This window comes from Petrimonas mucosa (genome assembly GCF_900095795.1).
Lineage (GTDB): Bacteria > Bacteroidota > Bacteroidia > Bacteroidales > Dysgonomonadaceae > Petrimonas > Petrimonas mucosa.
This window is the reverse complement of the sequence record NZ_LT608328.1, coordinates 3,615,438-3,673,108: the sequence shown is the minus strand read 5'-3', so window position 1 is coordinate 3,673,108 and position 57,671 is coordinate 3,615,438. Positions and strand designations below refer to the sequence as shown.

General features: G+C 49.7%; 50 protein-coding genes, 2 tRNA genes and 2 pseudogenes (2 of these 54 cut by a window edge). 31 read left to right on the top strand and 23 right to left on the bottom strand.

Annotated features, from left to right (window positions below):
- The 3 genes from ING2E5A_RS14705 to ING2E5A_RS14695 form a co-directional block, all read left to right on the top strand.
- Positions 1-497, top strand: the 3' portion of a protein-coding gene (locus ING2E5A_RS14705) for a peptide MFS transporter (RefSeq protein ID WP_071138054.1). Its footprint begins 1,039 nt before the window's first position; 497 of the gene's 1,536 nt are visible here — the last part of the coding sequence; the start codon falls outside the window, past its left edge; its stop codon occupies positions 495-497.
- Between the two features lie 201 nt (positions 498-698).
- On the top strand, positions 699-2,414 hold the full coding sequence (gene recJ / locus ING2E5A_RS14700) for a single-stranded-DNA-specific exonuclease RecJ (protein ID WP_071138053.1): 1,716 nt from the start codon (positions 699-701) through the stop codon (positions 2,412-2,414).
- A 30-nt stretch (positions 2,415-2,444) separates the two neighbouring features.
- A complete protein-coding gene (locus ING2E5A_RS14695; protein ID WP_071138052.1) occupies positions 2,445-4,367 on the top strand; it encodes a RecQ family ATP-dependent DNA helicase in 1,923 nt (640 codons plus the stop codon).
- Here the strand turns inward: ING2E5A_RS14695 and ING2E5A_RS14690 are convergent.
- The 4 genes from ING2E5A_RS14690 to mutY form a co-directional block, all read right to left on the bottom strand.
- On the bottom strand, positions 4,344-4,976 hold the full coding sequence (locus ING2E5A_RS14690) for a 4'-phosphopantetheinyl transferase family protein (protein WP_071138051.1): 633 nt from the start codon (positions 4,974-4,976) through the stop codon (positions 4,344-4,346). The two genes, ING2E5A_RS14695 and ING2E5A_RS14690, sit on opposite strands and share 24 nt — an antisense overlap.
- Positions 4,977-4,980: 4 nt before the next feature.
- The gene (gldE, locus tag ING2E5A_RS14685) at positions 4,981-6,288 is read right to left on the bottom strand and encodes a gliding motility-associated protein GldE (RefSeq protein WP_161942052.1); all 1,308 of its coding nucleotides are present in this window, start codon (positions 6,286-6,288) and stop codon (positions 4,981-4,983) included.
- Between the two features lie 262 nt (positions 6,289-6,550).
- Positions 6,551-6,991, bottom strand: coding sequence for a single-stranded DNA-binding protein (locus ING2E5A_RS14680; protein WP_071138049.1), 441 nt, complete (start codon positions 6,989-6,991; stop codon positions 6,551-6,553).
- 78 nt (positions 6,992-7,069) lie between these two features.
- Positions 7,070-8,140: an A/G-specific adenine glycosylase gene (gene mutY / locus ING2E5A_RS14675; RefSeq protein ID WP_071138048.1), complete on the bottom strand. Its 1,071-nt coding sequence runs from the start codon at positions 8,138-8,140 to the stop codon at positions 7,070-7,072.
- Positions 8,141-8,313: 173 nt separating this feature from the next.
- Here mutY and ING2E5A_RS14670 point away from each other — a divergent pair, with 173 nt between their 5' ends.
- From ING2E5A_RS14670 to ltrA, 3 genes are all read left to right on the top strand, one after another.
- Positions 8,314-8,601, top strand: coding sequence for an HU family DNA-binding protein (locus ING2E5A_RS14670; RefSeq protein WP_071138047.1), 288 nt, complete (start codon positions 8,314-8,316; stop codon positions 8,599-8,601).
- Between the two features lie 301 nt (positions 8,602-8,902).
- On the top strand, positions 8,903-10,471 hold the full coding sequence (locus tag ING2E5A_RS14665) for an Rne/Rng family ribonuclease (protein WP_071138046.1): 1,569 nt from the start codon (positions 8,903-8,905) through the stop codon (positions 10,469-10,471).
- A gap of 459 nt (positions 10,472-10,930) precedes the next feature.
- A complete protein-coding gene (gene ltrA, locus ING2E5A_RS14660; protein WP_154669989.1) occupies positions 10,931-12,325 on the top strand; it encodes a group II intron reverse transcriptase/maturase in 1,395 nt (464 codons plus the stop codon).
- A 102-nt stretch (positions 12,326-12,427) separates the two neighbouring features.
- Here ltrA and priA read toward each other — a convergent pair whose 3' ends face one another.
- The 5 genes from priA to ING2E5A_RS14635 all read right to left on the bottom strand — a co-directional run bounded on the left by priA (position 12,428) and on the right by ING2E5A_RS14635 (position 18,982).
- Positions 12,428-14,665, bottom strand: coding sequence for a replication restart helicase PriA (gene priA, locus ING2E5A_RS14655; RefSeq protein WP_071138045.1), 2,238 nt, complete (start codon positions 14,663-14,665; stop codon positions 12,428-12,430).
- A gap of 13 nt (positions 14,666-14,678) precedes the next feature.
- Positions 14,679-15,305: a porin family protein gene (locus tag ING2E5A_RS14650; protein WP_071138044.1), complete on the bottom strand. Its 627-nt coding sequence runs from the start codon at positions 15,303-15,305 to the stop codon at positions 14,679-14,681.
- A gap of 183 nt (positions 15,306-15,488) precedes the next feature.
- Positions 15,489-16,244 carry a succinate dehydrogenase/fumarate reductase iron-sulfur subunit gene (locus tag ING2E5A_RS14645; protein WP_071138043.1) on the bottom strand — a complete coding sequence of 252 codons (756 nt, stop codon included), beginning with the start codon at positions 16,242-16,244 and terminating at the stop codon, positions 15,489-15,491.
- 19 nt (positions 16,245-16,263) lie between these two features.
- Entirely contained in the window at positions 16,264-18,219 is a 1,956-nt protein-coding gene (locus tag ING2E5A_RS14640) for a fumarate reductase/succinate dehydrogenase flavoprotein subunit (protein WP_071138401.1), read from the bottom strand.
- Between the two features lie 76 nt (positions 18,220-18,295).
- Positions 18,296-18,982 carry a succinate dehydrogenase cytochrome b subunit gene (locus ING2E5A_RS14635; RefSeq protein WP_083373384.1) on the bottom strand — a complete coding sequence of 229 codons (687 nt, stop codon included), beginning with the start codon at positions 18,980-18,982 and terminating at the stop codon, positions 18,296-18,298.
- A gap of 311 nt (positions 18,983-19,293) precedes the next feature.
- Between ING2E5A_RS14635 and ING2E5A_RS14630 the strand changes: the two genes are divergently transcribed.
- Positions 19,294-20,148, top strand: a complete 855-nt coding sequence (locus ING2E5A_RS14630; protein ID WP_071138041.1) for an endonuclease/exonuclease/phosphatase family protein — start codon at positions 19,294-19,296, stop codon at positions 20,146-20,148.
- A gap of 64 nt (positions 20,149-20,212) precedes the next feature.
- Here the strand turns inward: ING2E5A_RS14630 and ING2E5A_RS14625 are convergent, their stop codons facing one another.
- Together ING2E5A_RS14625 and ING2E5A_RS14620 are read right to left on the bottom strand one after the other, a co-directional pair.
- Entirely contained in the window at positions 20,213-21,406 is a 1,194-nt protein-coding gene (locus ING2E5A_RS14625) for a pyridoxal phosphate-dependent aminotransferase (RefSeq protein ID WP_071138400.1), read from the bottom strand.
- 294 nt (positions 21,407-21,700) lie between these two features.
- Positions 21,701-22,336 carry a peroxiredoxin gene (locus tag ING2E5A_RS14620; RefSeq protein ID WP_071138040.1) on the bottom strand — a complete coding sequence of 212 codons (636 nt, stop codon included), beginning with the start codon at positions 22,334-22,336 and terminating at the stop codon, positions 21,701-21,703.
- Positions 22,337-22,562: 226 nt separating this feature from the next.
- Between ING2E5A_RS14620 and guaB the strand changes: the two genes are divergently transcribed.
- The 6 genes from guaB to ppdK all read left to right on the top strand — a co-directional run bounded on the left by guaB (position 22,563) and on the right by ppdK (position 32,627).
- On the top strand, positions 22,563-24,041 hold the full coding sequence (gene guaB, locus ING2E5A_RS14615; RefSeq protein WP_071138039.1) for an IMP dehydrogenase: 1,479 nt from the start codon (positions 22,563-22,565) through the stop codon (positions 24,039-24,041).
- 158 nt (positions 24,042-24,199) lie between these two features.
- On the top strand, positions 24,200-27,613 hold the full coding sequence (gene ileS / locus ING2E5A_RS14610) for an isoleucine--tRNA ligase (protein WP_071138038.1): 3,414 nt from the start codon (positions 24,200-24,202) through the stop codon (positions 27,611-27,613).
- Positions 27,614-27,803: 190 nt separating this feature from the next.
- Positions 27,804-28,184: a TraR/DksA family transcriptional regulator gene (locus tag ING2E5A_RS14605; RefSeq protein ID WP_071138037.1), complete on the top strand. Its 381-nt coding sequence runs from the start codon at positions 27,804-27,806 to the stop codon at positions 28,182-28,184.
- A 96-nt stretch (positions 28,185-28,280) separates the two neighbouring features.
- Positions 28,281-28,967, top strand: coding sequence for a lipoprotein signal peptidase (locus tag ING2E5A_RS14600; protein WP_071138399.1), 687 nt, complete (start codon positions 28,281-28,283; stop codon positions 28,965-28,967).
- Positions 28,957-29,802 (top strand): DUF4296 domain-containing protein, encoded by an 846-nt coding sequence (locus ING2E5A_RS14595; RefSeq protein WP_161942050.1) that lies wholly within the window; start codon positions 28,957-28,959, stop codon positions 29,800-29,802. Before ING2E5A_RS14600 ends, ING2E5A_RS14595 begins: the two co-directional genes overlap by 11 nt.
- A gap of 107 nt (positions 29,803-29,909) precedes the next feature.
- Positions 29,910-32,627 (top strand): pyruvate, phosphate dikinase, encoded by a 2,718-nt coding sequence (gene ppdK / locus ING2E5A_RS14590; RefSeq protein ID WP_071138035.1) that lies wholly within the window; start codon positions 29,910-29,912, stop codon positions 32,625-32,627.
- A gap of 60 nt (positions 32,628-32,687) precedes the next feature.
- Here ppdK and ING2E5A_RS14585 read toward each other — a convergent pair whose 3' ends face one another.
- Together ING2E5A_RS14585 and ING2E5A_RS14580 are read right to left on the bottom strand one after the other, a co-directional pair.
- Positions 32,688-33,767, bottom strand: a complete 1,080-nt coding sequence (locus ING2E5A_RS14585) for a serine hydrolase domain-containing protein (RefSeq protein WP_071138034.1) — start codon at positions 33,765-33,767, stop codon at positions 32,688-32,690.
- Positions 33,768-33,772: 5 nt separating this feature from the next.
- A complete protein-coding gene (locus ING2E5A_RS14580) occupies positions 33,773-34,114 on the bottom strand; it encodes a DMT family transporter (protein WP_071138033.1) in 342 nt (113 codons plus the stop codon).
- Between the two features lie 142 nt (positions 34,115-34,256).
- Here ING2E5A_RS14580 and ING2E5A_RS14575 point away from each other — a divergent pair, with 142 nt between their 5' ends.
- The 12 genes and pseudogenes from ING2E5A_RS14575 to ING2E5A_RS15425 all read left to right on the top strand — a co-directional run.
- Positions 34,257-35,627 (top strand): peptidylprolyl isomerase, encoded by a 1,371-nt coding sequence (locus tag ING2E5A_RS14575; RefSeq protein WP_083373382.1) that lies wholly within the window; start codon positions 34,257-34,259, stop codon positions 35,625-35,627.
- Between the two features lie 2 nt (positions 35,628-35,629).
- Entirely contained in the window at positions 35,630-37,252 is a 1,623-nt protein-coding gene (locus ING2E5A_RS14570; RefSeq protein ID WP_071138032.1) for an OstA-like protein, read from the top strand.
- Between the two features lie 57 nt (positions 37,253-37,309).
- Positions 37,310-37,648 (top strand): hypothetical protein, encoded by a 339-nt coding sequence (locus tag ING2E5A_RS14565; RefSeq protein WP_071138031.1) that lies wholly within the window; start codon positions 37,310-37,312, stop codon positions 37,646-37,648.
- Between the two features lie 18 nt (positions 37,649-37,666).
- Positions 37,667-39,496 carry a DNA mismatch repair endonuclease MutL gene (gene mutL, locus ING2E5A_RS14560; protein ID WP_071138030.1) on the top strand — a complete coding sequence of 610 codons (1,830 nt, stop codon included), beginning with the start codon at positions 37,667-37,669 and terminating at the stop codon, positions 39,494-39,496.
- Between the two features lie 20 nt (positions 39,497-39,516).
- The gene (locus ING2E5A_RS14555; protein ID WP_071138029.1) at positions 39,517-40,482 is read left to right on the top strand and encodes an aldo/keto reductase; all 966 of its coding nucleotides are present in this window, start codon (positions 39,517-39,519) and stop codon (positions 40,480-40,482) included.
- Positions 40,483-40,503: 21 nt separating this feature from the next.
- Positions 40,504-40,956: a Rieske (2Fe-2S) protein gene (locus ING2E5A_RS14550; RefSeq protein ID WP_143102542.1), complete on the top strand. Its 453-nt coding sequence runs from the start codon at positions 40,504-40,506 to the stop codon at positions 40,954-40,956.
- A 327-nt stretch (positions 40,957-41,283) separates the two neighbouring features.
- Positions 41,284-41,359, top strand: a tRNA-Gly gene (locus ING2E5A_RS14545).
- Between the two features lie 5 nt (positions 41,360-41,364).
- Positions 41,365-41,448 (top strand) — tRNA-Leu (locus tag ING2E5A_RS14540).
- 164 nt (positions 41,449-41,612) lie between these two features.
- Positions 41,613-41,963: an IS66 family insertion sequence element accessory protein TnpA gene (tnpA, locus tag ING2E5A_RS14535; protein WP_083373258.1), complete on the top strand. Its 351-nt coding sequence runs from the start codon at positions 41,613-41,615 to the stop codon at positions 41,961-41,963.
- A gap of 11 nt (positions 41,964-41,974) precedes the next feature.
- Positions 41,975-42,337, top strand: a complete 363-nt coding sequence (tnpB, locus tag ING2E5A_RS14530; RefSeq protein WP_071136645.1) for an IS66 family insertion sequence element accessory protein TnpB — start codon at positions 41,975-41,977, stop codon at positions 42,335-42,337.
- A 51-nt stretch (positions 42,338-42,388) separates the two neighbouring features.
- Positions 42,389-43,906 carry an IS66 family transposase gene (gene tnpC, locus ING2E5A_RS14525; RefSeq protein WP_071138027.1) on the top strand — a complete coding sequence of 506 codons (1,518 nt, stop codon included), beginning with the start codon at positions 42,389-42,391 and terminating at the stop codon, positions 43,904-43,906.
- A 173-nt stretch (positions 43,907-44,079) separates the two neighbouring features.
- A pseudogene (locus ING2E5A_RS15425) lies at positions 44,080-44,268 on the top strand (acyltransferase family protein); the annotation flags it as partial.
- 75 nt (positions 44,269-44,343) lie between these two features.
- Here the strand turns inward: ING2E5A_RS15425 and ING2E5A_RS14515 are convergent.
- The 7 genes from ING2E5A_RS14515 to ING2E5A_RS15845 form a co-directional block, all read right to left on the bottom strand.
- Positions 44,344-45,996, bottom strand: coding sequence for an ABC transporter ATP-binding protein (locus tag ING2E5A_RS14515; protein WP_071138025.1), 1,653 nt, complete (start codon positions 45,994-45,996; stop codon positions 44,344-44,346).
- The gene (locus ING2E5A_RS14510; protein ID WP_071138024.1) at positions 45,993-47,108 is read right to left on the bottom strand and encodes a nucleotidyltransferase domain-containing protein; all 1,116 of its coding nucleotides are present in this window, start codon (positions 47,106-47,108) and stop codon (positions 45,993-45,995) included. Before ING2E5A_RS14510 ends, ING2E5A_RS14515 begins: the two co-directional genes overlap by 4 nt.
- The gene (locus tag ING2E5A_RS14505) at positions 47,105-47,371 is read right to left on the bottom strand and encodes a PqqD family protein (protein WP_071138023.1); all 267 of its coding nucleotides are present in this window, start codon (positions 47,369-47,371) and stop codon (positions 47,105-47,107) included. The genes ING2E5A_RS14510 and ING2E5A_RS14505 overlap by 4 nt, the downstream gene beginning before the upstream one ends.
- A gap of 35 nt (positions 47,372-47,406) precedes the next feature.
- Positions 47,407-47,859, bottom strand: a complete 453-nt coding sequence (locus ING2E5A_RS14500) for a S24/S26 family peptidase (protein WP_071138022.1) — start codon at positions 47,857-47,859, stop codon at positions 47,407-47,409.
- Entirely contained in the window at positions 47,856-48,473 is a 618-nt protein-coding gene (locus ING2E5A_RS14495) for a hypothetical protein (protein WP_083373381.1), read from the bottom strand. Before ING2E5A_RS14495 ends, ING2E5A_RS14500 begins: the two co-directional genes overlap by 4 nt.
- 297 nt (positions 48,474-48,770) lie before the next feature.
- Positions 48,771-50,387: a LamG domain-containing protein gene (locus ING2E5A_RS14490; RefSeq protein WP_071138020.1), complete on the bottom strand. Its 1,617-nt coding sequence runs from the start codon at positions 50,385-50,387 to the stop codon at positions 48,771-48,773.
- 23 nt (positions 50,388-50,410) lie between these two features.
- Positions 50,411-50,539 carry a hypothetical protein gene (locus tag ING2E5A_RS15845; protein ID WP_262502189.1) on the bottom strand — a complete coding sequence of 43 codons (129 nt, stop codon included), beginning with the start codon at positions 50,537-50,539 and terminating at the stop codon, positions 50,411-50,413.
- A gap of 242 nt (positions 50,540-50,781) precedes the next feature.
- Between ING2E5A_RS15845 and ING2E5A_RS14485 the strand changes: the two are divergent.
- The 5 genes and pseudogenes from ING2E5A_RS14485 to ING2E5A_RS14465 form a co-directional block, all read left to right on the top strand.
- Positions 50,782-51,771 (top strand): annotated as a pseudogene (locus ING2E5A_RS14485) (transposase); the annotation flags it as partial.
- A 63-nt stretch (positions 51,772-51,834) separates the two neighbouring features.
- Positions 51,835-52,185, top strand: coding sequence for a transposase (locus ING2E5A_RS14480; protein ID WP_083373378.1), 351 nt, complete (start codon positions 51,835-51,837; stop codon positions 52,183-52,185).
- A gap of 11 nt (positions 52,186-52,196) precedes the next feature.
- Positions 52,197-52,559 (top strand): IS66 family insertion sequence element accessory protein TnpB, encoded by a 363-nt coding sequence (gene tnpB / locus ING2E5A_RS14475; protein ID WP_071136645.1) that lies wholly within the window; start codon positions 52,197-52,199, stop codon positions 52,557-52,559.
- Positions 52,560-52,610: 51 nt separating this feature from the next.
- Complete coding sequence (gene tnpC / locus ING2E5A_RS14470) at positions 52,611-54,128, top strand: IS66 family transposase (RefSeq protein ID WP_071138017.1); 1,518 nt, start codon at positions 52,611-52,613, stop codon at positions 54,126-54,128.
- Between the two features lie 254 nt (positions 54,129-54,382).
- Positions 54,383-55,255: a polyphosphate kinase 2 family protein gene (locus ING2E5A_RS14465; RefSeq protein ID WP_071138397.1), complete on the top strand. Its 873-nt coding sequence runs from the start codon at positions 54,383-54,385 to the stop codon at positions 55,253-55,255.
- Positions 55,256-55,265: 10 nt separating this feature from the next.
- On the opposite strand, the gene ING2E5A_RS14460 is transcribed toward ING2E5A_RS14465, so the two are convergent.
- The 3 genes from ING2E5A_RS14460 to ING2E5A_RS14450 are packed head-to-tail and all read right to left on the bottom strand — an operon-like array spanning position 55,266 to position 56,632.
- Positions 55,266-55,658: a hypothetical protein gene (locus ING2E5A_RS14460; protein ID WP_083373377.1), complete on the bottom strand. Its 393-nt coding sequence runs from the start codon at positions 55,656-55,658 to the stop codon at positions 55,266-55,268.
- A 20-nt stretch (positions 55,659-55,678) separates the two neighbouring features.
- Positions 55,679-56,233, bottom strand: coding sequence for an RNA polymerase sigma factor (locus tag ING2E5A_RS14455; protein ID WP_071138016.1), 555 nt, complete (start codon positions 56,231-56,233; stop codon positions 55,679-55,681).
- Between the two features lie 9 nt (positions 56,234-56,242).
- Positions 56,243-56,632 carry a DUF6249 domain-containing protein gene (locus ING2E5A_RS14450; RefSeq protein ID WP_071138015.1) on the bottom strand — a complete coding sequence of 130 codons (390 nt, stop codon included), beginning with the start codon at positions 56,630-56,632 and terminating at the stop codon, positions 56,243-56,245.
- Positions 56,633-56,867: 235 nt separating this feature from the next.
- On the opposite strand from ING2E5A_RS14450, the gene ING2E5A_RS14445 reads away from it, so the two are divergent.
- Positions 56,868-57,671 carry the 5' portion of an IS982 family transposase gene (locus ING2E5A_RS14445; protein ID WP_005842164.1) on the top strand. The gene runs 108 nt beyond the window's last position, so only the first 804 of its 912 coding nucleotides appear in the window; its start codon is at positions 56,868-56,870; its stop codon lies off the right edge, out of view.

Sequence of the window (57,671 nt, the reverse complement as noted above, 5' to 3'; positions counted from 1 at the left end):
TGTTGCTGGCTCCGCTATTCTCCTCGCTCTGGATCCGGTTGGGCGAGAAAAACCGGGAACCCTCCTCACCCGCCAAGCAGGCTATCGGACTCTTCCTGCTCTCGCTGGGATATCTGCTTATTGCGCTTGGTGTCAGAAATGTGGCTCCGGGTATGAAGGTGAGCATGCTCTGGCTTGTCGGGCTCTATTTTATCCACACCATGGGTGAACTGACCCTCTCGCCCATCGGATTGTCGATGGTCAACAAGCTCTCGCCGGTACGCTTTGCCTCACTGCTGATGGGTGTCTGGTATCTCTCGATGGCCACGGCAAACAAGCTGGCAGGCTCGTTGAGTTCACTCTATCCCGAAGCGGGAAAGAGCAAGATGTTTCTTGGGATGGAGATCGCCACGCTGTTCGATTTCTTCATGATTTTTGTGATCATGTCCGCCTTGGCTGCCCTGGTGCTGTTTGCGCTGTCCCGGACGCTCCAGAAATTGATGCACGGTATAAGGTAGGAAGAAACCGACGTTTTTTTATATTCGAAAGAATTTATATCCATTTTTCCAAAGTTTTTTTCTAACTTTACAGATTGATATGTTGCAATAGCGGTAAAAAAAGTTGCAATTGCACGGGGCAACAGCGTTTTAGAAAAACGGAGGAGTTGCTTTTTCACCGGATGAGTTCCGGTTCCCGAGAGAAAGAAAAAAACGATATAAATGACCTACAAATGGAATTATCTAACCCTTACAACCGACCAGAAAATTAAAAAAGATGAGCTGACGAAAGAGATACAACTAGATCCCGTACTGATAGAATTGTTGCTGAAACGAGGCATTTCAAGCGTGGAAGAGGCCCATAAATTTTTGTATCCAAGTCTCAGCGATTTGCATGATCCTTTTTTGCTGCCGGATATGGAGAAGGCGATTATGCGAATCGAGCAGGCAATCGGAAACAAGGAGCGAATTCTTATCTACGGTGATTACGATGTAGATGGTACGACTGCCGTTTCGTTGGTTTACAAGTTTTTGCGGAAAATAACCAATAATATTGATTATTATATCCCGGACCGGTATGATGAAGGGTATGGCATCTCGATTCAGGGAATCGACTATGCCGTTGAAACAGGTGTCAAGCTTATTATCTCTCTCGATTGTGGCATAAAGGCAATAAAGAAGGTGGCATATGCCAAGGAGCACGGAATCGATTTTATCATATGTGACCACCATATGCCCGACGAGGAGTTGCCCGATGCTGTGGCAGTAGTTGATGCCAAGCGGGCAGATTCGATCTATCCCTACAATGAACTTTCAGGTTGCGGAGTCGGCTTCAAGCTGGTTCACGCCTTTTCCATACGCAACGGTCTCTCGTTTTCGGATATCGAGCCGTTGCTGGATCTCGTGGCGGTGAGCATTGCGGCCGATATTGTCCCTATCACGGGTGAGAATCGGGTGATGATGCACTTCGGTCTGAAACGGCTCAACTCCAATCCAAGCTTTGGACTGCGCGGAATCATCGAAATCTGCGGATTGAGCAAGAAGACCATTACGGTAAATGATATCGCCTTTAAGATCGGACCGAGGATCAACGCTTCGGGGAGGATGATGAATGGCAAGGAGGCGGTAGACCTGATGTTGGCCAGCGATATGACGCAAGCCAGGGAGAAGGCGATCAATATCGACAAATACAATGAGGACCGTCGCGAACTGGACAAGCGGATTACCGACGAGGCGGTAGATTTTGTGGATAACCGGTTCAATATTGCCGAACATAAGAGTATCGTCCTCTACAACGAGACATGGCACAAGGGCATTATCGGTATTGTCGCCTCAAGGCTGACTGAGAAGTACTATCGTCCGGCAATCGTGCTGACCAAGTCGGGGGGACTGATCTCCGGGTCGGCGAGGTCGGTCAACAATTTCGACGTTTACAAGGCCATTGAGGCCTGCAAGGATATTCTCGAGAATTTCGGCGGCCACACCTATGCTGCCGGTCTTACGCTGAAGGAGGAAAATCTTCATGAGTTCATGCGGAGGTTCGATGAGATCTCTTTCGAAGGGATCGAGAGCAAGATGATGCAACCGCAAATAACGGTCGATGCCGAGATCTCCCTGAACGCCATAACTCCGAAGTTCGTGCAGGGTTTGTCACTTTTCAACCCTTTCGGCCCGGAAAACGAGAATCCGGTTTTTGTGACCCGTGGTGTACAGGATGCCGGAGGGAGCAAGCTGGTGGGACGCGGATTCCACCATATCAAGCTGGAACTGGTGGACAGAACGGTTTCCGAACCTGTACAGGCCATTGCCTTCAGCTCCGATACCCATTTCAAGAAGATCAAGGAGAAGCAGCCAGTAGATATTTGTTACACCATTGAGGAGAACCGTCACGGTGGAAGCAGCTATACGCAGTTGTTGATCAAGGATATCATGGGTTAGCTCTTCTTACGGTCCCTAAAACGAAAAATAATGGAGTCGGCACTGTTTCACGGTATTCTTAAGGAGTACTGGGGCTACGATTCGTTCCGGCCCCTCCAGGAAGAGATTATCCAGTCGGTCTGGGAACGGCGGGATACGCTGGGCCTGATGCCAACGGGCGGCGGCAAGTCGCTCACCTTCCAGGTTCCCGCACTGGGCATGGATGGACTCTGTCTGGTTGTCACACCGCTGATAGCATTGATGAAGGACCAGGTAGACAACCTTCGGGAGAAGGGGATAAAAGCAACGGCGGTCTATTCAGGAATGTCGCGGGATGAGATCCTTACCGCACTCGAAAACTGCATTTTCGGCGATTATAAATTTCTCTATGTCTCACCTGAGAGACTCTCTTCAGAGATCTTCCTGGTAAAACTTCAGGCCATGAACATCTGCCTGCTGGTGGTGGATGAGTCTCATTGCATCTCCCAATGGGGATATGATTTCCGCCCCTCCTATCTGAAGATCGCTGCCATCCGCGACACCCTTCCGCATGTTCCCGTATTGGCGCTTACGGCAACGGCTACCCGTGAAGTGGCGGACGATATTCAGGAAAAACTCCATTTCAAGGCTAAGAATGTCCTGAGGACAAGCTTCAAGCGCGAGAATCTCTCCTATGTGGTTCGCACCACCGAAAACAAGATCGCGGAGCTGGTCCATATCCTGAGATCGGTGAACGGGTCGGGCATAGTTTATGTCCGCAGCCGAAAGGAGACGAGGGAGATCGCCGTTGCGTTGCAGAAAGCGAAGATTTCGGCCGATTTCTTCCATGCCGGCCTATCCCACGAAGAGAAGGTTTACAAACAGAATGCCTGGAAAACGGGAGAGTGCCGCGTCATTGTATCAACAAACGCTTTTGGCATGGGTATCGATAAACCCGACGTGAGACTGGTAATCCATATGGATCTGCCCAACTCGCTGGAGGAGTATTACCAGGAGGCCGGACGTGCCGGTCGCGACGGTGAGCGTGCTTATGCCGTTGTGTTGTATACGAAGGCCGATAGTGCAAAATTGAAAAAGCGGATCACCGATTCGTTTCCCCAGAAGGAATTTATCGTGCGGGTTTACGAGGCGCTGGGCAACTATTTCCAGATTGCTGTCGGGTCGGGACTCAACGCCGTGTACGACTTCAACCTGCATGAGTTCTGTCATGCCTTCAGGTTTCCCCACCTCCAGGCGTATCATGCGTTGAAAATCCTTGAGCTGGCCGGCTACATCGAGTATACCGAGGAGGTGGATGCCCGCTCGAGGCTGAGATTCCTGCTATATCGCGACGAGCTATATTCCCTCGATCTGTCGAAAGAGTACGATGAGCTGATTCATGTCATCCTCAGGAGTTATACCGGCATCTTTTCGGAAGATGCCTATATCGACGAGGCAATGTTGGCGATCCGTCTTGGCAAGTCGCGCGACGAGATCTATCAGATGCTGCTTCACCTGGCCCGGTTGCGCTACATACAGTATGTGCCGCAAAAGAGAACCCCCTTTATCGTCTATACCTCTTCCCGTGAAGATACTCCATTTGTGTCGATTCCCCGTTCCGTCTACGAGGAGCGTAGGCGACGATTCGAGAAGAGGATTGTGGCAATGGCCGATTATGCCGAGAATCTGGAAATCTGTCGTGGCAGGATGCTGCTGATCTATTTCGATGAGCCAGACCCTAAAGATTGCGGTTACTGCGATGTTTGCCTCAGGAAGAGTGAGTCGGGCCTCTCTAACTATGAATTCCGCGAAATCGAATCGTTGCTGACCCGATCGCTGGAGAGCAGCTCGCCGCAGCGGTTGGACGACCTGCTGAGATCGCTTCCCGGCTTCCCTGCCGAAAAAGTGATCAGGGTAATCCGTTTTCTGGTCGACAGGGGCAGATTCTCCTTGAATGACGACGAGATCGCCTTATCTGTCCACAACCCAGGTTAGTACAGCGCCGGGCAGTATCTCATAATGTATCTGGTAGGTTTTTCTTTGCAGCGTCTTTGATTCGCTGGCTTGGAAATGGCCCTTCATTCCAGGCTGAAAAGGGTGTACACGTAGGTGGATCTTGAAGTCGATCTCCCTCTCCTCCATTACCTTGAACATTGTCTCTTTGGCCGACCAGTGCAGCAGTTGATGGATGACTTGTTGAGAGGGGTCGATATATTCGTGCTCCGAGATAAATTTTTCCGACAATCTCTTTACCCGTTCCGAGATGGTCTCTACATCAATTCCCACGGGACACTCCCTATGTAGCAGCAGCGCCGCATACTCCCTTGTGTGGGATATGCTTATTTTGTAGGATCCATCTACCAGAAACGGCCTTCCATCGGGTTGGTTATCGATGATCTTCTCCTCTCCCAGCAGTTCGAATAGCAAAACCCTGGTGGTCAGCCACTCCATGACCCTTCTCTCGGAGCGCATCTTGGAGATGACCTCCTTCGCCGCCTGCAGCTGTCCCGCGGGAAGCAACCGGAGCAGCTCCCGGTAATCGCCGCTTATCGTTCCGATCCCGATCAGACCGCCATCGTCGATATGTTCCTTGCGTAGCAGCATCGTCTCAGTTGTTCTCCTCTTTTGGAGGGATATAGCGGACCTTCACGATCCTCCGCTTGCTCATCTCTTCCGCCTGGAATCCATACCGCTTGTACTCCACCAGCTCCTTCCGTTTGGGGAAGTCTCCCTTTAGCTCCAGCACCAATCCAGCTATGGTATCAGCCTCCTCCTGCAACTTTTCAAAATCCCTCTCCGGAACGCCGGTCACCTCGATGAAATCGTCGAGCGACGTCTTCCCTTCAAAGATGTATGAGCCGTCCGGGGCGAGCGTGTAGAAAGGTTTTGCCTCTTCGTCGTACTCATCGCTGATATCTCCAACAATCTCCTCCAGGATATCTTCCATCGTCACCAGTCCAGATGTGCCACCATATTCGTCCACCACAATGGCCATGTGGTTCTTGTTGGCCCTGAACTCCTCGAGCAGGTCGTCGATCCGTTTTGTCCCCGGTACAAAGTAGGCGGGGCGGATCAGGGACTGCCAGCGGAAATTGTCTGTCTTGATAAGGTGTGGCAGCAGGTCCTTGACATAGAGGATACCTTTGATGTTGTCCGGACTCTCCTCGAAAACAGGGATCCGGGAAAAACCCGCCTCCACGATAAACCTGATCACCTCCCTGAATGAAGTGGTAATGTCGAGGGCCACCATGTCGCTCCTTGAGACCAGGATATCCTCCACTGTCTTGTCCTTGAATCGGATGATACCCTCCAGCATCTCCTTCTCCTGTTCCTGCTGGATCTCTCCCGATGTGATTTCAAGCGCCTTGGAGAGGTCGTCCATCGAGATTTCATACCTTTTCCCGATGGCACTTTTGCCGAAACCGATGCTTCGATTTACCATCCACGACGTGAAGGGCTCCATAAGGCGGTTTATGATCCCGATAACCCGGGAGTGGCGACGGGCAAAGAGCAGTGAACGTTGTGACGCGTACATCTTGGGTACGATCTCAACCAGCAAGAAGAGAAAGAGTGCGATTATCAGCAGCGAAAGTATGGTGCTGCCGGGATTACCGGCAAAGTGGGGGATGAGCCCCAGCAGGTGGAAGAGCAATACGATAAGCGTTATGTTCAGCAGGTTGTATGCAATGACCAAGGCGCTCATCAACCTCTCCGGATTCTTGAGCAGGCGGGAAACCCGCTTTGATTTCGGATCGGTATCGGTATGGATCTCTTCGGTCTCTTCCTGATTGAGGGAGAAGAATGCAACCTCTGCGCCTGAAATGATCGCATCGATGAATATAAGAATCGGGGTGAGCACAATCAGCAGGTAGTCGGCAGCAGAAAGTACGGCTGCCTGTGCTTCTGGATGTAGCAATGAAAACGGATCAGGATCCAAGGGGGCTAAATTTAGTGATTTTTAGTTTCGCAGGCATCTGCGACCCATTTGTCGCTTGCGTGCCTATGATCTTGTTGTTAACCTACAAGACCTTTTGACCGATGCTCGCGAAAGTTGAGTTAATAATACAAAAGAGAATGGTTTGTGCTCAGGAGAACGGGAAGCCGAAAACTTTTCTCTCCCGTCATCGGCCCCCCGTCAGGTAAGCACAAATCACTCCCCGCAAAATTACAATCTTTTTTTAAAACGGCAAATCATCAGTTTCGGAGTTGTCGCCTAAATCGACCGGTCCCGTGAAGTGAGTTTCGTGTTTATCACTCTGAAGACCTGAGCCTTCGGCTGATCCTGCCTTGCGGTTCAGCATCTCCACGTTATCGGCATAGATCTCAGTGATATATCTTTTCACACCGTTCTGGTCGTCATATGAACGCGAACGGATCTTTCCCTCGATATAGAGTTGAGTGCCTTTTCTCACAAATTTTTCAACTATCTGTGCCAACCCTCTCCAACAAACAATGTTGTGCCATTCCGTGCGTTCCGGAACCTGTGTCCCGTTTGCCGCCGTGTACCCCCGCTCACTGGTTGCCAGTGGGAAATTCGCTTTTACGTTGTCGTTGTCAAAATACTTGATCTCCGGATCTTTCCCCACATTCCCTACTAAAATAACTTTATTTACCGACATAGCTTAAAAATTTGGTTTAACTCAATAATCAATTCAAAACAAAATTAGTGATTATTTTGATTCCTGCAAGTTTTACATTTAAATTGTTTCGAGATATCTCTGGAGCAGCCGTGATACCGGATATTCAGACAGGGAGGCACTCCCGATCCGGAGAAAGTCCCCTTCCAGAGCGGGAAATTTCGTTCCGGGAAGTTCCACCCGGTAGAAATCGGCGTGGATAATCCGGTGCGTCAACAGATGCTTGAGCCGGCACACATGCCTGAAACTGACCTCACTGTCGGGAGGAAACAGGGTGTGAAACCGGGGATCGGACTGCAATGCAGCAAGGTCACTTTCGGTTTCGGTCTCGATCAGCGGAAACTCATAGAGATTTCTCCAGATGTCGGCATCTTCTCTTCTCCTGATAAAGGTAAATCCGTCCTGTTCAATATGGAAGTAGTTGAGGTAGCGTCTCCTCAAAACCGGCTTCCCCTTTTTTACGGGGAAGGCGGAGACCTCCCCTCTCTCAAAAGCCATGCAGTAGTGTTGTAGCGGACATTCTCCGCACCGGGGGAGCCGGGGCGTGCAGACAAGTGCGCCAAGTTCCATGATGGCCTGGTTATGGGTGCCGGGGTCCTGCGGGTCGAGAATGGCTGCGGCCGTTCCGGTAAAAAGTTTTCTTCCGGTTGAGGTGTCAATCGGCTCTTTAATGGCAAAGAGCCGCGATAATACCCTGAAAACATTCCCGTCGACAACAGGGTAGGGTTGCCCGAACACGATCGATGCAACTGCTGCTGCAGTGTATTCTCCCACGCCCTTGAGCCGAAGCATCTCGTCATGCGATGCCGGAAAGTGGCCCTTAAACTCCTCCACCACCTGTCTGGCTGCAGCATGTAGGTTCCTTGCGCGGGAGTAATAACCCAGTCCCTCCCAACACTTCATCACCTCATCCTCGGGAGCCTTCGCCAGCGACTCGATATCGGGAAACCTCTCCATGAACCGGAGGAAATAGTCGCGTCCCTGATTTACACGGGTTTGCTGTAAGATGATCTCCGAAACCCATACGGCATAGGGATTGTTCGAGTCTCTCCAGGGCAAGTCTCGCCGGTATTGGCGGTACCACTCCTGCAATTGTCTGCTGAGCAGGTTGTCGTTGCTTTGTTTGTTCATTTTGACGGGAATCAGTTGCAAAACTACGTCAAAAAAAGGTATATAGGAGAAAATGAGTGAAAAAAATAAAATAAAATCCCATTTATTTTTTGGGATGAAAAAAAAGCTATATATTTGCAGTCCAAAATTTTAAGAATTAACTATATTATCATTAACATTAAAAAAATAATAAAATGACTAAGGCAGACATTGTAAACGAAATTGCGAAGAATACGGGTGTGGATAAAGCATCTGTTTTGGCTACGGTTGAGTCTTTTATGGAGGTTGTAAAGGATTCGTTGGCAAATAATGAGAACGTTTATTTAAGAGGTTTCGGTAGCTTTATCGTAAAGAAAAGAGCCGAAAAGACTGCTCGCAACATTTCAAAGAACACCACCATCATTATACCCGCACACAATATACCTGCCTTCAAACCGGCAAAGACTTTTGTTGCTCAGGTAAAGGATAACACCACCAAATAAATAGCAGAATTACGTAAAATTTAAAAACTAAAGAAGATGCCAAGCGGAAAGAAAAGAAAAAGGCATAAAATGGCTGTTCACAAAAGGAAAAAAAGACTGAGAAAAAACAGACATAAAAAGAAGAAGTAGTCTTTTTAAACTTTTACTTAACACACTTACATACAAGAACAAACTTAAAGATTGTATCGAACAAGTTTGTTCTTTGTGTATAACCATTTTATTGGAGAGTGTTCGAGAGAACACAGCTTTCTGCTCAGCGGAGCAGAAAGCCTGATTATTAATTATTTAAACTATATAAATTGTGGCAAGCGAACTTGTAGTGGATGTTCAGCCTAAGGAGATCACGCTGGCGGTGCTCGATAACAAGAAACTGGTCGAGTTACAGCAAGAGAGCCAGGATGAATCTTTTGCGGTTGGAAACATCTATTTAGGCAGGGTCAAAAAGTTGATGCCTGCGCTGAATGCTGCATTTGTAGATGTAGGACACAAAAAGGACGCTTTTCTTCACTATTTGGATTTAGGGGTAGAATTTAATTCTGTTGCGAGTTTTCTGAAGACGGTACAAGACAAGAAGAAGATACCATTATTGCAGAAAATGAAGCTGCTGCCCGAGATCGAGAAAGAGGGTTCCATATCGGACAAGTTGAAGGTTGGACAGGAGGTGCTGGTGCAGATTGCAAAAGAGCCTATCTCAACCAAAGGCCCAAGATTGACTGCCGAAATTTCATTTGCCGGTAGATTCATGGTCTTGATTCCGTTTATAGAGAGGGTATCGGTCTCGCAGAAAATCAAGTCACGCGAGGAACGTGCGCGTCTTCGTCAACTCGTACAGAGCATCAAGCCTAAAAACTTCGGCGTGATCATACGTACCAATGCCGAAGGCAAAAGAGTAGCAGAACTTGATGCAGAGTTAAAAGTATTGGTCAAACGGTGGGAGGAGACTGCAGAGAAGTTGCCCAAGGCAAAAGCTCCATCACTGGTTTTCGAAGAAACAGGACGGACAGTAGGTCTGCTTCGAGATATTTTCAGCCCTTCGTTTGAGCAGATCCACATCAATGATCCGGGTGTGGCAAAACAGATCGCCGAGTATGTCAGCATCATTGCTCCCGACCGAAAAAACGTGGTAAAGCATTATAACGGAGCAACGCCCATCTTGGACAACTTTGGCGTAACCAAACAGATTAAATCGCTCTTTGGCAAAACCGTTACATTCAAGAACGGCGCTTATCTCATTATCGAGCACACCGAAGCCCTTCACGTCATCGACGTGAACAGCGGCAACCGGAACAAGCAGTCGCTCGGACAGGAAGAGAGCGCATTTGAGGTGAATTTGGCAGCTGCCGAGGAGATTGCCCGCCAGTTGCGTCTTCGCGATATGGGAGGTATCATTGTAGTCGACTTCATCGACATGACCTCGGGCGAACATCGCAACAAGCTCTTCAACAAGATGAACGAGCTGCTGGCATCCGACAGGGCAAAACATAAGATTCTCCCATTGAGTAAGTTCGGGTTGATGCAAATCACGCGCCAACGCGTGCGTCCCGAAATGGAACTGGCTACAAGCGAGGTATGCCCCACCTGCTTTGGAAAAGGAAAGATCAAATCCTCCATTCTATTTACCGACACATTGGAAGGAAAGATCGACTATCTGGCCAACAAATTAAAAGTGAAGAAATTCAGTCTGCACATACATCCATATGTTGCGGCTTATGTACAACAGGGTCTTATTTCGTTGAAATACAAATGGAAAAAGAAATATGGCGTTGCAATGAAAGTGATACCCAACCAAAGTCTGGGATTCCTGCAATACCAGTTCTACGATAAGGACAACAACGAGATAGACCTGAAAGAAGAGGTTGAAATGAAATAAAGTTCCGCAGATGCGGAACGACAAGTAAAAACCGAATTGCAAAGGCAGTTCGGTTTTTTGTTTGCTATGCATGTTCATTATCTATAGGGTTAAAGTCCCGAGCGGGCTTATTTTGGCGAGAACCGTTAGTTGATGGCAAGGGTGTTACCGCGAGGTATAACCTGAAAGAAGCCTAAAACAAAAGTTGGTACTAACGAACAGAAACTGCATACTAAGGCTTACCCGGGGGGTAATGTGGCAATAAACACAGACGCCCTAAAGCCGTCCGTAACCCGGGGTAGTAAATGCAGTAGTATTAACAGGAAGATAATGCACTTAACGTAGGAGGTCTCTAACCCGAAAGGGGCAGAGAAGTCAGCAGAGGCCATAGTACCGCTATAAATATTGAGTAACGTCAATACAGGGAAGGGCTGAATTTTCAATTAAGGAGCAGTTATTTTGTAAATTGTAACGACCATTATGAACCCAGGTAAACACGGGAACTTACAGATGAGTCTTTTTGACGAATGGGAGCGTGGCCAAAAGGTGAAGGGGACTGACGTATTCAGTTCAGGAAGCGGTTTGGTACGGGACGAGTGGTTGTCAGGTTGCAAAGAGGAACGAGCCTTAACCCAAGATTTAATGAGTGATATAACGGACTTAAAGAATCTTGATGCCGCATTGCGGCAAGTAATCAGTAACAGGGGAAGTGCGGGCATTGACGGGATGACCGTTGACGAACTTAGAGATTGGCTTAACAGCCACCACCGAGAACTTCAACGCCAGTTAATGACAGGCACATACCAAGTTACGGCAGTTAAAGAGGTATTAATCCCGAAGCCTGATGGCGGGAAACGCCAACTGGGTATTCCCACGGTCAAAGATCGCTTGGTACAACAAGCGATAAGCCAAGTACTGTCGAAACGTTATGACCCTATATTCTCCGAATACAGCTACGGTTTTCGTCCACGGCGTAACGCTCATCAAGCATTACGTAAAGCGGGCGAATACGTGGCCGAAGGAAAGGATTGGGTTATCGACATAGACTTGGCAAAATTCTTTGACGAGGTGAATCACGACCGATTGCTTTGGCAGTTAAGTACTCGCGTTGGTGACAAGCGCGTACTTAAGTTGATAGGTAAATTTCTTCGAGCAGGAATGCTAATCGGGGGGATGGCCAATCAACGGGTGAAAGGGACACCGCAAGGCAGCCCACTATCACCCCTGTTGTCGAATATCGTCTTAGACGAACTGGACAAGGAGTTAGAGCGGAGAGGACACTGCTTTGTACGCTACGCCGATGATATTATCATAATGGTCGGAAGCGAACCAGCCGCGGAGCGATCGATGCAAAGCCTCTCCAAGTTTATCGAAAATCGGATGCGATTAAGAATAAACAAGGAAAAGAGCCATATCGTCCGTCCTCATCAACTCAATTATCTCGGCCATACTATCTTAAAAGGCGGGAGTTTAGGATTAAGCCGAAAGAGCGAACAACGCTTCAAGGCGAAACTAAAATCGCTTACCAAACGCAACAGGGGCATTAGCTTCGATCAGTTAATAAGCGAGCTAAATCCCGTTCTACGAGGCTGGCTAAACTACTTCAAGCACGCAAAGATGAAAAGTCGTCTTCGCAACCTTGAAGCTTGGCTTCGTCGTAGATTAAGATGCTATCGTTTAAAACAATGCAAACGGGCGTTGGGCATAGCCAGGTTCTTGACCAAGTTGGGCGTTCCTTGGAACCGGAGCTGGACAACGGCGGGAAGTTCTAAGGGATGGTTTAGACTGTCAATGACCCACGCTGCACACGAGGGAATGAACCTTGAATGGTTCAAGAAAACGGGACTTTACAGTTTAACGGCCAATTACGGTTAAACATTGAAGAAACCGCCTAATACGAGAGACGTACGTTGGGTGGTGTGAGAGGATAGCAAAGTTAGGAGTAATTACCTATCTTTGCATCCTACTCGATTGTCTCTATGAGAGACTGTCCACGTCGTAATGGAGAAGGAGATACCTGTAGCTGGGGTTCTCCCGGAAACGGGCCTCGACCGATTTGATGAAATCTCGTGTTTTGGAGGGAGAGAGATGGGTATCGAGTTTCAACAGCACCTGCCGGATATGGTACTGCCTGATACGGCCGATGAGCGGTTTGTTGGGGCCCAGCACCATCTCGCCGAGTGATTGTTTCAGCAACCGGGCAAAATATTTGGCACCCGATTCCACCCTCTCCTCTTCCTTGTGCTTGAATAGGATCGTGATCAGCCGTTTGTAGGGCGGGTAGCCGAACAGTTTCCGTTCGGCCAGCTGTGAGCGGTAGAACCCATCATAATCGTTTGCCCGCAGGTAGCGGTAGACCGGTTGTTCGGGATCGGCAGTCTGGATGACCACCTCCCCTTGCCTCTTTTTTCTGCCGGCCCGTCCAGCCGCCTGAAGCATCAGTTGAAAACCCCGCTCATGCGACCTGAAATCGGGGTGATTGAGCAGCCCGTCGGCGGCAATGATCCCCACGACACCCACATTGTCGAAATCGAGACCCTTTGCCAGCATCTGGGTCCCTACCAGGATCTGCACCCGCTTCTGTTGAAAATCGGCGATGATCTTTTCGTAGGAATGCTTTCCGCGTGTGGTATCGGTATCCATCCGCGCCACAACGGCATCGGGGAAGAGTTTTGCCACCTCCTCCTCCAATTTTTCGGTACCTGTTCCTACCGGCTCAACGCTCTGTTCATGGCAGACCGGACATTCCGCGGCAGGTTTAAAACTCCTGTTGCAGTAGTGGCATTTCAGCTCCTTGCTATTTTTATGGTAGGTAAGGGATACGTCGCAACTGCTGCATTTCGGTATCCAGCCACAGAGCCGGCACTCGAGCATCGGTGCAAATCCACGCCGGTTGCGGAAGAGAATCACCTGCTCCCCCCGTTTCAACGCGTTATCGATTTTCTCGATCAATCCCGGTGCGAGCAGTTCCTTCATCTTCCTCTTCCGCTGCAGCTCCCGTGTGTTTTCGAACGAGATGACGGGATGCTCAATATCCTCAAACCTCTTTTCGAGACTCACCAGTCCATATTTCCCGGTTACGGCGTTATGGTAGCTTTCGATCGAGGGTGTGGCCGATCCCAGCAAGGTGCTGGCTCCAAACAGTTGTGCCAGTACGATGGCGGTGTCGCGTGCGTGGTACCGGGGTGCAGGCTCCTGTTGTTTGTAACCCGTTTCATGCTCCTCGTCCACGATCACCAGTCCCAAACGGCTGAACGGCAGGAAGAGCGACGAGCGGACACCGATGATGATCTTGTAAGGAGAATCGGAGGCCATCTTCTGCCAGATCTCGGTACGTTCGTTGTCGTTGATCTTTGAGTGATAGATCCCCAGCTGATCTCCGAAAACGTGGCTGAGCCTCGACATCAGTTGTGTGGTGAGGGCAATCTCGGGAACCAGGTATAGCGTCTGTTTCCCCTCTTTCAGCTGCTGTTCGATAAGGTGGATATAGATCTCGGTCTTTCCGCTCGATGTTACGCCGTGCAACAGGCAGACCCTCTTCTCCTCAAAACAGCGGTTCACCTCATCGAGTGCCTTCTGCTGATAGCTGTTCAGCTCGAAGCTCTTGCGCTGCGACGAGGGGTGCGTCTCGAGCCGGCTGACCTCCTCGGTGTACCGGATCACCAGACCTTTCTCAATCAATCCTTGCAGTACCGCATTGCTGAATCCGGTTCTGACCGGTATCTCCTTTTGGGGAAGGCTTGCTATCCCCTCCTCTTCAAACAGCCTCTTCAGTGACTGCAGAAGTGCTGCCTGCTTTTTGCTCCGGGCGGTTAGCCGATCGCTATCTGCGATATCCCGGTTGATCCGGACATGGATTTCCCTTTTCGACCTGTATCTCTCCTCCAGGTTGCGGGGCTTCATCACCGACGGCAGTGCCGCCCTAAATACATCCCCCAGGGGCGAGAGATAATAATAGGCGATCCACTCCCACAACCTGATCTGGTATCCGTTTAAGACGGGATCTCTATCGGTGAGGGAGTAGATCCTCTTCACTTCAACACCCGCCGGAGCGTTCCGGTGGAGTTTCAAGACAATTGCCGTATAGTGTTTCCGGTTACCGAAGGGAACAACTACCCTGAATCCGATACCTATCTCCCGTTCCATCTCCTCGGGTACGGAGTAGGTAAAAGTATCGGCTAAAGGGAGCGGCAGGACTACATCGGCATACAGCATCACTCAACTGGCTTTAGAAGAAGAGGGTAGCGGTGACCGACCAGATTCCCTTCTTCTGGTTGAAGAGCTCTTCAAAGTCGGGTTCACTTACCGAGTAATCGTCGGTCATCTTAATCCTGTAGTTGAATCCCACGGCCAGTCGCTCAAACAGCTCCACGCCGGCACCCAGGTTGATCCCTGCCTGGAAGTTTTTTGCCTTAACCATGTCGACAAAATCGTCATAAGTCAACTCATCTTCCGATAGCAGGACATTGATGTAGGGACCGGCCGCAAAGAATGCAGCCAGCGAGGAGATCAGATCAGCCCTGTATTTCAGGTTCACCGGAACGTCGATGGAGTGGCTTGAAACATCTTCAATCAAGCTTCCAATCCCATCCTGATCAATTCTCTTTACGTTCATCTTCCCGTTGCTATAGAGGATAGACGCATCAAAGCCAAAATCGGCCACCGGGAGCAGCAACTCGACTGTTGGCCCCACCTTAAAATCATTCATGTTCTCCACCGAGAAGAGATCCTTGGTAAAGGATGGCTTGTTGACACCCACCTCTCCCCTTATGCCAAAGCGCAATTGAGCACTGGCAGTACCACCTGTCAAAAGCAGGACGAACAGGCAGATAATCCAAGATTTGTTCAATTTCATTGTAGAAGCTTTTAAATGTGAATCATTCCGTTTCCAGTTGCAAATCTACATACTATGACAGTTAAAACGGGAAAAAGTTGAAACAAAATTTCAAATTAATTCAATCACCGGTACTCTTGCAGAAAAGAAAAGCGTTCTGCCCCATGATAGGGCAAAACGCTTTATCTATTGATATTAAGAAGATTAATCTTTGATCTTTGCTTTCAAATATTCGCGGTTCAACCGTGCAATGTGGCTGATGGAGATATTCTTCGGGCACTCCTGTTCGCAGGCTCCCGTGTTGGTACAGTTACCAAAACCGAGCTCATCCATCTTGGCCACCATCGCCTTGGCCCGTTTTGCCCGCTCAACCTGTCCCTGCGGGAGCAGAGCCAGCTGGCTCACTTTTGCCGCAACAAAGAGCATGGCCGATCCGTTCTTGCAGGTTGCCACGCAGGCCCCGCAACCGATACATGCAGCAGCATCCATCGCCTCGTCGGCAATATGTTTTGGAATGGGTATAGCATTACCGTCGGGAACACCGCCTGTGTTTACCGAGACATAACCTCCAGCCTGGATAATCTTGTCGAATGCGCTCCTATCTACCATCAGGTCGCGGATAACCGGGAAACCGGCCGAACGCCACGGCTCTACAGTGATGGTGTCTCCGTCGTTGAATTTACGCATGTGGAGCTGGCAAGTAGTGATATCTTCATCGGGTCCGTGCGGATGTCCGTTGATATAGAGGCTGCACATTCCGCAAATGCCTTCGCGGCAATCGTGGTCGAATACAACCGGATCCTTTCCTTCGTTGATCAGCTGCTCATTCAGGATATCCATCATTTCGAGGAATGAACTGCCTTGCGAGATATCTTTCAATGCGTAGGTCTCAAAATGTCCTTTCTCTTTCGGACCTTTTTGACGCCATACTTTTACGTTGATGTTTATATTTTTGTCCATAGGGTGATACGATTTTAAATTACGACTTATAATTGCGTTGTTGTCTCTCGATAAATTCATAGTTGAGAGGCTCCTTGTACATTACGGGATCTTTCTCCTCGCCCTGATATTCCCAGCAGGAGACATAGGCGAACTTGTCGTCATGACGCAAGGCTTCTCCCTCCTCGGTCTGATGTTCTACGCGGAAGTGTCCACCGCACGATTCTTCCCTGTCGAGCGCATCGTGAGCCATCAGCTCTCCAATCTCGATAAAATCGGCCAGACGGATCGCCTTCTCCAACTCAACGTTCAACGAATTTTTTTCACCCGGAATCCGTACATCCGACCAGAACTCACGTTTCAGTTCCTTGAGCGATCCGATCGCTTTTTTCAGACCCTCAGCTTCGCGGGCCATTCCCACAAAGTCCCACATGATGTGGCCCAGTTTCTTGTGGAAATAGTCTACCGAATGGGTTCCCTTGATGCTCATCAGCCTGTCCATCCGTGCATTTACTCCCTTCTCCGCCTCTTCGAACTCGGGGCTGTCGGTGCTGAACCTGGGTACCCGGATCTGGTCGGACAGATAGCTCTGGATGGTATAGGGCAGCACGAAATAACCGTCTGCCAGCCCCTGCATCAGTGCGGAAGCACCCAACCGGTTTGCTCCATGGTCGGAGAAGTTGGCCTCACCTATGGCGAAGAGTCCGGGGATGGAGGTCATCAGTTCGTAATCGACCCAAAGTCCCCCCATGGTGTAGTGGATGGCCGGGTAGATCATCATCGGGGTTTCGTACGGATTGTCGTCGACAATCTTTTCATACATCTGGAACAGGTTGCCGTAGCGGGCTTCCACCACATCCTTGCCAAGACGTTTGATGGCATCCGCAAAATCGAGGTATACAGCCAGTCCCGTTGTGCCTACTCCATAGCCTGCGTCGCACCGCTCTTTGGCTGCACGTGAGGCCACGTCGCGGGGAACAAGGTTTCCGAATGCGGGATAACGGCGTTCGAGATAGTAGTCGCGATCCTCTTCCTTTATATCTGTCGGCCTCAGTTTCCCTTCTCTGATAGCCTTGGCGTCTTCAAGTTTCTTGGGCACCCAGATTCTACCGTCATTACGCAGCGATTCCGACATCAATGTCAGTTTCGACTGGAACTCGCCGTGAACCGGGATACAGGTCGGGTGAATTTGCGCCATACAGGGATTTGCAAAGTATGCACCCTTCTTGTAACATTGCCATGCGGCAGATCCGTTTGAACCCATGGCGTTGGTTGAGAGGAAGAAGGTGTTACCATATCCGCCGGTGGCGATAACCACGGCATGGGCCGCAAATCTTTCCAGTTTGCCGGTTACGAGATTACGGGCGATGATACCGCGGGCGCGACCGTCGATAATTACGAGATCCACCATTTCGTAACGGGTATAGAGTTTTACCTGATTCTTGTTCACCGCACGGCTCAAAGCGCTGTAGGCGCCAAGAAGCAGCTGTTGGCCCGTCTGTCCGCGGGCATAGAAGGTACGTGACACCTGAGCACCGCCGAAGGAGCGGTTGTCTAGCAATCCTCCATATTCGCGGGCAAAAGGAACACCTTGGGCCACGCACTGGTCGATGATGTTGTTGGAGACTTCGGCAAGGCGGTAGACGTTTGCTTCGCGCGCCCTGTAGTCGCCCCCTTTGATCGTATCGTAGAAGAGACGGTAAACGGAGTCGCCGTCGTTCTGATAGTTCTTGGCAGCGTTGATTCCTCCCTGGGCGGCAATGGAGTGTGCGCGACGGGGAGAGTCCTGGATACAGAAGTTCAATACATTGAATCCCAATTCACCCAGTGATGCCGCAGCCGATGCACCGGCAAGACCGGTTCCCACGACAATGATGTCGAGACGGCGTTTGTTGGCGGGGTTCACCAGTTTCTGGGTTGCCTTGTAGTTCGACCATTTCTCGGCCAACGGCCCTTTTGGAATTTTTGAATCCAGCTTTATCGTATTGTCTGTCATAGTAGTGTTGTTTTCTACTTTTACAGTTTCGTCTTCTTTGTTTATCATAATGTTATCAATTTTTTTTTAGTAAAAATCAGGCTCCAAAGCCAAGCAGATAATAAACCGGAACGGAAATGAACAGCAGGCAGATAATGGTAGCTAATACATAGGAGATCTTCTTTATGCGGGGCAGCCAGGTCTTGTTGTTCAATCCCAGTGTCTGCATGGCGCTCCAGAAACCGTGTGTAAGATGATACCACAGTGCAACGAGCCATACGATATAGATGCTGCTGTAAAGCGGCTGGGTGAAGAGTTCACGGATGAAATAGGCTCCGTCGGTCGGATCGTGGTAACCTGCAGCTGCATAGTTGTGTCCGTGCATCAGTTCAACCAATTGCATCTTCGACCAGAAGTGGATCAGGTGAAGCGCAAGGAATCCCAGGACGATGATACCCAGGACCAACATATTTTTTGAAGCCCATGAAACGTTCTTTTGAGAATCGCTAACGGCATATCTGCTTGCACCTCTTGCCTTCAGGTTCTGGAGTGACAGGATCAACGCATAGATGATGTGGAAAATAAAGCCCAACGCCAGAATGCCGGTCGCGATAAGGGCGTACCAGTTGGCACCCAGTGTCGCGGCGATGGTATTGTATGCATCGGCCGAGATGATCACTACAAAATTCATCAAACTGTGGAACATCAGAAAGAGGACGAGAAACAAACCGGAAATACTCATGATGAGTTTCCGTCCAATAGAAGAATTAATTAGCCAGCTCATAGAGTTATTGTTTAAAATTGTATTTAATAATTATTTGATTTTCAATCGCACTGGTTTAAAAAACTATAAATTTGATCTATAGGAATTTGGTAATGTAAATGAGAGCACAAAAATAGCATTTTATCGCGTCAAAAAAGAATAAATGGAGTATTAATTTGTCGCCCCTCCTTATTTAGAAACGTTCTTTTTAGAGATTTCCGATGCCAGAATGGTGCCGATTTATTTTGTGATACCTTCGCAAATATTTTTTTTAATTGTATTTTTGGGCGCTAAACCTCAGGGTTGACAACCATAAATGAAGAGATACAGAGATGAAACGATTATTCTATTTTTTTCTGCTGTTTTCCAGCATGACCTTTGTTGGCTGTTCCACTGCAAAGAAAAGCCTTACGATGAATGTCGCCTCCTACAACATCCTGATGGATACCAAGCGTGACCATCCGAATGCCTGGAAGTATCGCCGCGAGATGGTAAAAGAGATCATCCGGTTTCACGATTTCGACATCGTGGGTACACAGGAGGCCTTTCAGCATCAATTGAACGATATTCTCGAACTTGGAAATTACGCCTACACCGGTTCGGGTCGCGACGACGGCAAGGATGGCGGTGAACATTCGGCCATTCTCTACAAGAAGGATCGCTTCGAACTGCTGGACAGCGGCGATTTCTGGTATTCCGAAACACCCGATGTGCCGGGAAAAGGTTGGGATGCTACCTGTTGCAACCGGATCTGTTCCTGGGCCAAGTTCAAGGAGAAAGAGAGCGGAAAGCAATTTTTTGTTTTCAATTCCCATTATGATCACGAGGGTCTCGAAGCGCGAAGGAACTCCTCGTTGTTGCTGTTGAAGAAGATTGAGGAGATTACCGGAGGAAAGGGTGTGGTTTTCTGTACCGGCGATTTTAACGCCACTCCCGATGATGAGCCGATCAGGATATTGAGGGAGGATGGCCGGTTGAAAGATTCCTACCTGGTTACGGCCCAACCGCCTTATGGTACCGAGGGGACCTTTAACGGCTTTCGCCAAGATTCTCCCCTCAAGGAGAGGATCGACTACGTCTGGGTTACTGAAGGGGTGACGGTCAACAAGTATGGTGTCTTGAACATGATGCCCTACTACCGTTTCCCGTCCGACCATTTCCCGGTTTTGGTCAATGTCACCTTCTAAAGTGGCAAACAAAAAAAAGAAGCGGCTTTCGACCGCTTCTTTTTTTTGTTGTCTCACTGTCTCATTATCTCAGTTTCTTCAGTGCCTCTTTCACCCGGGAGATGGCTGCTTCGATCTTCTCGTCGGAGGTGGCATAAGAGAATCGCAAGTGTCCGGGAGCACCGAACGCGTCGCCGCCCACACAGGCAACGTGTCCCTCCTCCAGAAGGAACATGGCCAGGTCGGTTGCCGTATCGATCCGTTTTTCCCCGAACACCTTACCCAGGTAGCGGCTGCATTCCACAAAGGTATAGAAGGCACCCTTGGGGTCATTTACCTTCAGATCGGGAATCTCCTTCAGTAGCCTGGTGATCAGGTTTTTTCTCCTTTCAAAAGCTAGACGCATCTCTTCCACGCAATCCTGACTGCCGGTGTAGGCTGCTTCGGCCGCTTTCTGCGAGATTGACGACGGGCCCGAAGTGTACTGTCCCTGCAGCAAACCACATGCTGTGGCAATCCATTTTGCCGCCGCGATCCACCCGATGCGCCACCCTGTCATAGCATACCCCTTGGAGACGCCGTTGACCACGATCACCCGTTCGCGAATCGGTTCAAACTGGGCGATACTCTCATGTTTCCCTACATAATTAATCTTCTCATAGATCTCGTCGGAGATGATATAGATGTCAGGATACCTTTCCAGCACTTCGGCAAGTGACTGCAGCTCCTCCCGCGTATAGACACTCCCTGTGGGGTTGGAGGGAGAGCAGAGGATCAATGCACGTGTATTGGGGGTGATGGCTGCCTCCAGCTGTTTGGCCGTGATCTTGTACTCCTGTTCAATGCCCGCATAGAGATATACCGGTTTCCCTTCGGCGATTTTCACCATCTCGGGATAACTTACCCAGTAGGGTGCGGGGATAATCACCTCCTCCCCCTTGTTTACAATGGTCAGAATGACATTGCAGAGCGACTGCTTGGCACCGTTCGAAACCACTATCCGGGCCGGATCGAAATCGAGGCCATTTTCGTTTTTCAGCTTCGTGCAAATGGCCCTTCTCAGTTCTGGAAAACCTGCAACGGGTGAATAGAACGAGAAATTCCGGTCGATCGCCTCCTTTGCCGCCTCCTTGATATGGTAGGGGGTAGAGAAGTCGGGTTCGCCCACACTCATGTTAATTACATCAATTCCTTGAGCCTTGAGCTCGTTGCTCTTTTGTGCCATCGCAAAAGTTTCGGACGGAGAGAGCGACTGTAATCGTGCTGATAACGGATGCATACGTATGAGAAGTTGTTTGTTGATTGAGGTAAGATCTCCGTTGCCGGAGATCCATCGTGATTTGATTGCAAAAGTAATCAAAAAACCGGATATTGTTGTCTATTTTCTCAAAAACAATGCTAAAATGGTTCAAAAATACACTTGTCTGCAGCTCGGACCGCCTCGCTGCTGTTATTTTCTCACTACCCTGGCAGCATCTCTCTGTCTGATCGGTATAGATGGCTATAGATAAAAAGGAACAGCACCGCTGGGTAGACCAACCGGTGCTGTCGATAGAGATATCCGTAGCGGGAATTACTTTTCGGAAAGATAGGAGGCGATACCCTCCTGGGTTGCGCTGAGTCCCTTTTCACCTTTGTGCCAGTTGGCGGGACATACCTCGCCATACTCTTCTGTAAACTGGAGGGCGTCGATGACTCTCAATATCTCGTCTACGCTTCTGCCCAGCGGCATGTCGTTCACCACCTGGTGACGGACGATACCAGACTTGTCGATCAGGAACAGTCCGCGATACGCTTCGGGAGATCCCACAAACAGCGGGTCGCCGGTTGTCTCGTCACTGTCGAACTCTCCAGCCAGTACATCATACGCCATCGAGATGGTCAGTGCGTGATCGGCAACAACCGGGTAGGTTACTCCATTGATTCCACCCTCCTTTTTGGGTGTTTGCAGCCATTTCCAATGCGAAACTGCCGAATCGGTTGAACAGGCAACCACAACCGTGTTGCGGCTTTCAAACTCACCCAGTTTTTCCTGGAAAGCGTGCAATTCCGTGGGGCAGACAAAGGTGAAGTCTGCGGGGTAGAAGAAAAATACCACATATTTCTTACCCAGATACTCTTCCAACGAGAAGTTCTCCACGATGGTGTTCCCGTCAATCACTGCAGGTGCCTTGAAAACCGGCGCCTTTTTTCCTACTAATACTGACATAGCTGTAAATTATTTATCTGTTAATTGTAAATGTTGGGTCAAAGATATGCAATTTTGATGGCCGAACCCTATTTTTTACCCGCTTATGATTCATTGAATATTTCTATAACAGCGGGTTAGGGAGGTGTAAAAAAGGAGATCTGTCGATAAAATTAACATCTCTCAATCGTTGCAATTCAACAAAAAGAGTTACTTTTGCATGCAATAAAATGTAAACATACCGATTATGTCATTTATTGCAGATAAAATCACAATGGAAGGGTTGACCTTCGACGATCTGTTGCTGGTCCCCGGTTATTCCGAAGTTCTTCCCCGCGACGTAGATCTCTCCACCCGTTTTTCAAGGAACATTCCACTGAATATCCCGATGGTATCGGCAGCGATGGATACCGTTACGGAAACTACCATGGCCATAGCGATTGCCCGCGAAGGCGGAATCGGGGTTATTCACAAAAACATGTCGATCGACGAACAGGCAAAACAGGTGCGTGCCGTAAAACGGGCGGAGAACGGCATGATTCTCAATCCCATCAGCATTCACCCCGAAAAGAGGGTTGCCGACGCGCTGGCAATGATGGGCGAGTACAAGATCGGCGGAATTCCGGTTGTGATTGACGACAATACCCTGGTGGGGATTGTAACCAACCGCGACCTCCGGTTTGAGCGGAACATGGAGAAGCTTATCCGCGATGTAATGACCCGTGAAAATCTGATTACAACCCGCCAGACAACAGATCTGGAGGCTGCCGCTGAGATACTGCAGCAGCATAAGATCGAGAAGCTTCCGGTGGTCGACTCCAACTATAAGCTGGTGGGACTCATCACCTACAAGGATATCACCAAGGCGAAGGATAAACCCTATGCCGCAAAGGATGAACAGGGCCGGTTGCGGGTTGCCGCAGGTATCGGGGTTACTTCCGATTCGGTGGAAAGGGCAGCCGCTCTTATCGATGCCGGTGTCGATGCCGTTGTGATCGACACCGCACATGGTCACTCCAAGGGGGTGGGCGACATGCTTCGGCTGATCAAGAAGACATTCCCCGGTATCGATGTGGTGGTGGGAAATGTGGCCACGGCCGAGGCGGCAAGATTTCTGGTGAATGCCGGAGCCGACGGTGTGAAGGTCGGAATCGGCCCGGGCTCAATCTGTACTACCCGCGTAATCGCCGGAGTGGGAGTCCCTCAGCTTTCTGCCATATATGATGTGGCTCAGGCCCTGAAAGGGACCGACGTGCCACTTATTGCCGACGGTGGATTACGCTACTCGGGTGATATCGTGAAGGCTCTGGCTGCAGGCGGTTCGTCCGTAATGATGGGTTCGTTGCTGGCCGGTACCGAGGAGTCGCCTGGCGAAACGATCATCTTCAACGGCAGAAAATTTAAAACCTATCGGGGAATGGGTTCGCTCTCGGCGATGCAGAAAGGGTCGAAGGATCGTTACTTTCAGGATGTGGAGGACGATATCAAGAAGCTGGTGCCCGAGGGGATCGAAGCGAGGGTTCCCTTCAAGGGGACATTGCAGGAGGTTATCTACCAGATGGTCGGTGGACTCCGGGCCGGTATGGGATACTGCGGTGCGGCTACCATCGAGCAGTTGCATGAGGCCAAATTTACCCGAATTACTGCTGCCGGATATGCAGAGAGCCATCCGCATGGCGTGATGATTACACGGGAAGCTCCCAACTACAGTCGAGACAAGGAGTAGATCCTTTCAGGCAATACAGTTCAGATTCACACCCCCGTACGGTCTATTCGCACGGGGGTGTGAACGTTACCTCTATTTTCTAATGACCAACTTCCGATTTCTGTAAAAAATCACTACCTTTGCAGACAATTTTTTTAAGTGGTATAAAAACGTTGACAATGAGCAAGAAATTCACCGAATACTCTCAGTTAAATTTATCGGAGATCAATAAGGAGATGTTGCGGCAATGGGATGAACAGGATCTGTTTCACAAAAGCCTGGAAATTCGCAAGGGGCATCCCGCGTTTGTATTCTATGAAGGTCCTCCTTCGGCAAACGGCATGCCGGGTATTCACCATGTCATTGCACGTTCAATAAAGGATATCTTCTGCCGTTACAAGACGATGAAAGGATTTCTGGTAAACCGGAAGGCCGGCTGGGATACGCACGGTCTCCCCGTGGAACTGGGCGTGGAGAAGAGTCTGGGCATCACCAAGGAGGATATCGGGAAAACCATTTCGGTAGAGGAGTACAACAACGCCTGCCGCACTGAAGTGATGAAATATACCCGTGAGTGGGAGGAGCTTACCCGGAAAATGGGGTATTGGGTGGATATGAATGACCCCTACATTACCTACGATAACCGCTATATCGAGACGTTATGGTATCTGCTGAAAGAGATCTACAACAAGGGGTATCTCTACAAGGGCTATACCATTCAGCCATACTCGCCGGCGGCCGGAACGGGACTGAGCACGCACGAACTGAACCAGCCCGGTTGCTACCGCGACGTTAAGGATACCACCTGTACGGCACAGTTCAAGATAACCAATCCGCTTCCCGAGTGGACCCAGTTCGGTGAACCCTTCTTCCTGGCATGGACCACCACGCCGTGGACACTGCCCTCGAACATGCTGCTGGCCGTAGGTCCCAATATCGAGTATGTTGCCGTCCAAACCTACAACCAATATACCGGCAAGCCCCTTACCGTGGTGCTGGCCAAAAATCTGCTCGGCTCCTATTTCCCCGCGAAGAACGCGGAGCTGAAGCTCGAAGAGTATAAGGAGGGGGATAAGAATATCCCGTTCAGGGTGCTCGAAAAGAGCTGGAGGGGATCTGAACTGGCCGGCATCGGTTACGAACAGCTTTTCCCCTGGGTGAAGGTGACCGACAAGGCATTCCGGGTGGTTTGCGGCGATTTCGTCACCACCGATGATGGAACCGGCATCGTCCATATCGCACCCACGTTTGGTGCCGACGACGCCAGGGTGGGGAAGGAGAACGATGTCCCCGGCCTCACCATGGTAGACAAGGAGGGCAACATCCGGCCGATGGTAGACCTCACCGGAAAGTACTTCCTCCTGGAGGAGCTGGACGCCGATTTCGTGAAGAATCATCTCAACGTGGAGCTTTACCGGGAGTATGCCGGCAGGTATGTGAAAAATGAATATGATGCGTCGCTCACGGCCGACGACACCACACTCGATGTCGATCTCTCCGTTGCCCTGAAGCTCCGTAACCGGGCCTTCCGCATCGAGAAGATGGTCCACAGCTACCCGCACTGCTGGCGGACCGACAAGCCGGTGCTCTACTATCCGCTCGACAGCTGGTTCATCCGCTCGACCGCCTGCCGTGAGAAGATGATCGAACTGAACGAAACCATCAACTGGAAACCTCAATCCACCGGCACTGGCCGTTTCGGAAAGTGGCTGGAAAACCTGCAGGACTGGAACCTGAGCCGCAGCCGTTACTGGGGAACACCCCTTCCGATCTGGCGCACCGAAGATGGGAAGGAGGAGAAGTGCATCGGTTCGGTGAAGGAGCTCTGCAACGAAATGCAAAAGGCGCTCGATGCCGGGGTGATGACCGAATTGCCCTGGAAAGGGTTTGACCTGAAGGAGTACCGCGATCTGGAATACGACAAGATCGACCTTCACCGTCCCTATGTGGACAAGATCGTGCTGGTTTCCGAAAGCGGCAGGCCGATGTATCGCGAGACCGACCTGATCGATGTCTGGTTCGATAGCGGTGCGATGCCCTTTGCGCAGTTCTTCTATCCGCACATTCCGGAAGAGGAGTTCGCGAAGGTATATCCGGCCGACTTCATCGCCGAGGGGGTCGACCAGACTCGTGGCTGGTTCTTTACCCTGCATGCCATCAGTACGATGGTGAAGGGAAGCGTCGCCTTCAAAAACGTGATTTCGAACGGTCTGGTTCTCGACAAGAATGGCAACAAGATGTCGAAGCGGCTGGGGAATGCGGTTGATCCGTTCGAGACCATCGAAAAGTTCGGTTCCGACCCGTTGCGCTGGTATATGGTTACCAATGCCGCTCCCTGGGATAACCTGAAGTTTGATATAGATGGTGTGGAGGAGGCCCGCCGCAAGTTTTTCGGAACCCTCTTCAACACCTACTCTTTCTTTGCCCTCTATGCAAATGTGGACAACTTCCACAACCAATATCCCCAGGTCGAACTGGCCAGGCGTCCCGAGATCGACCGGTGGATCCTGTCGCTCCTCAACTCCCTGGTCAAGGAGGTTGACGAGAACTATGCCAACTACGAGCCGACCAAGGCTGGAAGGGCAATCAACGATTTTGTAAACGACAACCTCAGTAACTGGTATGTCCGCCTGAACCGTAAACGGTTCTGGGGAGGTGAGATGACCGAGGAGAAGATGTCGGCCTACCAGACCCTCTACCACTGTCTGGTTACAGTGGCGAAGCTGATGGCACCCATAGCTCCCTTCTATGCCGACAGGCTCTATCTCGATCTGGTGACTGCAACCGGTAGTGAAGATGCCGGCTCGGTGCACCTGGCAGATTTCCCCGTGGTTGATGAGGCAGCCATCGATACTACCCTCGAGGAGCAGATGTATCTGGCTCAGACGGCATCATCCATCGTACTGGCATTGCGGCGCAAGGTGAACCTGAAGGTGCGTCAGCCATTGATGAAGATCATGATTCCCGTTGCCGACGACGAGCAGCGGAAAAATATCGAGGCGGTGAAGGCGCTTATCCTCAGCGAAGTGAATGTGAAGGAGCTGGAGTTTGTAGATTCTGCAAACGGTATGCTGGTGAAGCGGGTAAAGCCCGATTTCAAGAAACTTGGCCCCAAATATGGAAAGATCATGAAACCGCTCGCGGCATCCATCCAGGGGATGTCGCAGGAAGAGATCAACGAACTAGAGAAGAGAGGAAGATTTGCATTCCGCATCGAGGATCAGGAGGCCGTGATCGAACTGGCCGACGTGGAGATCATATCGGAGGATATTCCCGGCTGGCTGGTGGCCAACGAAGGAAGGCTTACCGTTGCGCTCGACATCACCGTAACCGATGAACTCCGCAAGGAGGGCATTGCCCGCGAGTTGGTAAACCGTATCCAGAATCTGCGCAAATCTAAAGATTTTGATATTACCGACCGCATTGCTGTCAGGGTCTCCTCCAACCCGTCGTTCGACAGGGCTATCACAGATTTTGGTGATTATATCCGGGCTCAGGTGCTTGCCGACTCAATCGAGATTGTAGCCCAGCCTCTCGAAGACGAGATCGAGATTGATGATGAAAAATTAACCATCGAGGTCCGTAAACAATAGTCGCCCTATTTGCGTTCTGTTTGATAATTCGTAAATCGGTAACTATTTTTTGTTATCTTTGCGAAAACAACTACAAACGAGATTATAGAATTTCATATTGATTTTTGGAACATTACGCGTGATAATTTTTTCGTTGGTTTGGGATGTTTGGAAGGACAACGAATAGTATAAACTTTTAATAATTACTGCTATGAGTGAGAAGACGAGATACTCTGATGAGGAATTGGAAGAATTCCGGGCCATCATCAACGAAAAGCTGGAGATAGCCAAGCAAGAATACGAAAACTATCGTGCCGCGGTAACCAATGCAGATGGTAACGATACGGTGGATACTTCCCCCACCTATAAGGTGCTGGAAGAGGGAGCCTCAACCTTGTCGAAGGAGGAGGCCGGACGGCTGGCCCAACGTCAGATGAAATTCATTCAGAACCTGCAGGCCGCACTGGTGCGGATCGAAAACAAAACTTACGGTGTTTGTCGCGAGACCGGTAAGCTTATTCCCAAAGAACGACTTCGTGCCGTTCCACATGCGACATTGAGCATCGAAGCCAAACAAGGGAAAAGAAAATAACCGTCAACCGATGATTTCAACGACAACACAGGCGGATAGCGGAGCGGAAACTTTTTTTCCGGTCCACGGGCCGATTGTGTGTAAATGGCTCCCCGAATGAACGATACCACAAAAAAAGGATTAATTGCAGTTACAGTCGTTATCCTGGTTTTGCTCGTCGACCAGGTAACAAAAATCTGGGTGAAGACCCATATGGCGCTTTACGATATGATCCACATAACCGACTGGTTCAAGATCTATTTCGTGGAAAATAATGGTATGGCATTCGGCATCGAGGCCATCGGCAAGTTGTTCCTCTCCCTTTTCAGGATAGTTGCCGTGGGAGCCATCATCGTCTACCTGATCCGGATTATCCGGGGAGACTACAAACTCGGGTTTATTGCCTGCATTGCACTGGTGTTGGCCGGTGCCTCGGGAAACATCATCGACAGTCTATTTTATGGTTCCATCTTCCAGGCAAGCTATCCGGGGCATGTTGCCTCACTGGTCCCTTTCGGCGAAGGGTATGCCTCGCTTCTCCATGGCAAGGTGGTGGACATGTTTTATTTTCCGTTGATCGAAGGTACCTATCCCGACTGGATTCCCATTTTGGGCGGAAAAGATTTCCTCTTCTTCCGTTTCATCTTTAATGTGGCCGACTCCGCCATATCCGTAGGGGTGGTACTGTTGTTGATTTTTTATCGAAAAACCCTTTCCTATTCACTTCTGTCTAAAGAGGACAAAGAGAGGTATGACCGCGAAAAGCAGGAACAACCTGAAAAAAAGATCATTCGTGAATCATAGGATTACTGCATATCTTCTGGTACTGACTTCGGTAATGTTGGGTGTTCTGATCTCCTCCTGCAGCCGGCCGAAGGAGGTCCTGGGCCGGAAAGATATGGAGAAGCTGATGTACGACATCTACATTGCCGAGGCGATGATCGAGAACGATTATAACGAATTTGGCTCACCTGAGAAAAAAGAGGCGCTCATTCGGGGGGTCTTTCGAAAACACGGCATAACACAGGCCCAATGGGATACATCCCTCTCTTGGTATTCAGACCGGATCGATCTCTACATGAAGATGAACGATTCGGTAAAGGCCAGGCTGCAACGAAGCTACATGGCAAGTGATGAGCTGATGAGACGGCAGCTTCAACAGGAACAGTCGCTTACGGCACGCTACTATCCACCTTCCCATATTCCCAACTGCTATGCATTTGATGAAACGCATCCGAAGAACGGATTTCGTTTCAGGCTGGATACAGCCGAGATTTCACAACGGATCAACGAGAACGAATTCAGTTTCGGCTTCGAGGTTATCGGTATTCCGGCCAGCCCGAAACCCGATCTGCGGGCGGTACTGATGCTCGAGTACAACGATACGGTTGTCTATCGCTACGAAGTTGTTGCCGAGAACAGGGAGTACCTGTTGCAGGGTGAAAAATATTTACCCGACGATACCATCCGGAACATAACAGGATTTGTGAGATTGCAGGACACCACAGGTCTCTTCAGAAGGATACGGTTGCTGAACATCTTCCTGGGCAATCCCGACGATTCGTTGCAGCAGGCAGATCGCTTCAAGCAGATACCGCCTGTGCATCCAAGAGAGATTAAGGGGCTCGATCCCGACTAATCGTGGATTGGCTCATGATGGAATTTTAAATTTTTTACTACTTTTGTAAAAATAAAATAAGCACAGCATCCCCAATTACTAATCAAATAATTAATTTTTTCGAAAAGATGGAAAAGAAGAGAGTTTACACCTTTGGCAACGGAATGGCTGAGGGTCGTGCAGATATGAAGAATCTGCTCGGAGGAAAAGGAGCTAATCTCGCCGAAATGAACCTGATCGGCGTACCTGTTCCCCCGGGATTTACCATTACCACCGAAGTGTGTACCGAATACAACCTGCTTGGTCGGGACTATGTGGTGGAAGTGTTAAAGCCTGAAGTTGAAAAGGCGATGGAGAACATCGAAAAGCTGATGGGAGCAAAATTTGGTGACAGGGAAAATCCTTGCCTTGTTTCCGTTCGCTCCGGTGCACGTGTTTCCATGCCCGGTATGATGGATACTGTCCTGAATCTTGGACTGAATGACGATGCGGTGGAGGGAATAGCACGCAAATCGGGGAACGAAAGGTTCGCCTGGGACTCATACCGTCGCTTTATTCAGATGTATGGCGATGTGGTGCTGGGCATGAAACCGCAGAGCAAGGAGGATATCGATCCGTTTGAGGAGATCATGGAGGAGGTGAAACATGCCAAGGGTGTAGAACTCGACACCGACCTGGATGTTGCCGACCTGAAAGAACTGGTGAAACGTTTCAAGATGGCCGTGAAGGAGCGTACCGGCAAAGATTTCCCTGAAAGTGCATGGGACCAGCTTTGGGGTGCAGTTTGTGCCGTTTTCGACAGCTGGATGAACGAGCGTGCGATCCTTTACAGGAAGATGAACAATTTCCCGGAAGAGTGGGGTACTGCCGTTAACGTACAGGCAATGGTCTACGGAAACATGGGTGTAACCTCGGCAACTGGTGTGGCTTTCACCCGCGATGCAGCTACCGGTGAGGATATCTTCAACGGAGAGTATCTGATCAATGCACAGGGAGAAGATGTGGTGGCCGGTGTTCGTACACCGCAGCAGATCACCCTCGAGGGATCCCGTCGCTGGGCTAAACTGCAGGGTATTTCGGAAGAGGAACGTGCTGCCAAATACCCATCGCTCGAAGAGTCGATGCCCGAATGTGCCCAAGAGCTGATCAAGACACAACAAAAACTGGAAGATTACTTCAAGGATATGCAGGATCTGGAGTTTACCATCCAGGATGGCAAGCTGTGGCTGCTGCAGACCCGTAGCGGGAAGCGTACCGGTGCCGCGATGATCAAGATTGCCATCGACATGCTTCACCAGGGATATATCGACGAAAAAACAGTGCTGAAACGTTGCGATCCCGAAAAGCTGGATGAGTTGCTTCACCCTGTTTTCGACAAGAAGATACTGGCTGCATCCAAACCGATAACCAACGGTCTGCCCGCATCACCGGGAGCTGCTACGGGACAGGTGGTATTCCACGCCGACGAAGCCGAAGCATGGGCGAAGGATGGGAAGAAGGTGATTCTTTGCCGTATCGAAACCTCGCCCGAAGACCTGCGCGGTATGGCTACGGCCCAGGGTATTCTCACCGCGCGCGGCGGTATGACTTCACATGCGGCCGTTGTGGCCCGCGGTATGGGCAAATGTTGCGTTTCGGCTGCAAACGGTGTTGTTATCAACTACAAGGAGCGGAAGATGACCATCAACGGCAAGGTGTTCAACGAAGGCGACTGGATCTCGCTGAACGGTACCACCGGTAATGTCTACGAAGGCAATATCCCGACCCAGGATGCTGAGTTGGGTCCCGACTTCCTCGAACTGATGAAGATTGCCGACAAGTATACCCGCATGAGCGTAAGAACCAATGCCGACACGCCGCACGATGCACAGGTGGCCCGCAATTTCGGTGCTACAGGCATCGGTCTCTGCCGTACAGAGCATATGTTCTTCGAAGAGGACAAGATCATCCCCATGCGTGAGATGATTCTGGCAAAAGACGAGGAGGGGCGCCGGAAAGCGTTGGAGAAACTGTTGCCCTTGCAGAAGAAGGACTTCAAGGGTATCTTTGCTGCCATGGACGGATTTCCCGTTACTGTACGTCTGCTCGATCCCCCATTGCACGAATTTGTGCCCCACGATGAAAAGGGACAGATGGAGATGGCCAAGGTGATGAATATCTCCTACAACGATATCCACGAAAGGGTGGAGAGCCTGATGGAGGCAAACCCGATGCTCGGTCTGCGTGGTTGTCGCCTGGGTAACCTCTATCCCGAAATCACCGAGATGCAGACCCGTGCCATCATCGAGGCCGCACTCGAGCTGAAGAAGGAAGGCATTACCGCCATTCCCGAGATCATGGTGCCGCTTACCGGTATCGTGTATGAGTTCAAGGCCCAGAAGGAGATCATCGAAAAGACCATTCAACAGGTATTCAGCGAACACAGCGACTCCATCGAATACAAGATCGGTACGATGATCGAGATTCCGCGTGCTGCACTTACAGCCCACAAGATTGCCAAGGAGGCCGATTTCTTCTCGTTCGGAACGAACGACCTTACACAGATGACCTTCGGTTACAGCCGTGATGACGTGGCCAAGTTCCTGCCGCTCTATATCGACAAGGGTATCCTGAAGCAGGATCCGTTTGCCGTGCTCGACCAGAATGGTGTGGGTCAGCTGGTGAATATGGCCGTACAGAGTGGACGCGCCGTGAAACCGATTCTCAAGTGCGGTATCTGCGGCGAACATGGCGGTGAACCCTCATCGGTGAAGTTCTGCCACCACGTGGGATTGAACTATGTCTCCTGCTCGCCGTTCCGTGTGCCCATCGCACGTTTGGCGGCAGCCCAGGCAGCGATCGAGTAATATCACTGCGATATATGATACTTTAAGAGGCCGTCTCATGTCATCTCATGAGATGGCCTCTCAGTTTCTGTTCTGCTCCATTCGGCCGATCAGCCGGAAGCAGAGCCGCTCCACCTGACTGGCAGCCGGATGGAAGGCGGAGATGTTGGAGAGGATTATGACTGCCACCTTATCGGTCATGTTTACCGTTAACGAGGAGGAGTACCCTCCTGTCCCCCCGTTATGGCAGTGATACTCCTTGCCCGACTCCCCTTGCACGATATGCCATCCCAGTCCCAGCTTCAGCCGCTCATTCACCTTATGGGTAGGTATCTGGGTCAGCATGAGATCGCTATCCTTCTCGTTAAACTGTGCCCGTGCAAAAGCAGCCAGATCCCTGGCGGTGGAGAGCACACCCCCTGCACCCATCAACACGTCGAAATCCCAGTTAGAGGTGACCTCACCCCTGGCATTCAATCCCCTTACCAGCCTGTTGCCGGCATCAGAGGCCCGGGTATAGCTCTGTTTCATCCCGTATCTGTCGAATACCCTCTCCCGCAACAGATCCTCATACGATACTCCCTGGGAGAGTCCCAGCACATATCCCAGCAGCCCTGTGCCCAGGTTGGAGTAGAGATATCTTCCCATCATGCTGTCCCGTTCAATCCCGTAACCCTTCAGGAATGCCTCCAGATTCTCCGGGCGATAATTCTTATAAGGATTGTCCGGGTCAACGGGCGACATGTTGTCGGGCATTCGTGGCAAGCCCGACGTATGGTTGGCCAGCGACAGGAGGGTGATCTTGCTCCCCTCTCTCGGAGGCATGGGAAGATAGCGGTGAACTGGCTCCTCCAGCCTCACTTTTCCCTCGTTCACCAGCGATGCCAGGATAACCGAAGTGAAGAGTTTCGTGATTGAGCCGATTTCAAATACCATCTCCTCGTTATCGGTAGATTTGAGTGTCCCGTTCTCCTTGACAACCCCTTGAAACCGGGTCTGCCCAACATCAACCATCGCAATTGCAAGCTCTGTCTGATCGGGAAAATCCTTCAGATGCTCACCGATTAACTGAAGCAGCTCCCCGTCGGATACTCCTGGTTGCGGGCAGGGAGCCAGTGCCGTCACAATCGACAGCAATATCGCAGGAAAGATAGTTTTCATCGCTATTAATGCTCCCCTACCAGGTTAAGGCCGATGATCGACACCACCAGCGTGCAGAGAAAGAAAATCCGCCAGAATGCAGTCGACTCTCCCAGAAAGAGGATACCGGCCAGCACCGTGCATACGGCACCTATTCCACCCCATACGGCATAACCCGTACCTACTGCAATACCATTTTCACCGCTGATCGCCTTGAAGAGCATAAACATGCTGATGGCAACACTGGCGAGAAAGGAGAAGAACCACAGAAGAGCCGTCTTGCCCGTTGTTGTCGATATCTTTTCCAGACTAAGGGCAAAAAGGGCCTCGAACAATCCGCCAACAATAAGAAATATCCAGTTTGTCATAGTTGTAATGATGATAATTTGCAAATATACATCTACGGTTCCAGCCCCCAACGCTTTTTGTAACTTTTAATAAATGATTTGTTGCCCGATAATATTATTATAATTACTTTTACACTCAACTTTTCAATAATCCTTATCAACAATGAAATTGTCTGCAAAAATTGCAATATCGCTTTTCCTCTTTACGTGGATTGCGGGTGGAGCCGCCGCTCAAAACAACATAATCGACGAGATCGTTTGGGTGGTGGGCGATGAGGCCATTCTCAAGTCCGAGGTGGAGGAATACCGCAAAGACATTCAGATGCAGAACCAGCGCATCGAGGGCGATCCCTACTGTTTCATTCCCGAGCAGCTGGCTATAAACAAGCTCTTTCTCGACCAGGCAAAAGTAGACAGTATCGAGGTGAACGAAGCCAACGTAAACCGGATGCTCGAATATTACATGAACGAATATATCTCATCGACGGGATCGGTGGAAAAGTTGGAGGAGTATTTCGGAAAAAGCCTGAAGAAGATTCGCGAAGACCTCCGTACCCAGTTGCGCGAGCAGCAGCTGATACAGGGTGTGCAGCAAAAACATTTTGACAATGTCTCCCTAGCCCCTTCCGAGATCCGGAAGTTCTACAACAAGATACCGCAGGACAGTCTGCCCTTTATACCCACAACCCTCGAGATACAGATCATTACGGTAGAGCCCGAAGTGCCACTGAAAGAGATCGATGCAGTGAAGAACCGGCTGCGTGAATTCACGGAACAGATCAACTCGGGTGAGAAATCCTTCTCAACACTGGCCCTGCTCCACTCGGAGGATCCCGGTTCGGCCCTCAAGGGAGGCGAGATGGATTTCCAGACCCGGTCGCAACTTGTTCCGGAGTTTGCCAATGTGGCTTTTGCACTTAACGACCCGACAAAAGTGTCGAACATCGTCGAGACGGAATATGGATTCCACATCATTCAACTTGTAGAACGAAGGGGAGATATGGGCAAGTTCCGCCATATTCTGCTGAAACCGAAAATTCCGCAGGAGCAGCTCGATACGGCACTTATCCGGCTCGATTCGATCCGCAGCGGCATCCTCAACAAAAAGATCACCTTCGAGGAGGCTGCCACTTTCCTTTCGGCCGACAAGGATACCCGGAACAACAAGGGAATCATGGTGAACAACCGCCCCAACTCGCAAAATATGGGGACACCCCGCTTTCAGCTGAGTGAACTCAATCAGGATATTGCCCGTGTGGTGGGTGAGATGAAAGTAGGCGAGATCTCCGAACCCTTTATCATGATCAACGATAAAGGGAGGCAGGTTGCTGCCATGGTGAAGATCACCAACCGGAATGAGGGACATAAGGCCAATATCAACAACGATTACCAGATCATCAAGCAGATGGCCGAAAATGCCCGGCGCCAGGAGTTGATGGACGAATGGCTGCAGAAAAAGATCGAGACCATCTACGTCAGAATCGACCCCAATTGGAAAGGGTGTGATTTCAAGTATAAAGGCTGGCTGAAGTAAGGATGAACAATGCGATTGGGGCACATCTGAAATCAATAGGCATACTCCTCTCGGGTATGCTTTTTGTGCTTATGTTGTCGGCCCGGCCGCAACAACCGCCTCCTGTGGACCCCGCCGTGAAGATTGTGGAATTGAAGCAGGCCAATCTGCTCTATAAGCGGGCAGACTTCGAGGCGCAGATCCTGAAAGATAGCGTTGTCTTCTACCACGAAGGGGCCTATATGTATTGCGACAGCGCCTACCTGTTTGAGCGGACCAACTCGTTTGAGGCTTTCAGCAACGTCAGGATGGAGCAGGGGGATACCATCTTTGTATACGGCGATTACCTCCATTACGACGGCAATACCCGCCTGGCTCGTCTCCGGAACAATATCCGCATGGAGGACAGGCAGGTTACACTCTTTACCGACAGTCTCAATTACGACAGGGCGGCGAACCTGGGTTACTACTTCGATGGCGGAATGCTGGTCGACGAGAAGAACGAACTGACCTCATTCTGGGGGCAGTACGATCCGGTAAGCAAGGATGCCCTCTTTATCGACAGCGTAAAACTGATCAATGAAGATTTTACCCTCTTTGCAGATTCGTTGAAATACAATACCGAAAGCAAGGTGGCCGATATCCTGGGCCCGTCGACCATCCTTTCAGACAGCGGTTTCATCAAAACATCGCGTGGCTGGTACAATACCGATACGGACGACGCCAGGCTGTTCGACCGTTCTGAAATCTACAGCAACGACAGCACTAAGGTACTTATCGGCGATACCATACACTACAACAGGGCAACTGGCCAGGGGGAGGTCTTTGGCAGGATGTACCTGGAGGATCTGAAACAGAAGGCCATTTTGCGGGGGAATTACGGTACCTACAACGAGAAGACCGAATATGGGATGGCCACGGATTCGGCCTACGCCATTGATTACTCCCAGAAAGACAGTCTCTTCTTGCACGGCGATACGTTGAAGATGATTGCCGATTCCACCTACAAGAACATTTATGCCTACTATAACGTCCGGTTTTACCGGAACGATATCCAGGGTGTTTGTGATTCAATGAGTTTCGTTCAACGCGATTCACTGCTATCGCTGCATGGAAATCCGGTTATCTGGAACGAAGGGAACCAGATCCTGGGGAATCGCATCGATATTTATCTGAACGACAGTACGATTGAAAAGGCTCATGTAAGAGATTATGCCCTTGCCATCCAAGACAGGCAGGTGACAGGCCAGTATAACCAGATCAGCGGGAGAGACCTGAAAGCCTTCTTTACTGAAGGTGAACTCAGGCACGTCCTGGTGGAGGGAAACGCCGAATCGCTCTATTATCTCGTGGAGGAGGACAGCGCCCGCACCGTGATCGGGTTGAACAAGACGGAGAGTGCCTACCTCTCCATGGATTTCATGAATGACGAGTTAGAGAAACTTAAACTCTGGTCGTCCACCCAGGCTGTGACCACTCCGCTCAGCCAATTGAAGCCGGAGGAGTCGAAACTGAAAGGCTTTATGTGGCTCGATTACCTGCGTCCGCTCCACAAGATGGATATCTTCCGGCGTAACGAACGCCAGGGAGCCGACAGCGAAGTGCAGGCTCCGAGGAGATTTTCGCGTGATGATGCTGCGCAGTAACCACCTTTGTTTTTTGCCATTCTTTTTTCTATTTTTGTGTACAATAAAACTACGGCTATGGGAATGTTCTTTTTTTATAACAATAGAAAACCGCGGAAATTCAATTATACTCCAGTCTTTTTCGATCCCGAGAAGGAGGAGCGGAAAGAGCAGATGGAGAAAAGGATCAGAAGAATCCGCGAGGAGCTGGCCCGGGAAGAAGGGAAGACAATTGAAACACCACCACAACCCGGCAATACCGACTTCGGCGAGGCTTTTCTGTCGCAGACCCGCTTCCTGAAAAAGAGGAAAGAGAAGGAGAAGGAGGGAAAGAAGCCTTTCTATTCAAGTAATTTCACAATCCTTCTGTTGATCATAATCCTGATGGTCATCTTCTACTTTGTCTTTCTGCGTTAAACGCCATATCCCAGGAAAATGACAGATATAATTCACCTGTTGCCCGACTCCATAGCCAACCAGATTGCAGCGGGAGAGGTTATACAGCGGCCTGCGTCGGTAGTTAAGGAGTTGGTGGAGAACTCGCTCGATGCCGGTGCCCGGCAGATCCGCATCGTCCTGAAAGATGCCGGGAGAACGCTCATACAGGTTATCGACGATGGCAAGGGAATGAGTCCTGCCGACGCCCAGATGGCTTTCGAACGTCATGCCACATCAAAAATCAAATCGGTAGACGACCTTTTTGCCCTTCACACGCGAGGTTTCCGTGGAGAAGCGCTCGCCTCCATTGCGGCTATCGCCCAAGTGGAACTCAAGACCCGGCGCCCGGAAGATGAGATGGGAACATGGTTGAAGATTGCCGCGACGAAGGTAGAGAGCCAGGAGCCGATTGCCTGCGGTGTCGGGACCACCATTTCGGTGAAAAACATCTTCTTCAATGTGCCGGCCCGCCGCAAGTTTCTGAAATCTAACGAGACCGAGCGGCGAAATATCTTTACCGAGATTGAGCGGATTGCCCTGGTGAATCCCGATATCGAGTTTATCGTTATCGAAAACGACCTCCAGACACTGCACCTGCCACCGGCCAACCTGCGGCAGCGAATTGTACAGATGCAGGGAAAAAATATCAACCAGCAACTGATCGAGATCAATGAAGATACCACCCTGGCAAAGATACACGGATATATATCAACCCCTCAGTACGCAAGGAAGGGAAGAGCCAACCAGTTCTTCTTTGTCAACAACCGGTACATCCGCCATCCCTTCTTCCATAAGGCGGTCATGACGGCCTACGAGCCGTTGATCTCGGCCAGCGAGAGTCCCAATTACTTTATCTATTTCGAGGTAGAACCCGACACAATTGATGTAAATATCCATCCCACCAAAACCGAGGTGAAGTTCGAGAACGAACGGGCCTTGTGGCAGATCCTGATGGTGACGGTAAAAGAGTCGCTCGGTAAGCACAACGCCATTCCCAGCATCGATTTCGATACGGCAGACGCCCCCGAGATCCCGATCTTTGATCCCTCAAAATCTCCCGCGATGCCCAAAGTGAACATCAACCCCAATTACAATCCTTTTCAATCATCGTACGGATCAGGGGGCAGAGTGGCAAAGCCGCTACTCGACTGGGAAGAGTTGTACAGGGGATTTGAAAAGGAGGGCAGGGAGTCGCCGGTATCTCCGGACAGCGAGACACCTCTCTTTCCCGAGAATAGCCTACAGGAGCCAGACTCCCAGCTGGTATCACCCAAACATTACCAGTACAAGCAGAAATATATCCTTACATCGGTTAAATCGGGATTGATGATTATCGATCAACACCGTTCCCACCTCCGCATCCTCTTTGAAAGGTTTCTTTCCCTGATAAGGGGTAGAAAAGGTGTTTCGCAACGGATGTTGTTTCCCGAAAGGATCGAACTGACCCCGTCGGAAGCCTCCTCGCTGAGCGAGATCAAGGAGGAGATGGAGGCGCTGGGTTTTGAGCTGAGCGACTTGGGCAACAATTCGTTTGCCATCCAGGGTATCCCGTCGGAATTGCATCATGTCGATGCCGTAGCGTTGGTCCGATCCATGATTGAAGAGAATATGGATGGAGGAGGCAATGCAATGGAGCAGCTACAGGAGAGGCTGGCACTCACGATGGCGAACTTTACTGCAATCCCTGCCGGAAAACCTCTTTCGGAAGAGGAGATGTCGCAGATGGTTAACCAGCTGTTTGCCTGTCAGTCACCCAACAGCACCCCCGACGGAAAAGCGATAATAACCGTTATCTCCGAAGAGGAGATCGAGAGTAAATTGAAGTAATCTTTTATTTTTGTCGGCTTATGAAATATGCATTTTGTGGAAAAAGCGGCCTGCAATTGCCGCTGATTTCGCTGGGGTTATGGCACAACTTCGGCTCTGCCAGCGATAAGCGGGAAGCGAGAAACATGATTGTCCATGCTTTCGAGCAGGGAGTGACCCATTTCGATATTGCCAACAATTATGGTCCCCCTCCCGGTTCGGCAGAATCCAATTTTGGGGAGATACTGAAGTCGGAACTGGCTGCACATCGCGACGAGATGATCATCTCGTCCAAAGCCGGTTACCTGATGTGGGACGGGCCATATGGCAACGGATCGTCGAGGAAATACCTGATGGCAAGCATCAACCAGAGTCTGAAACGGACCGGGCTGGACTATTTCGACATCTTCTACTCGCACCGCTACGATTCTGCAACTCCCGTCGAGGAGACGATGCAGGCCCTGGTAGACATTGTCAGACAGGGAAAAGCACTGTATGTCGGCCTGTCGAACTATCCGGCCGACAAGTCCCGAGAGGCGATGGTCTACCTGCAGGAGCAGCATGTGCCGTGCCTGATCTATCAGGGAAAATACAGCATGTTCAACCGTCAGCCCGAGCAGGAGATACTGCCGGTTACCGATGAGTTCGGTTCGGGTTTTATCGCCTTCTCTCCGCTGGCACAAGGGGTGTTGACCGACAAGTATCTGAATGGCATACCCGAGCAGAGCCGTGCTGCCGATCCTGCCGGCTTCCTGAGAAAGGAACAGGTGACGGATGCACTTGTAGGGAAGGTGAGACGATTGAATGAACTTGCCCGGAAACGGGGACAGTCGATGGCGGAGATGGCCATTGCATGGTCGTTGCGCGACAGCCGGGTAACCTCGGTGATCGTTGGAACGCGTAATGTCAAACAGTTACAGGACAACCTGCAGTCGTTAAACCATCTCCACTTCACCACTGATGAGCTGGAGTTGATCGACTCCATTCTGGACGGAGCTACGTTATAAGCCAGGCGCTTGCTGATTGAGATGAGAAGAACGAAGGCTCTCCTGTTATTCACACTCCTGCTCTGGATGGTCTCCTGTGTGGAGGAGGCGCCCCGTTTTACGGTTCCCTATGCACGGGTATTTTTCCGGGTCGACCTCAACGGGTTGGATTACGACCTGACTCCATTCAGCTACAAGATCTATCTGCAGGGGAGGAGGGCCGGCGAGGCGACCGGATATGGGGGACTCCTGCTGTTCAGGAGAGCCGAAGATCTACTTTTTGCTTACGACCTTTGTTGTCCCCACGAGGATGACCGCACGGTCAAGGTCAGCCCCACCTCCGACGGCAAGGCGGTCTGTCCCAAGTGTGGATCGGTCTTTGTCACGATTCACGGGTTGGGCTCGGTTGAATCTGGCCCCTCTACCGAACCGTTGCAACTTTATCAGGTACGGAAAGAGTCCAACCTTGACGCTGTTTTTCTGATTACAAATTGATGAGCTGCCATATTTTTTTGCCGTAATCTCTTGTATTAATCGAGAAACATTTCTACATTTGCAGTCGCTTTAAAAGTCCGTTTGCGGAAATAGCTCAGTTGGTAGAGCATAACCTTGCCGCGTAAGGTATAGAGACTTCTAACCTTGGCAAGGATAAGGAGTAGATATTCCGGAAAGCTTTACCGAAAGTGAGATAGTATATATTGCGGAAATAGCTCAGTTGGTAGAGCATAACCTTGCCGCGTAAGGTATAGAGACTTCTAACCTTGGCAAGGATAAGGAGTAGATATTCCGGAAAGCTTTACCGAAAGTGAGATAGTATATATTGCGGAAATAGCTCAGTTGGTAGAGCATAACCTTGCCAAGGTTAGGGTCGCGAGTTCGAGTCTCGTTTTCCGCTCCAGGTGCGCTCGGATGGTGGAATGGTAGACACGCAAGACTTAAAATCTTGTGACCATTACGGTTGTGCGGGTTCAAGTCCCGCTCCGAGTACGTGAAATGCTAATAATTGATTTATCAATATGTTAGCATTTTTTATTCTCTCTCTTCCCACAGTTGTCGACGGTTTTCTCCGCTTTTTTGCCGTTACACCGTAAGCCGTCGGTCATAGGCGTATTGGATTGCTTCGATTAAACCGTGATCTTTGTCAAAAAAAGATGAACACTAACAAAATGAATCGTCGTTTTACTCAACACGAAGCGTTTTCCCTGATCGAAGAGTACTTTCAAAGTGGTCAGCGGGCCACGGATTTTTACCGGTCCAAAAACATGAGTGAATGGCAGTTTTACAAATGGAGAAAATTGTATCTTGAAGTCCATCCGGAACATGAAGCCTCAAAAACACCCCCTGCAAAGGAGCCATCCCTCTTGCAGCCGGTAACTGTTATCGGCAAGCCGTCCTCCCGGCGGATGCCCCGGTTCGAGATCGCCTATCCCGGCGGGGTAACTCTTCGCGTGGACGAGGGGGTAACCGACATCACGCTACTCGGGGAACTGCTCACTTTTTAATTTCCCGGACGATGTTCTCACTTAACGAATCCCAGCGTTTTTACCTCTGCCTCTCACCCACCGACCTGCGTAAGGGATTTGACAGTTTATGCGGGCTTGTCTCATCGGAATTGGGACGCGACCCGTTAGGCGGGGAAGTGTTCATCTTTGTCAACAGGTCCAGGACGACCATCAAGCTGCTCCATTGGGAACGGGGCGGGCTCGTGCTGTACCACAAGCGCCTGGAAAGCGGCCGCTTTTCCCTTCCCCGCGTCCATTCTTCCGGCAAGGGATGCAGTATTCTTTGGCGCGATTTGGTCATGATGGTCGAGGGTATTTCCATGGAAAAAACCACCCGCCGGAAAAGATTCAATATTGCTCCAAAAACCGCGTGAATAAAGACTTTCGTGCTTGTTCATCTCATTGATAAGTTGTATCTTTACACCATGAAAACAAGCAATACGGAATTGAATGACCAGGTTGTTATTTCCCGCGGGGAATATAACGAATTGCTGTCCATCAAGTCCGATTGCGAATACCTGAGGTTTCAACTCTCCGAGCTAAAACGGATGCTTTACGGTGTGAGAAGTGAACGCTTCAGGTCGGAAAAAACCGATGACGGGCAATTGGACCTCTTTGCCGGCACGCGGGATTCACTTCGCGATATTCAGCCAAAAGCGGAAGCGAACAAGGAAACCATCACTTACGAATGCGAAAAGACACGCGAAAAGCCTGTCCGGAGCCGTCTTCCCGAGCACCTGCGACGGGAAGAGGAGGTGATTGAACCTGACCTTATCCCCGATGGAGCCGTCAAGATAGGGGAGTCTGTCACCGAGCTGCTGGAGTACAAGCCCGCCGACGTTTACGTGCGGGTTATTATCCGTCCCAAGTACGTGGTGCCGGGCACGGAAGGTGAAGGCTGCGTTACTGTAGCCCCCATGCCCTCGTTGCCCATCGTGAAAGGAAATGCCGGGGCGGGCATTCTCTCCCATATCTGCGCGAGCAAATTCATCGACCACCTCCCGTTCTATCGCCAGGCTGAGATATTCAAGCGGCAAAAGATACCGGTTGCCGAGTCGACGCTCAAGGGCTGGTACGCCGCCGTCTGCCGCTTGCTTGAGCCGTTACACGATACACTGATCCATGAAATAATGAAACGCGACTACCTTCAGGTGGACGAGTCCCCGATACCTGTTCTTACCTCGGATAAGCCCGGTGCCACGCACAAGGGGTACATGTGGGTGTTTCATGCCCCCGTGGAAGGCATGGCGTGCTTCAGGTACGGAAAATCCCGCTCGGGGGATGTCGCCGCCGGATTTCTTGACGGGTACCGCGGCGCGCTCCAAACTGACGCGTACGCGGGGTATGACCAGTATAAGGACGCGGAGCACATCACACTTTTGGCATGCATGGCCCATAGCCGGCGAAAATTTGAACACGCCAAGGAGAACTCGCCATCGAGATCGCGTCAAGCCCTTGACTTGTTCGCGAAACTCTACCGGGTAGAGAAACGGGCACGCGAAGAAAAGATGCCATTCGAGGAACGGCACCGGCTGCGCGAACAACAATCAATACCGGTGATGGAAGAGCTGAAACGATGGCTGGAAGACCAGCGGGGGCAAGTCCTGCCTAAATCTCCCATAGGAATCGCGGTTGCCTACACTCTGAAAATTTGGGACAGGTTGGAAAGGACGATGACGGACGGCAAATTCGAGATAGACAATAACGAGATTGAAAATAAAATCCGGAAACTTGCCCTGGGACGCCGTAACTATTTATTCTGCGGGAGCCACGAGGGAGCCGAGCGTAACGCGATGATGTATTCTTTCTTCGCCTGTTGTCGCGAAGCCGGCGTGAATCCAACGCGATGGATGACTGATGTCCTCAACAGAATACCCGATCATCACGCGAATAAACTGGAAGAGCTGCTCCCACACAATTGGAAAGAGAATATCCTTGGATAAGACGGATCCTTACATGCACGATACCCCCGATCAACGATCGAATACAATATTGTCATACCGCCATTGATTCAATGTGCCGGTTGAAGCAGAGAATAAACCATAGGAGGTGGACCGGAGAGGGATATGCTAATTTTTACCCATTCCTGCAACACGCTCATAGCCGACGGGATACGGTACACTACCCTTTCATGTACCTCTTCTATGCCTGGATATGGAAGAATGAACTCACCTTCGCACAGACATGGCCCGTGGCGCTGGCGTTACTCTTCGGTAACATCCTGCTGGCATGGCTCGTGCTGAAGCTCTACGATGAGCCGCTGCGCAAGGTTCTCTCGAAGCGCTTTTCTCCCACAATCAAATAGTCCACGGTGTAGTTGAAGCCGGAGACTGCCGGCTTCAAAGGAGTAAAAGCCGGTTATTTGTAAATGATTCAATCACTATGGGGAGGATATATGCCCTCCACGTACCCTGTTGTTTTCGGAGAAGCGGATCGTCATATCACACTGCGCTGCAACTTCCTTGTGGTGTGTGATGAAAATTACCGACCTTCCGTTGAGATTCTTTTTTAGATGAGACAAAAATGCTTGTTCGGTTACATAATCCAGGGAAGAGCTTGATTCGTCAAGCAGGAGAATCCGGCCCGGACGGAGCAGTGACCGCGCAATGGATATCCGTTGGGCCTCACCCTCTGATAAACCAAAACCTCCCTCTCCAATGATGGTATCCAAGCCGTTGGGAAGCATGAATGCGAAGGTGGCAGATGCCGTCTCAAGAGCCTGCCGGAGTTGAACCTCACTTGCCTCTGCGTTGCCCATCAGCAGGTTGTCTCTGATGGTTCCTTTAAAGAGCAGTTTCTCCTGAGGTACATAGACAAAGTTCGATCTTGTGGTTGCATCGATTGTTATACGTTTTTGATTGTGAATAAATTCCATGCTCCCTTTGTCGGGTTTGACCAAACCAAGCAGAAGTCGGGCAAGGGTTGTTTTGCCTACTCCCGTTTCGCCCATAATCGCAACCATTTCTCCCGGGTTAAGGGTAAATGAGAGATTGTTAATGACGGGGCGACTCCCGGGTCTGTATGAATAGCTTAACTCTTTTATCACCAGCGACAAGGGGCCTTGAAGCAGGTTCTTTACCGGCACGGTTTCCCGTTTTAATCCAATGATGTCCCTGAGCCTTTCCGTAGCTGTTTTTGCAGAGATAATTCCCGGAATCAATCGGGTCAGTTCGAACAGCGGACGCTGAATGCGCCCTACAAGCTGCAGGAAAGCTGTCAGGGTGCCAAAAGTGATGGTTTGGGTTGCAAGGCCATATGCTCCACGTACAAAGGCTAGTAAGTACCCCCCTTGAAAGGCCATCCCTGCAATGGCACGGGCAAAGAACGAGATTCGGCTCTTTCGGTCAACTTTCCCATGTAGATCGATCTGGAGTTCGTTCAATTTCTCCAGTTCCTGATCTTGTAGCTCAAAGGTTTTTATGACCAGCTGATTTGCCATACTCTCCTCTACATGCGAGGTGATTGAGCTTTCACTCTCTTTCACCTCTTTGGTATACCGCTTCATTGGAAAGTAGTAGATACGGCTTATAAGCAACAAGAGGGGCATAGCAATGGTCAGGATCAGAGCCAGGCGCCAGTCAAGAATGAAGAAAAAAACGACAGCTCCGCAAAGCTGGAGTATGGCTGTAAATGAAAGAGGTAATATTTTGGTGAGTAGTCTTACCAGATCATCGGTGTCCTTGATCATTCGGGTAAGGGTATCACCCCTGTTGAGTGCCGACACCGGATGCCATTCAGCATGAAGCAGATGTTCAAAGAGGATGTTGCGAAGCGAATTGGCCACCTTCACTTCGGCAAGGCTGGTTATGCGCACCTCAATGGAGCGTAGCAATATTTGAAACAGAACCTGGATGGCAAATAAAGATGCCATAAACAGAAAATCTCTTTGACTTTCTCCTGTGGCAATATCGACCAACTCTTTCGAAGACCATACAAATAGCAGTGTCAGCGCGACATCTGTTATCCCTACTGCAATGATGGCAAAAATATAGCGACGTGCGCCCTGCGATATTTGGAGTAGAAATCGGATCATGGTTTTGGGAAGAGGGTGATCTTAATCCTGTTAATAAGTTTATAATAAGGAAGGCATGCGATATGCTCAGGTGCCAGTCTAACCATTTTCAGTGATCTTTTTACCGTTGTCAGGTATGAGTGTGCCCTGCCAGCCCATTGTCCTTGAGGCCTCTTTTTACCGGGATGATAAAATCCAAAATGCCCCCCTTCTAAAAGGTCTCTTACGATTCTTTTTGTATGCACAGGATGGAATAGCGGTTCAATGGGAAATATTCCTGGTTGTGCCCCAAGGTAGTTTACTGCAACGCCTGCAAACAGTGATGCCGGCCTGTCTAATGCCAGCAGCTTTAACAGACGGGCTGCTTCTTGCTTGTTTATATGGTTTTTATGGGCAGATAAGTGGAGCATCCAGTCGCATAGTTGCCTCATACTTATACCCAGGTGCATGAAATGGTGAAACAGGTGGATAAACAAAAAACAGGCATTGAAGGTGTGTGGTAGTAGTCTCAGGTTACACCCATCTATATTGGCCTCTGCCCATTCGTCCCCGTCTATAATCTTCTCGCACTCCTTTATAAATATGCGGTTGTATTTTGGCCTGTCAAAGGTAGCCATGAGTCTGTGGTTTTCAACATGAATCCCCTCTATGTTGAATCCCAAATGTTTTATGCTTTCGGGCTCCTGTTCATACCCTTTCTGGTGTACCCATTCATTGGCTTTGGGGTAGTCTTGTTCTTTGTAGAAAAAAAGATCGATGTCGCCGGGGGTTCGTTTGGTGGGATCAGGATAGCTCAGCGCAACACCCTGGCCTTTTAAAAGTACAAAGGGGATCCCGATAGAAAGGTATTCCTTGCTTAGAAAGGCTATCATTCCGTTCAATCTGCGATTGGCCTCTTCTATCTTTTCTGTTTCGAGGATGAGTTTCCATTGTTGCGACTTGGAAGGCAGAAAGGTTTGGGGCAGGGATTGAATGCTGTGTGCAATGAATGCGGTGGTCCTTTGCCGGGTAGAGAGTTTCAAGATATTTTGCCATTCGTTTGGGCCCACCCCCTCAAAGAGGGTTGGGTCCACCGCCGACTTCCACAGTGAACTCTTTAATAACAATATATATAGCGATTGGACTAATGTCATTCCAAAACCATTTCATTTTTGAGTTTATCGATCATTTTTTCGGCATCCCGCAGGGCTTGTTCCGGATCTATTGCGTAACGGCTAACCAATAGATTTGCCCATTGGCCGGGAGTAAATGAGTTGTGCTCTGTTTCCCGCAGCAGGAAAGCTGCAGATGGGTTCAAGACCATGATTCTAGAATAATCCAATCCCGTAGCATCACTGCAGACAAGCACTTCGTCTGTTCCGATTTTTCTGATCTTATACTTTTCCTTTATTTTCATTTTATGTGTGTTAATATGTGATGGTTAAGTTTGGCTTAATCCTGTTTGCCCGCAAACAGTTTAAGCAAAACCCTTCTCAAGAGTGGGTTAGAAGGCCAAAGGTAACGGTATTTGTTCCAGCATAAGGATCCTTTCCTGATCATTTTTCTGCCTCGGACAACAGCAATCACTTCGGCAACAACATCTTTCGGTTTAACGGTCTCTCTTGCGGCAATATTGCCATCACCCCGAAGTACCAGGGTGTTGCCGTCTGTAACAGCAATCCGGTGTGCCACCATATGTTCTTCCTGTAACCGGGCCAACACGATGGAGCCTTTTTTGAAAGAGTCCTCATTGGGTTTGCATAAAACCAGCTCGTCCCGGTTTCCTTGAATCAAGGGCCTCATGCTATTTCCACGGGCTTTGATCTTGACAGAGCCACCCTCGGAGAGCTCATTCCTTACCAAATCAAGGAGCTGCGCGTTATTTAACATTAACTTCTTATTCATGGTTGGAGCAATGAATGAGATAATAGCACTGCTTCCCGGTCGGGGCGGCACTCCAACAGGTAAACCGGTTTCATCACAGATAAGGTGGCAACCTGTTCGAACAAGGCATCGTGGTGTTCCCGTTTCGATCGTAAGATGGCCACAGAAGAGAATAGTGCCCCAAAAGCCTTCACCCCCGAAAGCTTTATAAGTCTGTTTTGCTTGTTTTGAGAGAGCAGTACAAAAGCCTCCACCTGGGCAGAGATATTTTGATAACAGGGCGTTTTCCCGCTCCATGGCGATCCGTACACCCTGACGGTTCCATCTTCATGGAGCCTAACCAACGGCTCATCATCGTTGATAAGTGTCGATCCGGTAATATGCTTAAGCCATAAACTTGCGTGGGTGCTTTTCCCGGTACCGCTTTTTCCGAGGAAGAGCAATGCCTTTCCCTCTTTTTCAATGACAGAGGCATGCACTTTGATGGTGTTGTGTTTGACTGATGCCAGGGCGAGGGCTATGGAGAGGAAGTTGCTGAGAAAGGGGGCTTTCTCTTTCTGAGTGATGTTAGTGGGAGAATCCTGAGTGGTATCCAAATCGCATTGGACATCAGAGTGGCCCATCACTAGTTTCATGTGGTGTGTGATTTGATTGCGGCGAATTTGGCAAATGATGGTCTCATGATGGCTGAATATCTTATACCGATAGGAGTTTCGGGAGAACTCTTCCAGAACACTCCCCTCAGGTGTGATTTTTCCCCGGGTGCAAGAGAGGGTGACCAACGGTACTTCCCCCTCTTTTTCCTGTATTATTGAAAAGGGGGAAAAAGAGGGAAGGAGGTCCATAATTTCAGTCAGAGGAGTATCTTTGACTTCTATCAGGTGACCGGCAATCCTATATCTGTTAACGGACCCCACCACACATGTTTTGCTCTATGGATTGGCCGGTTGTTCCTGGCTGAGATATAACCCGATGATCTCTGCCTGTGAAAGGGCTTTGTTATAGATTCTTATGTCATCCAGTGTCCCCTGGAATCTACGCTCTGTATTGTATAGCGATCCAAAATAGATGGGGTTGGTGTTGTGGGTATTGACTGCGATTGTGGTTTCGAGTGACACCCCTGGAGTAGTTGGAACAATCCCATTGACATAGAACCTTATTGTACTGGACAGGGTGTTTTCTTTCACATAGGTAGTGGATTTTGGCGTATACACTACGGCATAGAAATTCCATACATCGTCGACAATCGCACTGGTTGTTTTACCGTAATTGGAGGTGGAAATATCACAGATAATCTGATTGTTTACCAGGTTAACCTCAAATCTGCTTCCATCTGTAGCAGTGCTTCCACCCCAAACAAGGATGGTTTGTGATGTAGTAGTGAGGTTGTCTGCTTTGGCCCAGAAAGTAATGGTGCGGGGGTTGAAGCTTCCCGTAATACCGGCAGTGGTGCATTTCATGTAAGAACTGCTGCCGCTGAAGGAATAGGCACTGTTTTCATTGCCGTACCGGTCGGTGGCAAGGGATACTCCGTTGGATTCGGTGACATGATTGGTGCCCTTGGCATCCTGGGTGTTCCCATCAAAAGGCCAGTGCCCTACCAGATCGCTTGCCGAAGGTGAGGTTACTCTTCCCCATCCTACATAGTTTCTCAGGAGCTTCAACCGGTAGTATTTCCCTTGTGCCATGGTGATTACAGGAATCTCAACACTCTTGTTGCCGGTATTATCATTGATGGTTACCACCAGTTGTTTTGTGTTATCGTAATCAGCAGCCGGTACAACCCACCGGTATAGCTTTTTGGTTTCTCCCCCGGTAATAGACAATGTGCTTCCGGAGATGAAAGAGAGGATATTGCCGGGTTTCCGGTTTGTGAATTCACCCGCTGCGATATCATATTCTGCAGCGCCCTCATCATTTCCCAACCACTGGTAGCTCTCATTTCCCATGGAAAGTGAAGTCACGTTATAGCTATCGGTGGTGGCATTGAACAACCATATCCCTATTATTGACCCCAGATGTTGGAATGAGACATTTACGGTGGAGCCTGCCTCCAGACCTGTCTGTGCAAATTTCATAACGCATATTTCTTCGGCATTGGACAGATCGGTGCCACCCGTGGGTGTTGCAGGGAAAACCACTGTTTTACTGTTTGCCTCCTTGAATGTAGCACCATAGATGCCATACAGGTTAAACCGTCCGGTGATCTCTGTGGGGATTTCTACGGCAAATTCGCCACTCTTTCCATTTGCGCTGATATTGGTCACAGCCACGTCAGCAACGGTTCTTACTGTATTTCCATCCTCGCTGACAAAACAGAGGTGAATTTTATCACCCTCTTTCCATTGTACGGATATGTTTCCACCCACAGTTTCCGTGAGTGCCACACGTGTTTGCGGTGAAGGATTCTCATCGGGCATCGCAGCCCTTATGGTCAGTGTCGGCACCGTTACTGTTTCCTGCGGTGTCGGATCCTGAGTCTCTTCTTTGTTGCAACTGCCTAAAAGAAGGATGGCAGAAGCTACCGTCCAAAAGATGCACTTCTTCATACCTGTTTTTTTTAAAGTAAAAACTAACCCCAATCCTCGCCGTCAAAATCTGGTGTACTACCTGCCAGGATATTTTGTTCAATTTCAATTTCAACGACTTCAAAGTCAGGGGCCGTATAGGAGATGACTTCACTGTTTTGATCATGTTCCATGACATTCATTTTTTGTTATTATCCTGCTGCAATTTAGTAAATTATTTTGAGCTGACAATCTCTTTTCGGGAAAATTGTTTGGTATTATGGGGATGATTATTGTGAACGTGTTACAGGATTATTCAAGTTTCGCAAGTAAAAATTCAGTAAAAATAATCGCATAAAAAAACGGCACAGAGGCTTCTGTAATTCACAGATTATTAGTATATTTAAGCGTCAAAACCAAAAATACTAACAGCCCTATGCCGATATACAAAAGTAACTCCATTTTATCAGAAATCAGCGTTTTTTTCAAGAAAGATGATTCAAACAGTGCCCTTTTTACCCTGACGGATATGCTAAAAGGTTTCAACATGTCGGAGAAGGTCCTCTTCGGGAGCAGGAGCAAATGCAACAGCAAGTATTCCCTGCTGCAGGTGCTCGAGTTGCTGATTATGTTCCCCTGTTTCATGATCAAGAATCCTTACAATTATTGTCGATCATCCCTAAGCGGCTTCTTTGGCTGCGAAAAGGATGTTTTCTACCGTTTTGTGAACAACGAAATTTATGATTGGCGCAAGATACTCTACCACTTCACCATTCAAATATGGAACAAGGTTCGCGTGAGAAGTGACCACAAGCATCAAACTGTTTGCCTGATGGTGGACGATACCGACTTTCCCAAAACGGGAAGGCGTATTGAAAACATCGGTAGGGTCTATTCCCACCTGGGACACAAGGCGATCCTTGGTTTCAAATCTCTCTTTCTGGGCATCACGGATGGCAAGAGCCAGTTCATCCTCGACTTCGCCATCCTCGGGGAGAAGGGCAGGAAGAACAACTTCAGCATGAGCGACAAGGAGCTCGAATCGCGGTTTACCAAAGATAGAGATGAAGCCTCCCCCGTTATAACGCGGGCAAAAGAGTACGGGGAGAGCAAGATCCAGTTGATGATAACCATGATAAAGCGAGCCATTAGAAAGGGCATCCGCTTTGACTACCTGCTTGCCGACAGCTGGTTCACCTGCTCGGAGGTGATTCGATTCATACGTGCCCGGCACATCAAGTGCCATTACCTGGGTATGATCAAGATCGGGAAGAAGGGAGTTACCAGGTACGGTTTTGAAGGGAAGGAACTCACCGCCCGGGCACTGATCAATCTGCTTGAAGCCAGGGGTGAAGCCAGAAGGAGCCGCAAGCTTGGTTGTCAGTATATTACCGCTGACGTTCGCTTTGCGGGCACAGATGTACGGTAAGCCGTCGGTCATAGGCGTATTGGATTGCTTCGATTAAACCGTGATCTTTGTCAAAAAAAGATGAACACTAACAAAATGAATCGTCGTTTTACTCAACACGAAGCGTTTTCCCTGATCGAAGAGTACTTTCAAAGTGGTCAGCGGGCCACGGATTTTTACCGGTCCAAAAACATGAGTGAATGGCAGTTTTACAAATGGAGAAAATTGTATCTTGAAGTCCATCCGGAACATGAAGCCTCAAAAACACCCCCTGCAAAGGAGCCATCCCTCTTGCAGCCGGTAACTGTTGTCGGCAAGCCGTCCTCCCGGCGGATGCCCCGGTTCGAGACCGCCTATCCCGGCGGGGTAACTCTTCGCGTGGACGAGGGGGTAACCGACATCACGCTACTCGGGGAACTGCTCACTTTTTAATTTCCCGGACGATGTTCTCACTTAACGAATCCCAGCGTTTTTACCTCTGCCTCTCACCCACCGACCTGCGTAAAGGATTTGACAGTTTATGCGGGCTTGTCTCATCGGAATTGGGACGCGACCCGTTAGGCGGGGAAGTGTTCATCTTTGTCAACAGGTCCAGGACGACCATCAAGCTGCTCCATTGGGAACGGGGCGGGCTCGTGCTGTACCACAAGCGCCTGGAAAGCGGCCGCTTTTCCCTTCCCCGCGTCCATTCTTCCGGCAAGGGATGCAGTATTCTTTGGCGCGATTTGGTCATGATGGTCGAGGGTATTTCCATGGAAAAAACCACCCGCCGGAAAAGATTCAATATTGCTCCAAAAACCGCGTGAATAAAGACTTTCGTGCTTGTTCATCTCATTGATAAGTTGTATCTTTACACCATGAAAACAAGCAATACGGAATTGAATGACCAGGTTGTTATTTCCCGCGGGGAATATAACGAATTGCTGTCCATCAAGTCCGATTGCGAATACCTGAGGTTTCAACTCTCCGAGCTAAAACGGATGCTTTACGGTGTGAGAAGTGAACGCTTCAGGTCGGAAAAAACCGATGACGGGCAATTGGACCTCTTTGCCGGCACGCGGGATTCACTTCGCGATATTCAGCCAAAAGCGGAAGCGAACAAGGAAACCATCACTTACGAATGCGAAAAGACACGCGAAAAGCCTGTCCGGAGCCGTCTTCCCGAGCACCTGCGACGGGAAGAGGAGGTGATTGAACCTGACCTTATCCCCGATGGAGCCGTCAAGATAGGGGAGTCTGTCACCGAGCTGCTGGAGTACAAGCCCGCCGACGTTTACGTGCGGGTTATTATCCGTCCCAAGTACGTGGTGCCGGGCACGGAAGGTGAAGGCTGCGTTACTGTAGCCCCCATGCCCTCGTTGCCCATCGTGAAAGGAAATGCCGGGGCGGGCATTCTCTCCCATATCTGCGCGAGCAAATTCATCGACCACCTCCCGTTCTATCGCCAGGCCGAGATATTCAAGCGGCAAAAGATACCGGTTGCCGAGTCGACGCTCAAGGGCTGGTACGCCGCCGTCTGCCGCTTGCTTGAGCCGTTAGACGATACACTGATCCATGAAATAATGAAACGCGACTACCTTCAGGTGGACGAGTCCCCGATACCTGTTCTTACCTCGGATAAGCCCGGTGCCACGCACAAGGGGTACATGTGGGTGTTTCATGCCCCCGTGGAAGGCATGGCGTGCTTCAGGTACGGAAAATCCCGCTCGGGGGATGTCGCCGCCGGATTTCTTGACGGGTACCGCGGCGCGCTCCAAACTGACGCGTACGCGGGGTATGACCAGTATAAGGACGCGGAGCACATCACACTTTTGGCATGCATGGCCCATAGCCGGCGAAAATTTGAACACGCCAAGGAGAACTCGCCATCGAGATCGCGTCAAGCCCTTGACTTGTTCGCGAAACTCTACCGGGTAGAGAAACGGGCACGCGAAGAAAAGATGCCATTCGAGGAACGGCACCGGCTGCGCGAACAACAATCAATACCGGTGATGGAAGAGCTGAAACGATGGCTGGAAGACCAGCGGGGGCAAGTCCTGCCTAAATCTCCCATAGGAATCGCGGTTGCCTACACTCTGAAAATTTGGGACAGGTTGGAAAGGACGATGACGGACGGCAAATTCGAGATAGACAATAACGAGATTGAAAATAAAATCCGGAAACTTGCCCTGGGACGCCGTAACTATTTATTCTGCGGGAGCCACGAGGGAGCCGAGCGTAACGCGATGATGTATTCTTTCTTCGCCTGTTGTCGCGAAGCCGGCGTGAATCCAACGCGATGGATGACTGATGTCCTCAACAGAATACCCGATCATCACGCGAATAAACTGGAAGAGCTGCTCCCACACAATTGGAAAGAGAATATCCTTGGATAAGACGGATCCTTACATGCACGATACCCCCGATCAACGATCGAATACAATATTGTCATACCGCCATTGATTCAATGTGCCGGTTGAAGCAGAGAATAAACCATAGGAGGTGGACCGGAGAGGGATATGCTAATTTTTACCCATTCCTGCAACACGCTCATAGCCGACGGGATACGTTACACCCATTTTTTTCATTTACTTTGCCAAACAACCGGTTTTGCCGGATGGTCCGGCAGATCCCAAAAAAAGCTGATCATATGAATATCGATTACGGTAAATTCAGGGTGAAGCCCGGCTCGAAAGTGAACCTGCGAGAGTATGCCACATCGGAAGATGGAGGGTATGACAAGAGGTCGGCCAAAGATGAGATCAAGCAGAATATCCGGCAGTTGAAAGATCTGCAGGAGAAGTTTTACGCCGACGATCGCTACTCGTTGCTGATCATTCTGCAGGCGCGCGATGCTGCAGGGAAGGATGGGGTGATCCGTCACGTGATGTCGGGCATCAATCCCCAGGGGTGTCGGGTGCACAGCTTCAAGACCCCGGCTAAGAGCGAGCTGGAGCACGACTACATGTGGCGTCACTATCTGGCCTTGCCGGAGCGGGGAATGATCGAGATCTTCAACCGGTCGCACTATGAGAATGTGTTGGCTACCCGGGTCAATCCGCAGTGGATCCTGAATGAACGGATACCGGGTTATGGTTCGGTGGATGCTATTGGAGGGCAGTTCTGGGAAGAGCGCTACGCAGCGATCAACGCCATCGAGAAACATTGGTACGATAATGGGATGCGTATCCTGAAATTTTTTCTCCACGTTTCGAAAGAGGAGCAGAAGCGACGTTTCCTGTCGCGGCTCGATGAACCGGAGAAGAACTGGAAATTCAGTTCGTCTGATCTGCAGGCCCGTATGCAGTGGGATGCCTATGACCAGGCCTATGAGGAGATGCTCGAAAAGACATCGAAGCCACATTCACCCTGGTATGTGATTCCGGCCGACAAGAAATTTTTCACCCGAGTGGCTGTGGGCGATATCATCCTGGAACTTTTCAAGTCGCTCGATCTGCGCTATCCTTCCGCGGAATCACCAGAAATTCTTGCCAGGGCGCGGGAGCAGCTGATGAGCGAATAACCGGAGCGGGCTATTTCGACGAGATGTGGTGCGCCCTCTTCTTGTCGTTCAGCCGTTCATCGATCCGTGTCATCAGCCAGAAGAAGCTGAACACAAAGGCAACGGCGATAACCATCCAGAGAAAGCCGGAAGAGAGTGCAAACTCTTTCCCCTTAAGGAAGTAGGCTCCGCCGATAAGGGCAGCCAGGACGGCATACATCACGCCGAATATGCCGATGAAATCCTTCAGCACTTTCCGTTCATGCACCGGTGTCGGAGTCTGCTTGGGCTTGAGGGCGTTTTCAGACTCAATCTGATGCATGATCCTGTACCTCAGGTTTTGTGGTGCCTGCATCTTTGCCCCTTGTATCATCTCCCGGATGAAGGCGTCGTCGTCGTACGGCATGTTATTGTTTTCGTTCATTATCGGTTTCATTTTTATTGTCAGAAGGTTGTGACCCTTTCGTACTTTGTATACAACTCCTTGAATGACTGTCTCGCCCTGAACAGCTTCACCTTTACATTCGATTCGTTCAATCCGGTGATCCGGGCAATCTCCTTTACCGGATTATCCTCCAGGTAGTATAGGGTTAGCAGCAGTGCCTCGCCCTTCGGCATACAGTTCAACACATTGGATACCGTTTCGGTTCTTTCGGAATCAAGTATCTGCGTTTCAGTATCGAGATCCGAGAATTCCTGGACATTCATCAGCGATCTCTCCTGATCGGACGAGAGCCACAGCTTCGATTTTGAATGTGTGATGGCCGTATTGTACACGATGCGGTAAAGCCACGACGAGAATTTGCTCTCGCTCCGGAACGTGTGCAGGTTGCGGTAAACCTTTACGAAACTCTCCTGCACAACATCCTCCGCGTCGTGTACATTGCCGCAGATCCGGTGGGCAATGGTGAATGCCATGTCCTGGTAGGTTTCGACAAAGTACGCGAACGCAGAAGTATTGCCCGAAAGCACCTGTTGTACGCGCTGATTTTCGTTCATCGCAGTGAATTATTCCTGGTCTGTATCTTTCTGCTGGGTATCCCCGATCTTTTGCGTTACGAGGAAATAGCAGAGGTATCCCAATCCAAGAAAGAAAACGATGCTTGCGCCGATAATCCAGAACCCGTTATCCTGTCCTATAGCTAGGTTTTCAGAACTGAGAAAACCTACGATCACTCCAATTCCCAGTGAAATAAGCACGATTCCGTTCCTGAGTGAGACCATCCGGTTGGGATTGGCTTTCTTTTTCATCCGTTCCGGAGGAATTATCCCCTGCCGGATAAGATCCATCCTCTCCTTGTGTTCCGCCCGGATGGAGGTTAACCCCAGATACATTCCGAAACCTATGGGTAAGCCGATGGTGCAAAGAATTGCGATAACGCCGATTAAATCTTCCATAATTGCAAATTTAAAAAATGAATAATTGGTTTACCTCCATAAGACAGCGGGAAACAAGATTTGGTTACAAAAATATATATTTTTTTAATATGAATAATCTTTTGATTGTAAATCAGAATATTGACAAGTTATTAACGTGAGTTCGGGATAAGAAAATCATAAAAAAAGTTGTGATATAGGGAGATTATTTGTATATTTATAGCTGATAATCAAACAAATAACAAACATCAACCCTATGATCACAACAGACAAAGTTATTGAAATATTTTGTATTGCCGACGATTTTTGTGCAGAATATGAGAATGAAATCCGGAATCACCAACTTCAAGCAGGTGACATAACGAAAAGGAGAAACAGGAAAACGCAAATGTCCCAGAGCGAGATTATTGCCGTGATGGTCTGCTTCCACTGTGGAACCTTTCATAATTTCAAGAATTATTACCTGTTTTATATTTGCAAGCACATGAAGAGCTATTTTCCAAATGCCGTTTCCTACAACCGTTTTGTCGAGTTGCAACCCAGGGTGATTGTACCTTTCATGCTGTTGCTCAAACTCTTTGGATTTGGTGAATGCACAGGCATTACATATGTGGATAGCACTCCAATCAAAGTATGTCATAACAAGCGTATCCACTCGAATAAAGTATTCAGGGATCTGGCACAAAGAGGGAAAAGTACGATGGGCTGGTTTTTTGGATTCAAGCTTCATCTGGTCTGTAATGAAAAGGGTGAATTGCTGAATTTCTCTCTCACAAAAGGCAATGTCGACGATAGAAACCCTGACGTAATCAATGTTCTTACCAAAGATCTTTTCGGTAAACTATATGCAGACAAGGGTTACATCAGCACAAAGCTCTTCGAGATGCTGTTTGACCAGGGAGTTCATTTAGTGACCGGTATACGCTCAAATATGAAAAATTCCCTGATGTCATTCCGCGACAAGATTCTCTTACGCAAAAGATCTGTAATTGAGTCCATCAATGATGAACTGAAGAATATCTGCCAGATAGAACATTCAAGGCATCGTTCCACACATAAT

Coding starts and splice junctions, on each gene's coding strand:
- tnpA (WP_083373258.1), top strand. CDS start 41,613: ATGAACACTAACAAAATGAATCGTCGTTTTACTCAACACGAAGCGTTT.
- ING2E5A_RS14555 (WP_071138029.1), top strand. CDS start 39,517: ATGAAATATGCATTTTGTGGAAAAAGCGGCCTGCAATTGCCGCTGATT.
- ING2E5A_RS14680 (WP_071138049.1), bottom strand. CDS start 6,991: ATGTCGGTAAATAAAGTTATTTTAGTAGGGAATGTGGGGAAAGATCCG.
- mutY (WP_071138048.1), bottom strand. CDS start 8,140: ATGAACAAACAAAGCAACGACAACCTGCTCAGCAGACAATTGCAGGAG.
- ING2E5A_RS14565 (WP_071138031.1), top strand. CDS start 37,310: ATGGGAATGTTCTTTTTTTATAACAATAGAAAACCGCGGAAATTCAAT.
- ING2E5A_RS14455 (WP_071138016.1), bottom strand. CDS start 56,233: ATGAACGAAAATCAGCGCGTACAACAGGTGCTTTCGGGCAATACTTCT.
- ING2E5A_RS14575 (WP_083373382.1), top strand. CDS start 34,257: ATGAAATTGTCTGCAAAAATTGCAATATCGCTTTTCCTCTTTACGTGG.
- ING2E5A_RS14460 (WP_083373377.1), bottom strand. CDS start 55,658: ATGAACGAAAACAATAACATGCCGTACGACGACGACGCCTTCATCCGG.
- ING2E5A_RS14690 (WP_071138051.1), bottom strand. CDS start 4,976: ATGCTGCTACGCAAGGAACATATCGACGATGGCGGTCTGATCGGGATC.
- ING2E5A_RS14650 (WP_071138044.1), bottom strand. CDS start 15,305: ATGAAATTGAACAAATCTTGGATTATCTGCCTGTTCGTCCTGCTTTTG.
- ING2E5A_RS14510 (WP_071138024.1), bottom strand. CDS start 47,108: ATGACATTAGTCCAATCGCTATATATATTGTTATTAAAGAGTTCACTG.
- ING2E5A_RS14490 (WP_071138020.1), bottom strand. CDS start 50,387: ATGAAGAAGTGCATCTTTTGGACGGTAGCTTCTGCCATCCTTCTTTTA.
- ING2E5A_RS14605 (WP_071138037.1), top strand. CDS start 27,804: ATGAGTGAGAAGACGAGATACTCTGATGAGGAATTGGAAGAATTCCGG.
- ING2E5A_RS14670 (WP_071138047.1), top strand. CDS start 8,314: ATGACTAAGGCAGACATTGTAAACGAAATTGCGAAGAATACGGGTGTG.
- ING2E5A_RS14515 (WP_071138025.1), bottom strand. CDS start 45,996: ATGATCCGATTTCTACTCCAAATATCGCAGGGCGCACGTCGCTATATT.
- tnpC (WP_071138027.1), top strand. CDS start 42,389: ATGAAAACAAGCAATACGGAATTGAATGACCAGGTTGTTATTTCCCGC.
- ING2E5A_RS14630 (WP_071138041.1), top strand. CDS start 19,294: ATGAAACGATTATTCTATTTTTTTCTGCTGTTTTCCAGCATGACCTTT.
- recJ (WP_071138053.1), top strand. CDS start 699: ATGACCTACAAATGGAATTATCTAACCCTTACAACCGACCAGAAAATT.
- ING2E5A_RS14465 (WP_071138397.1), top strand. CDS start 54,383: ATGAATATCGATTACGGTAAATTCAGGGTGAAGCCCGGCTCGAAAGTG.
- tnpC (WP_071138017.1), top strand. CDS start 52,611: ATGAAAACAAGCAATACGGAATTGAATGACCAGGTTGTTATTTCCCGC.
- ileS (WP_071138038.1), top strand. CDS start 24,200: ATGAGCAAGAAATTCACCGAATACTCTCAGTTAAATTTATCGGAGATC.
- ltrA (WP_154669989.1), top strand. CDS start 10,931: ATGAACCCAGGTAAACACGGGAACTTACAGATGAGTCTTTTTGACGAA.
- ING2E5A_RS14635 (WP_083373384.1), bottom strand. CDS start 18,982: ATGAGCTGGCTAATTAATTCTTCTATTGGACGGAAACTCATCATGAGT.
- tnpB (WP_071136645.1), top strand. CDS start 41,975: ATGTTCTCACTTAACGAATCCCAGCGTTTTTACCTCTGCCTCTCACCC.
- ING2E5A_RS14580 (WP_071138033.1), bottom strand. CDS start 34,114: ATGACAAACTGGATATTTCTTATTGTTGGCGGATTGTTCGAGGCCCTT.
- ING2E5A_RS14600 (WP_071138399.1), top strand. CDS start 28,281: ATGAACGATACCACAAAAAAAGGATTAATTGCAGTTACAGTCGTTATC.
- ING2E5A_RS14625 (WP_071138400.1), bottom strand. CDS start 21,406: ATGCATCCGTTATCAGCACGATTACAGTCGCTCTCTCCGTCCGAAACT.
- ING2E5A_RS14640 (WP_071138401.1), bottom strand. CDS start 18,219: ATGACAGACAATACGATAAAGCTGGATTCAAAAATTCCAAAAGGGCCG.
- ING2E5A_RS14505 (WP_071138023.1), bottom strand. CDS start 47,371: ATGAAAATAAAGGAAAAGTATAAGATCAGAAAAATCGGAACAGACGAA.
- ppdK (WP_071138035.1), top strand. CDS start 29,910: ATGGAAAAGAAGAGAGTTTACACCTTTGGCAACGGAATGGCTGAGGGT.
- tnpB (WP_071136645.1), top strand. CDS start 52,197: ATGTTCTCACTTAACGAATCCCAGCGTTTTTACCTCTGCCTCTCACCC.
- ING2E5A_RS14495 (WP_083373381.1), bottom strand. CDS start 48,473: ATGAAACTAGTGATGGGCCACTCTGATGTCCAATGCGATTTGGATACC.
- ING2E5A_RS14620 (WP_071138040.1), bottom strand. CDS start 22,336: ATGTCAGTATTAGTAGGAAAAAAGGCGCCGGTTTTCAAGGCACCTGCA.
- guaB (WP_071138039.1), top strand. CDS start 22,563: ATGTCATTTATTGCAGATAAAATCACAATGGAAGGGTTGACCTTCGAC.
- ING2E5A_RS14550 (WP_143102542.1), top strand. CDS start 40,504: ATGAGAAGAACGAAGGCTCTCCTGTTATTCACACTCCTGCTCTGGATG.
- ING2E5A_RS14480 (WP_083373378.1), top strand. CDS start 51,835: ATGAACACTAACAAAATGAATCGTCGTTTTACTCAACACGAAGCGTTT.
- ING2E5A_RS14450 (WP_071138015.1), bottom strand. CDS start 56,632: ATGGAAGATTTAATCGGCGTTATCGCAATTCTTTGCACCATCGGCTTA.
- priA (WP_071138045.1), bottom strand. CDS start 14,665: ATGCTGTATGCCGATGTAGTCCTGCCGCTCCCTTTAGCCGATACTTTT.
- ING2E5A_RS14695 (WP_071138052.1), top strand. CDS start 2,445: ATGGAGTCGGCACTGTTTCACGGTATTCTTAAGGAGTACTGGGGCTAC.
- ING2E5A_RS14500 (WP_071138022.1), bottom strand. CDS start 47,859: ATGAATAAGAAGTTAATGTTAAATAACGCGCAGCTCCTTGATTTGGTA.
- ING2E5A_RS14585 (WP_071138034.1), bottom strand. CDS start 33,767: ATGAAAACTATCTTTCCTGCGATATTGCTGTCGATTGTGACGGCACTG.
- ING2E5A_RS14570 (WP_071138032.1), top strand. CDS start 35,630: ATGAACAATGCGATTGGGGCACATCTGAAATCAATAGGCATACTCCTC.
- mutL (WP_071138030.1), top strand. CDS start 37,667: ATGACAGATATAATTCACCTGTTGCCCGACTCCATAGCCAACCAGATT.
- ING2E5A_RS14645 (WP_071138043.1), bottom strand. CDS start 16,244: ATGGACAAAAATATAAACATCAACGTAAAAGTATGGCGTCAAAAAGGT.
- ING2E5A_RS15845 (WP_262502189.1), bottom strand. CDS start 50,539: ATGGAACATGATCAAAACAGTGAAGTCATCTCCTATACGGCCCCTGAC.